The sequence below is a fragment of the Tatumella saanichensis genome (genome assembly GCF_000439375.1).
Taxonomy (GTDB): Bacteria; Pseudomonadota; Gammaproteobacteria; order Enterobacterales; family Enterobacteriaceae; genus Tatumella; species Tatumella saanichensis.
This window is the reverse complement of record NZ_ATMI01000011.1, coordinates 55,805-101,077: the sequence shown is the minus strand read 5'-3', so window position 1 is coordinate 101,077 and position 45,273 is coordinate 55,805. Positions and strand designations below refer to the sequence as shown.

Here is a 45,273-nt window from a genome sequence, read left to right as displayed (position 1 = left end):
GAGATTGAGAATACGTCTTCAATTGGCAGCAGGAACGGCTGGTCGATAGCACGCTGTGGTTCTGGGATGTAAGAATCCAAGTGGCCAGCCAGTTCCAGGATTTTCTCTTCCCATGCCGCTTCGCCTTCCAGTGCTTTCAGCGCTGAACCACGAACGATTGGGGTATCGTCGCCTGGGAAGTCGTACTGGGACAGCAGGTCACGAACTTCCATTTCAACCAGTTCCAGCAGCTCTTCATCATCAACCATGTCACACTTGTTCAGGAACACGATGATGTAAGGAACGCCAACCTGGCGACCCAGCAGGATGTGCTCACGAGTCTGAGGCATAGGGCCGTCAGTCGCAGCAACAACCAGGATAGCGCCGTCCATCTGTGCAGCACCGGTGATCATGTTTTTCACGTAGTCGGCGTGGCCCGGGCAGTCAACGTGTGCATAGTGACGAGTCGGGGTTTCGTATTCTACGTGAGAAGTGTTGATGGTAATACCACGTGCTTTTTCTTCTGGCGCGTTATCAATCTGCGCGAAGTCACGTGCAGCACCGCCGTAGTGTTTAGCCAGTACGGTAGTGATTGCTGCAGTCAGAGTGGTTTTACCGTGGTCAACGTGGCCGATAGTACCGACGTTAACGTGTGGTTTGTTACGTTGAAATTGCTCTTTCGCCATGGCGATATTCCTTACGTTATGCCTTCATCATCATAGATGAAGGCATCTGTTCAAAATTAAACCGTGATATTATTTACCACGAGCTTCAATAACGGCCTGCGCAACGTTGTTCGGCGCATCGTCGTACTTCAGGAACTCCATGGAGTAAGAAGCACGACCTTTGGTCAGTGAACGCAGCTGAGTTGCGTAACCGAACATTTCAGACAGCGGAACTTCAGCGTGAATCTCAACGCCTGTAGCGTTAGATTCCTGCCCTTTCAGCATACCACGACGTCTGCTCAGGTCACCGATGACATCACCAGTGTTCTCTTCCGGAGTTTCTACTTCAACCTTCATGATAGGCTCAAGCAGGACTGGAGTTGCTTTCTTAAAGCCATCTTTAAAGGCAATAGAAGCAGCCAGTTTAAACGCCAGTTCAGAGGAGTCAACGTCATGGTAAGAACCGAAGTGCAGACGAACGCCCAGATCTACTACCGGGTAACCGGCCAGTGGACCTGATTTCAGCTGCTCCTGAATACCTTTGTCAACTGCAGGGATGTATTCCGTTGGGATTACACCACCTTTGATGTCGTTCACAAACTCGTAACCGTTAGGGTTAGAGCCTGGTTCCAGTGGGTACATGTCGATAACAACATGACCGTACTGACCACGACCACCAGACTGTTTCGCGTGCTTACCTTCGATATCGGTAACTTTCGCGCGAATCGCTTCACGGTAAGCAACCTGAGGTTTACCGATGTTCGCTTCAACGTTGAATTCACGCTTCATACGGTCAACGATGATGTCCAGGTGCAGCTCACCCATACCGGCGATGATGGTCTGGTTAGATTCTTCATCAGTCCATACGCGGAATGATGGATCTTCTTTAGCCAGACGACCCAGAGCCAGACCCATTTTTTCTTGGTCAGCTTTGGTTTTTGGTTCAACGGCGATAGAGATTACTGGCTCTGGGAATTCCATACGCTCCAGGATAATTGGTGCGCTTGGATCACACAGAGTATCACCCGTGATCACATCTTTCAGACCGATTGCAGCGGCGATATCACCAGCGCGAACTTCGCTGACCTCTTCACGCTTGTTCGCGTGCATCTGTACGATACGGCCGAAGCGCTCACGTGCAGATTTAACAGAGTTCAGTACGGTGTCACCGGAGTTAACGATACCGGAGTACACGCGGAAGAACGTCAGGTTACCTACGAACGGGTCGTTAGCAATTTTAAATGCTAATGCTGCAAACGGCTCGTTGTCGTCTGCATGACGCTCAGCCGGAGTATCTTTACCGTCGTCCAGCATACCTTTGATTGCAGGTACTTCGCTTGGAGATGGCAGGTACTCAATGACCGCATCCAGCATTGCCTGAACACCTTTGTTCTTAAATGCAGAACCACAGGTAACCAGGATGATTTCGTTGTTCAGAACGCGCTGACGCAGAGCACCTTTGATCTCATCTTCAGTCAGTTCTTCACCGCCGAGGTATTTCTCCATCAGCTCTTCGGAAGCTTCTGCTGCAGATTCGATCAGGTTCTGGTGCCATTCTTCTGCCAGGTCAACCATATCAGCAGGGATTTCTTCATAGTTGAAGGTAACGCCTGCGTCTGCTTCGTTCCAGTTGATGGCTTTCATTTTCACCAGGTCAACAACACCGGTGAAGCCTTCTTCTGCACCAATTGCTAACTGCAATGGTACAGGGTTTGCACCCAGACGGCTTTTGATCTGACCAACAACTTTCAGGAAGTTAGCACCCATACGGTCCATTTTGTTAACGAACGCGATGCGTGGAACTTTATATTTGTTAGCCTGACGCCATACGGTTTCAGACTGAGGCTGAACGCCGCCAACCGCACAGTAAACCATTACTGCACCATCCAGAACACGCATTGAACGCTCTACTTCGATAGTAAAGTCAACGTGTCCCGGGGTATCAATAATGTTGATACGATGTGGTTCAAACTGTTTCGCCATACCAGACCAGAATGCGGTAGTCGCAGCGGAGGTGATAGTAATACCACGTTCCTGCTCCTGCGCCATCCAGTCCATAGTTGCAGCGCCATCGTGCACTTCACCGATTTTATGGTTTACACCGGTGTAGAACAGAATACGCTCGGTAGTGGTAGTCTTACCGGCGTCGATGTGTGCACTGATACCGATATTACGGTAGCGAGCAATGGGGGTTGTACGAGCCATTTGATTCCTCTGATTCTCGGACGTTCTAAGTAAGTAAACCACGGCGGGCTTGCTTTAGAAGCGTCCGCCGGGTTAACAACTACACCGTGGTGATTACCAGCGGTAGTGAGCGAACGCCTTGTTGGCTTCAGCCATACGGTGAACGTCTTCACGTTTCTTCACTGCAGTACCTTTGTTCTCTGCAGCATCAGAAAGTTCGTTCGCCAGGCGAAGAGCCATAGATTTATCACCGCGTTTACGAGCAGCTTCAACGATCCAACGCATTGCCAGGGCATTACGACGAACCGGACGGACTTCAACTGGTACCTGATAAGTTGAACCACCCACACGGCGTGATTTAACTTCGACTGTAGGGCGTACGTTCTCAAGAGCAACGTCAAACGCTTCCAGTTCAGTTTTACCAGAGCGCTGAGCCAGGGTCTCAAGCGCAGTATATACGATAGATTCTGCAGTAGACTTCTTACCATCTACCATCAGAATGTTTACAAATTTAGCCAACAACTCTGATCCGAACTTAGGATCTGGCAGGATTTTACGTTGACCAATGACGCGACGACGTGGCATGGAAATTCTCCGTTGATAATTCAGGATTGTCCAAAACTCTACGAGTTTATTCTGACATTTATATTAAAACGTTTGGCCTTACTTAACGGAGTCCATTAAGCCTTTGGCTTCTTCACACCGTATTTAGAACGAGCCTGTTTACGGTCTTTAACACCTGAACAGTCAAGTGCACCGCGAACGGTGTGGTAACGCACACCTGGCAGGTCTTTTACACGACCGCCACGGATCAGGATCACGGAGTGCTCCTGCAGGTTGTGACCTTCACCACCGATGTAGGAAGTCACTTCAAAACCGTTGGTCAGACGAACACGACATACTTTACGCAGTGCGGAGTTCGGTTTTTTAGGAGTGGTAGTATATACACGAGTACAAACACCACGTTTCTGCGGGCAAGCTTCCAGCGCAGGCACGTTGCTTTTTGCAACTTTGCGTACGCGTGGTTTGCGAACCAGCTGGTTAACTGTTGCCATTAAATAGCTCCTGGATTTAGCTTTTGCTTCGTAAACACGTAATAAATCGCCTCGTATTTCTACGAGGACGCAGAATTTTAGGGCTCTGTCTAAAAGGTGTCAAGAAATAACCAATACTTCCTGCTACCAGGTGAGCTGTTGTGGGTGTCGAATTGTCAGTTCAACGAACCCATTATAGTCCACTTGATGGAAGTTGGTCAAAATTTGCTCAGACAAGCCACGGGCAGCAATATCCTCTGCCAGTACCGAGATGGTGGCGGGTGAGTTGAGCAGTCTTTCGCTCCACTCCCCCTGTGCCAGGGCCGCTAGCACACCATCTTGTAGTAACAACAGATCATCACCGGCATTCAGCAACGTCAGACGTTGCGCGATATCGCACTGCCAGGGAGACTGCAGTAAAATATGTAACATCAGTAGCCCGGCTCTTAGAAAGTCACAATCTTATCGTAATCATTAAGACAACGACGTAACGCCTCAGGTTCCATGATTTCTGCTGCCAGTAACCAGTTCTTCTGGGTCAATAGTCCACGACGAGCCAGTGATTCACGGCACAGATAACAGCGTTCGATGTCATAGAGTGCCAGCACACCAAAGGTCGCGGCATGGTGGCGTGATAGGATCGCTGCCGGTTGCTGATCAGGCAGGATCTGTAACACCCCATCCCCGATGAAGAACACCCCGCACTCATCACTGAGCGCAGAGGTTGCCAACAGGGCATCGAGCCCTTCCCTGCCGCCACTGCTGCCATGGGGTGCGGAGGTAAACACAAAGGCAATACGATTCATCAGAACTGTACCAGACGATCACAGGTTAAGGCCGCTTCGGCAAAAGCCCCTAAGCCGCTTAAGATAAAGCCTTCAGCCAGGTTAACCGCAGGCAGTTGCAGACGTGCCGCTTCCTGCGCGTCGACAATGCCTCGGCGTAAGGCGGCGGCAACGCAAATATGCAATCCTGCTCCAGACTGTTGGTGCAGTGCTTGCCAAGCAGCAACAATATCAACCTCATCGCTGGCCGGGGCCGTTAATTGGCTCGCATTCAGCACGCCTTCACGGTAGAAGAAAACGCTTTCAAGTTGATGACCTGCTGCCACCACCGCACGGGCAAACTGCAGTGCACTGCTTGATTGCTGAGTACCATAAGGCCCACCCGTCACCAGTAAGGCATAACGCATCAGCGTTCAACTCCCTGCAAATCTCCACTCTTAAACTGCCGAATATAGAGATAAACTGTGTGCTTAGAGATATCTAAACGCTCCGCCACCTGATTAATAGCATCCTTGATATCAAAGATGCCTTTTTCATAGAGGTTCAACACTATCTGACGGTTTTTGGCGTTATTGGCCACATTACGATCGTTGGTCACTTCTTCAATCGTAAATTCGAGTGTCTGCGCCACCAGATCATCGACTGAGCTAGCAAAATTCACACTTGAATCCACCTGATGCAGTTCAGGCGGCATAAAGGTCGCCATAATCTGTGAAAAAGGCACATCCAGATTCATATTGATACACAACAACCCGATGACCCGCTGCTGGCGATTACGGATCGCAATCGTCACGGATTTCATCAGGACACCGCTTTTAGCTCGGGTAAAGTAGGCACGTGACACATTGCTTTTTGCATTGTGCAGATCATGCAGCATACGCAGCGCCAGATCAGTAATCGGTGACCCAACCTGTCTTCCGGTATGTTCGCCGTTGGCGATCCGTATCGCCGAACACTGTAAATTATCCAGCGAGTGCAGCACGATTTCACAGTGCGGGCCAATCAGCATTGCCAGACCGTCCACCACCGATTCGTAAGACTTCAGAATATCGTAATCTTCGGGTTCAAAGGACTTTTGTTCCGGCAGCTCGTAGACCGAGGCATCGCCCGGATTAAAAGGATTAGACATTGCAGATGTTCACCCCAAATAGCAGGAGTCTGTCTTAACCACGAACGGGCAGACTCGATAATCAATATCAGAGACCGCAGTTTGACAAATGTCACAGACATGCGCCAGTGCTTTTGGTGATGCAGGGAAACACCGCCGCAGAGATGCGGCGGTGACAAAGCGATTACTGCGCGGCTTTGGTGGTGCTTTCTGCAGAAGGCGCTTTAGACGCGTCATCGGCTGCTGCAGCCGGTTTGATATCCAGCAACTCAACCTGGAACACCAGGGTAGAGTTTGGCGGGATACCGGCAACACCGTTCTGACCGTAGGCTAAAGCAGGTGGGATCACCAGCTCAATCTTACCGCCTTTTTTCACGTGCTTCAGACCTTCAGTCCAGCCAGGGATCACGCCGTTCAGCTGGAAGGTCAATGGCTCACCACGTTTATAAGAGTTATCAAACTCTTTACCGTCAGTCAGTGTACCGACGTAGTTAACCACTACCGTATCAGTATCAGTTGGGGTCGCACCGGTTCCTTCTTTTTCGACTTTATACAGCAGACCGCTAGCGGTTTTCTTCACGCCACTTTCTTTAGCGAATTTTGCGGCAAAGGCTGCGCCTTTCTCACCGTTATCTTTTGCGTCCTGCTCCATTTTCGCCTGAGCGGCCGCTTTCACTTTCACTTCAAAGCCTTTCAGGGTTTGCGCGATATCGGCATCAGACAGCTTGCTCTTACCCGCAAAGGCGTCCTGAACACCGGACATCAGGAGTTTATTGTCCAGCTTGATGCCAAGCTTCTCTTGTTCCTTCAGAGAGTTCTCCATGTAACGACCCAGTGAAGCACCTAATGCATAAGAAGACTGTTGAGTCTGATCTTTAAACGCAGCGTTCAGCGGTGCTTGGTCTGTGGTCGCTTTTGCTGACGCATCAGCAGCCATAACCACAGGTGCATTCAGAGCAACTGCCAGAGTGGTCGCTAGCAATGAGACTTTAAACAATGATTTCATCCATATCTCCCAACCGAGGTCTCCCGACCCGGTGATAGTTGTATTTTAATTGCTCACACTATAACGGTATATGTCAGGGTTACCCACTGCCATCACGGTTATTGTCTGTTAACCTCCGACCTTTTTTGCATCAGGAAGTTTCAATCCATTTTCAGATCTTGGGACCGAAAGCGATTTTTCAAGGGGCTTAATCGGGTTATTGCTCCCCTCTGGTAATAATTTCCGCTACGGGGTCGAATAATCCGTACGGATCACGCATCATGGCGCGCAACGATAAGAAGAGGAAAAATGATGCAGGTATCTGAGCTGGAAAAATATCTGGAAGCGCTGGAAAGCAAAATTGCGTTTCAGGAGTTAACCATCGAAGAGTTGAATCAGACCGTGATCAGACATGAGATAGAAATGACACGACTGAGGGAACAGTTCCGGATGCTGGCGGATAAACTGAAAACCGCCACACCTTCACAAGTGGCATCACAGTCTGAAGAGACACCACCGCCCCATTACTGAGGCGGCAGCAAAGAAGCCGCCGCAGCGGCTTCCGTCATCAGTGGTGGCAGCCACAACCACCGGTGCCGCAACCTTCCTGACCGTGGTCGTGGTCAGCATGGTCATGGTCGTGCCCGTTAGCACCATGCACGTGGCCATGGGCCAGTTCTTCTGCAGTGGCTTCACGAACAGCGATCACTTCTACGTTGAAGCTCAGGTTCTGACCGGCCAACATATGGTTACCATCAACCACCACATGGTCGTCGCCGACTTCAGTAATTTCTACTGGGACTGGCCCCTGATCGGTTTCAGCCAAGAAACGCATTCCAACCTGCAGTTCGTCAACACCGACAAACACGTCTTTCGGTACGCGCTGTACCAGGTTGTCGTCATACTGGCCATAAGCGTCGTTAGCAGGGATGTTAACGTCGAATTTATCACCGGCTTCGTGATTTTCCAGTGCTTTCTCCAGACCAGAAATCAGGGAACCATGACCGTGCAGATAATCCAGCGGTGCATTTTCCGGGGATTCATCAACTAATACCCCATCTTCTGTACGTACCTGATATGCAAGGCTGACAACCAGGTCTTTTGCTACTTTCATGATATCTCCTAACCGTTGAGAACGTAATTAATGCCTGCCTCATTGGTCTATTCTTGCCTGCAATAACACCAACCAGAAAGGTCCTGACCGGAAACTGACACTGTTAATTTCCTTTCCGATCGTAATGGGGCTGATTGTAACGAAATTCAATCCCTCTGTAAGTTAACCTGCAAAAAAAAGCACCCGCAGTGGCTATTCAGGGGTAAATACCCCGATAATTTGCCCGTCATGTTTTAGCTTTCCACGCACCTGTTTATCCGCTTCACGCATCTGGTGGCCACATTTCACACATTCAACAGTGTCTATCTTATGCTCGCGCCACAGGGCCAGCGAATCCGTTTCTCCACAGTGCGGGCAGACGGCACCGGCAATAAATCGTTTAGCCATACTTCACCTCATCACTTCAGCATCATGGTAGCGCCAGCGGCTACTCAAACTCATCCCAGCCATCCAGTCGCTGTTTTTCCTGCTGCATCTCACGGTTGAACACATCTTCCAACTCGCGACGCGCTTCTTTAACACGGGAAATTTGGCCACTATCGTTATGGTTAGGCATCAGCTCACGCAGCATGCGCATATCCAAGCGGCGAAAGTGCAACTGCGCACGCATTGCCTGATGGGGATGCATCCCCACCGTCACCAACGTTTTGCGCCCCAACTCAAGCGCACTGGAGAAGGTTTCACGACTAAACTGTGTCACCCCTGCTTGCAGCAGTTCATGGGCCTCCACACGTCCACGGGCACGAGCTAGAATTTTCAGGTGTGGGAAGTGGTGCTGGCATAAATGCACAATGGTCATCGCATCTTCAGGTTCGTTGCAGGTAATCACGATGGATTGTGCTCCTTCGGCTCCGGCAGCACGCAGCAGTTCCAATTCCGTAGCATCACCGTAATAAACTTTATAGCCATACTTACGCATCAGACTGACCGCACTAATATCCCGCTCCAGCACCGTAATACGGGTATTGTTAGCCATCAACAACCGCCCGACCACCTGCCCGAAACGGCCAAAGCCCACCACAATAACCTGCGGCTGATCATCCTCAACATAATGCTCTTCGTTCAGTTCATCAGTGGATTTATTAAAACGGTTTGCCAAGATTTTATCGATAAGCTGCATAAGTAACGGGGTTGTCATCATCGAGAGTGTCACCACCACCAGCAACATTGGCAATTGATCTCCCGAGAAGACATTCGCTGACGACGCTGCGGAGAAAAGCACAAAGGCGAATTCGCCACCCTGACTGAGCACCCCAGCAAATTGAAGACGTTCTGAACTGCGTAAGCCATAAATACGCGCCAGCACATACAGTACCAGCGTTTTCACCGCGACCAACGCCACCACGGCCACCACAATCTCAAGGATATGGGTGTAGAGCACGCCCAAGTTCAATGCCATCCCTACCGAGATAAAGAACAGTCCGAGCAACAACCCTTTGAAAGGCTCAATCGCCACTTCCAGCTCGTGGCGATATTCACTCTCCGCCAACAGAATGCCGGCAATGAAGGTACCAAGCGCCATCGATAACCCTAGGGCATCCATAAATAATGCCGAGCCGATCACCAACAGCAATGCCGCCGCGGTAAAAATTTCGCGCACATCCGATCCGGCAATAAAGCGGAAAATTGGACGTAACAGGAAACGCCCCCCAACCAGCATGCCGGCAAAAGCCAGTACCTTCATGCCGATCTTTATCCAGTCGGTAGGATGACTGGCATCATGGCCAGCCAGCAACGGCACCAGCGCTAACGCTGGGATCACGGCTAAATCCTGGAACAACAGCACCGAGAAGCCCAACTGCCCCGACTCATTACGGTTCATGCCTTTGTCACGCATTAACTGTAACGCCATAGCGGTTGAGGACATCGCTAGGCCAATCCCGCCGATCACTGCACTCTGCCACGAGAAATCAGTCAGCCATAACAGACCGGCAAGGATCGCCGCTGAGAAAATCACCTGCGCGGCACCGACACCAAAAATGGATCGCCGCAATTGCCAGAGTTTGGAGGGGTTCAGCTCCAGCCCGATGATAAACATCAGGAATACCACTCCCAGTTCAGAGAAGTGCAAGATCTCTGCAACATCACTGATCAAGCCAATGCCCCAGGGGCCAATAGCAATTCCGGCCAGTAGATAGCCCAATACGGCCCCGATGCCGAGACGGGCAGCGATAGGTACCGCGATCACCGCCGCCGCCAGATAAATCACCCCAGCGGTTAACAGGTTTGGACCCTCCATTACAACACCTCCTGTGGCAATGGTTGCGATAACCAGTCTTGATAAGCACTCGCATAGGTTGCCATCGCCTGTCGGCTCTGACGGCGGGCACTGTAGATAATCATCGGTGTAAGCCAGTGCATCCGGCACGCCTGCGCTGTCAGTTCAAACGGGCGCATAATATTGCTCATTGGATAGCGGTTTAGACCGGCTTGATGAAATGCCGTTTCCGGCTCACCGGTGGTGATAACGCTGCGCCAGTATTTACCGGCCAGAGCCTGTTCGCCGTTACCGATTGCAAATCCCCGCGACAGTACGCGGTCCAGCCACTCTTTGAGTAACGCTGGGCAGCTGTAAGTATAGAGCGGGTGCTGAAACAGGATTATGTCATGCTCACGCAGCAGTTGTTGCTCGTACTGAATATCGATAAAGAAATCGGGATAGAACGCATACAAGTCGTGCACGGTGACGTTATTCTGCTGCTGCGCGGTATTCAGCAAAATCCTGTTTGCGACAGACGCCTGAGACTCAGGATGCGCATAAAGCAGCAGGATTTTGGCCTGTGTGGTCATTGTTGCCCTCCAAATCATCGTAACGGGTAACTATTTCAGCTACCATGCTGCCTGTGACGAGTTTTTTTTATTAATCGTTCCTTCACTTTAGCTGATAATTTAACATATTCTGACGAAACGGCGCTTATGATTGTCTTTTCTTCGCTACAAATCCGGCGCGGTGCCCGCGTATTACTGGATAATGCCTCCGCTACCATTAACCCTGGTCAGAAAGTCGGACTGGTGGGTAAAAACGGCTGCGGAAAGTCCACATTGTTGTCCCTGCTGAAAAACGAACTGAGCGCCGATGCCGGCCAGGTCAGCTTTCCGTCTAACTGGGCAATGGCTTGGGTAAATCAGGAAACCCCTGCCCTTGATCAGCCCGCTATCGACTATGTGATCGACGGCGACCGAGAATTCCGCCAGTTGGAAGCCCAGCTTGCCCAAGCAAACCTCGACAATGACGGGAACCGTATCGCGTTATTGCATGCGAAACTGGATACTGCTCAGGCGTGGACTATTCAGGCACGTGCAGCCAGCCTGCTACACGGCTTAGGCTTTACCCAGCCACAATTACAGGCACCGGTGCGTGACTTCTCCGGTGGCTGGCGTATGCGCCTTAACTTGGCACAGGCATTAATTTGTCGCTCCGACCTGTTATTGCTCGATGAGCCGACGAACCACCTCGACCTTGATGCGGTCATCTGGCTGGAGCGCTGGCTGAAAAGCTATACCGGTACCCTTATCCTGATCTCCCATGACCGAGATTTTCTCGACCCGACGGTCAATAAGATCCTGCACATTGAGCAGGAAAGCCTGTTTGAGTACACCGGTAACTACAGTGACTTTGAACGTCAGCGTGCCACCAAGTTGGCTCAACAGCAGGCGTTGTATCAGAGTCAGCAGACCAAGGTCGCCCACCTGCAACATTACATTGATCGTTTCCGTGCCAAGGCTACCAAAGCCCGCCAAGCACAGAGTCGGATAAAAATGCTGGAGCGGATGGAGTTGATTGCACCGGCCCATGTGGATAACCCGTTCAGTTTCCGTTTTCTGCCACCGGAGAGCTTGCCGAACCCGTTGCTGAAAATGGAAAAAGTCACTGCCGGTTATGGCGATAAAGTGATCCTGAACTCGGTAAAACTGAACCTGGTACCCGGATCCCGTATCGGCCTGCTGGGCCGTAACGGGGCAGGTAAATCGACACTGATTAAGTTGTTGGCCGGTGAGCTAGCGCCGCAACAGGGTGAGGTGGCATTAGCGAAGGGCATTAAACTCGGTTATTTCGCCCAGCATCAGCTGGAATATCTGCGCGCTGATGAGTCACCGTTACAGCATTTACAGCGTCAGGCCGCTCCGCAGATCACCGAGCAACAACTGCGTGACTACCTAGGAGGCTTTGGTTTCCAAGGGGATAAAGTCGCTGAAATGACCGGCCGTTTCTCTGGCGGTGAAAAAGCCCGTTTGGTGCTGGCCTTGGTGGTTTGGGAGCGCCCTAACCTATTACTGCTGGATGAACCGACTAACCACTTGGATCTCGATATGCGTCAGGCGCTGACCGAGGCCTTACTGGATTACGAAGGCGCTCTGGTTGTGGTTTCCCACGACCGTCACCTGATCCGCGCCACCACCGATGATCTCTATCTGGTAGACGATGGCCGAGTAGATATCTTTGATGGTGACTTGGAGGACTACCAACAGTGGCTCAGCGATCAGCAGAAAGCCACGGCGACGGACAGCAATGTCAAAACGGACAGCGGTAACTCAGCCCAAGCCCGTAAAGACCAGAAACGCCGTGACGCGGAACTGCGTGCGCAAACTCAGCCATTACGTAAACAGATCGAAAAACTGGAAAAACAGATGGCGGCGTTACAGGCGACCCTCAGCAGTAATGAGACGCTGCTGGCAGATAGCTCACTCTATGACAATGCCCGCAAAGCGGAGTTAACCGCAGCGCTGAAAGTACAGTCCGACAGCCAGTCGGCACTAGAAAATTGTGAGATGGAGTGGTTGGATTTGCAGGAGCAACTCGAACAGATGCAAGCTACAGGCTAATCTGCCCCTTAGTCGCGCTGGCAGCTGTCGCGATGCATATGATTTCCAGCAGGCCGGGGAATAAAAGCTTGCCTGGCCTGCTGGAAAACAATAAATTTGTCGCCGGGTTTTCGGGAAAGCGACTCTGTAATCAATTTCCTAATATGACAGATAACATCATTAACAGTGCATCAGCTGCGGGGATTCATTATCCTGTCACCGTCCGGCATACCGGCCAGTTACCGCCCTCCGTAACCGGAAGCGCTGTTATCAGAGCCAGACCAGAATGACACAGGATGCGGTGAGCAGTCCCATAATAACGTTAAACAGTTTCCAAGCCTGTGGGTTATTAAGCCAGCGGCCAATCACCGTACCAAAACCCAGCCAGAGAATACCGGCCACCAGATTGACCAGCAGCATCGCCGCGCTGATTGCTAGTACAGATATCCGGTAATCAGCACCCGGTAAGCTGAAGCTGGCGACCGCACCCAGTGACATCAGCCAGGCTTTCGGATTGATTAACTGCAGCAGTCCTCCCTGCCAGAGCGGTAACGGTTTTCCACCGGAAAGGGGGCTGTCAGTGTCCAGCACTTCGTAAGGGGCGGTCGTGATTTTCCAGCTAAGCCACAGTAGATAGACGCTGCCGGCGATTTTGAGCGACAGGTGCAGTGCCGGATATAAGAGGATCAGGCTGCCGACACCAAATGCGACCAGTACCAGCATCAGCTGCATACCAAGCATAATCCCGAGCATCAGGGGCACAGAACGCAAAAACCCGGCATTGGCCCCGGATGTTGTGAGTAACATATTATTAGGGCCGGGTGTAACAGCGGCGACCCAGAGAAAGCCGAGTAACGAAAGAAATAACCCCGTTTCCATGTGTGGCACCTTTCCTGTCTCAGGATAAAATTAAACAATTTAAACTATACAGTGAGTTATGGATCAGACAAGACCCGACAATATGAATAGTTGTCGTCATACAGAAGCGCAATTCACCCCGATTGCTCAACTGAAAAATCCCCATCTGCAGACGCTTCTACCGAGGATCCTACGACGTATCGTACGGATCAAACCCTGCTGGCAGCGGTTGGAATTACCGGATGGAGATTTTGTCGATCTTGCCTGGAGTGAAGACCCGCAGCAGGCGCAGGAAAAACCACGGGCGGTTATCTTTCACGGCCTTGAAGGCAGCGTCAACAGCCCTTATGCTCATGGCCTGCTGTCCGCCCTCAAAAAGCAGGGCTGGCTCGGGGTAGTCATGCATTTCCGTGGCTGCGGTCAGAGTCCAAACCGACAGTTACAGAGTTATCACTCCGGTGACACCGGTGATGCCGCCTACTTTCTGCAATGGCTACAGGATACCTATGGCCAAGTCCCAACCGCCGCCATTGGCTTCTCATTGGGAGGCAATGTGCTGGCCTGCTTGATGGGCTCACAGGGCAGTGATTGTCTGCTGGATGCCGGGGTGGTGGTGTCTGCACCCCTGATGATGGAACCCTGTAGTGCCAAACTGGAGCAGGGATTTTCGCGATTCTATCAGTTCTACCTGCTATCACAGCTGAAAAAAAGTGTCCGCCGTAAAATGAAGGCTTATCCCGGCTTGTTCCGTATCACCCGAAAGCAGCTGGACAGCATTCGCCGTCTACGAGACTTTGATGATCAGATCACTTCAAAGATCCACGGTTTTACGGATGCCACAGACTATTACCGCCGTGCCAGCGGTATGCCGCTGTTGTCCGGGGTGGAAAAACCGCTGCTGATTATCCATGCTCAAGATGATCCTTTTATGGTCCCCGATGTGATCCCGAACCCGGAGCATCTCTCCTCCAGTATCACCTATCAACTGACACGTTATGGCGGCCACGTTGGCTTTGTCGGCGGCTCATTGGCACGCCCGGTGATGTGGCTGGAACAGCGTATTCCACAGTGGCTAAGCCCCTATCTGGATAAAACATCATGATCATTCCTTGGCAGCAACTGAACCCTGAAACCCTGAATAATTTGATTGAGTCCTTTGTACTGCGTGAAGGCACGGATTACGGAGAGCATGAACGCTCGCTAAGTGAAAAAACCGATGATATCCGTCGCCAGTTGGTGTCTGGTGAGATCGTGGTGGTCTGGTCTGAGTTACATGAATCCGTGTCTCTGATGCCCGCCAGTCAATTCCGTCAGGGAAGCTAACTCCCCGCTGCTGGCAGATGACAGAGAACGGCAGACATGATAACAATGCTGTTAGAAAAATTGTTTCAGGGAGTCTTTTCGTATGTCAGCCAGGCATCCAATTATTGCTGTGACGGGGTCGAGTGGCGCTGGCACCACCACTACCAGCCTCGCCTTTCGTAAAATCTTTCAGCAACTGAATATCCATGCTGCAGAGTTGGAAGGTGACAGCTTTCACCGCTATAGCCGCCCGGAAATGGACGTGATGATCCGCAAAGCGCGGGATGCAGGTAAACATATCAGCTATTTCGGTTCCGATGCCAATGACTTTGCGTTACTGGAACAGACCTTCAGCGAATACGCCAGCTGCGGCACTGGTCGCTCCCGCAAATATCTGCACACCTATGACGAGGCCGTTCCCTGGAAACAAGCTCCGGGTACTTTCACCCCCTGGCAACCGTTACCCGACAATACCGATGTGCTGTTTTATGAAGGCCTACACGGCGGCATTGTCACAGAACATCACAACGTCGCGGATAAGGTCGATTTGATGGTCGGCGTGGTGCCGATTGTTAACCTAGAGTGGATCCAGAAACTGGTACGTGATACCCGTGAGCGTAGCCATTCCCGGGAAGCCGTCATGGACTCGGTGGTACGCTCCATGGACGACTATGTAAACTATATTACGCCGCAGTTTTCCCGCACCCATATCAATTTCCAGCGGGTGCCGACCGTAGATACCTCTAATCCCTTTGCCGCTAAAACCATCCCGTCATTGGATGAAAGTTTTGTCGTGATCCATTTCCGCGGAATTGAAGAGATCAACTTCCCCTATCTGCTAGCGATGATCCAGGGCTCGTTTATCTCACATATCAATACGCTGGTGGTCCCGGGTGGAAAAATGGGGCTGGCGATGGAACTGATCATGACTCCGCTGGTGAAACGGTTAATGGAAGAGCGCCATTTCGGAGAAAAACACTGAGTGCTCAGTAGCACTCAGTGACGGATCACAGGTTGATCACCTCAAAACTGTGAGTAATCTCGGCTGCTTTGCCCAGCATTAATGAAACAGAGCAATATTTTTCTGCAGACAGCATGACGGCACGTTCCACAATATTTTCTGTCAGATTACGTCCTGTGACAATAAAGTGCAGATTAATATGGGTAAACAAACGTGGCGCTTCTTCGCGGCGTTCCGATGTCAGTTTCACTTCGCAGTCTGTCACGTCATGGCGACCTTTCTGCAGGATAGAAACGACATCAATCGCGCTGCAACTGCCGGTTGCCATCAATACCATCTCCATCGGGCTGGGTGCTTTATCCCCAGAATTACCGTCCATTAATACCTGATGGCCAGAGGCGGATTCACCGATAAAGCTTAAGCCTTCAACCCATTTCACCCGTGCCTGCATAATCTTCACTCTCAATATTTCAAAATGGATTTCAGGGTACTCTTTCCCGCGGAAAACGGCAATCCACCGCCATTACCAGCAGCGCTGCCAGACAACAGGAGACAGTTTACTCAGTGTGTGCTACAAACAGTAGGTGAGAATTTTTTTTACCGGATGACAACAAGGGTAAAACGACAGGCAATACTCGGAGTATATCGGGTCGACTGTCGTGATTACCGATAAAAAGACCCTATGACTTGATCGCCTGGCAGGATGTACCCCCTGACTTTCAGGCACGATTACAACAGAGGATAAAGAGAATGGTTCTCGGTAAACCACAAACAGACCCTACACTAGAATGGTTCCTGTCCCATTGTCATATTCATAAGTATCCCTCCAAAAGTACGCTCATCCATCAGGGTGAGAAAGCGGAAACCCTTTACTATATTGTCAAAGGCTCCGTAGCAGTACTGATTAAGGATGAAGAAGGGAAAGAAATGATCCTTTCTTACCTCAATCAAGGGGATTTTATCGGCGAATTGGGCCTGTTCGAAGAAGGCCAAGAGCGTAGCGCTTGGGTGCGGGCGAAAGTCGCCTGTGAAGTAGCGGAGATCTCCTATAAGAAATTCCGCCAACTGATCCAAGTGAACCCGGAAATTCTGGTGCGTCTTTCTGCCCAGATGGCCCGTCGTTTACAAGTCACGTCGGAAAAAGTCGGTAACTTGGCCTTCCTCGATGTCACCGGTCGTATCGCGCAGACGCTGCTAAATTTGGCTCGTCAGCCAGATGCGATGACCCATCCCGACGGGATGCAGATAAAAATTACCCGCCAGGAAATCGGCCAGATTGTCGGCTGCTCTCGTGAAACCGTCGGGCGTATCCTGAAAATGCTGGAGGATCAGAATCTGATCTCTGCCCACGGCAAAACCATTGTCGTTTACGGGACCCGTTAACCTGCCATCTGCACGGTAGCCTGACGGCTGCCGTGTCTGGTTTTACCCTCTATCAGCGATCGTATTCAGATGTGGCGCAGACTGATTTATCATCCGGAAGTTAATTATGCCTTGCGCCAGACACTGGTGGTTTGCCTTCCGGTTATTTTGGGCATGCTGGCCGGTGACCTGCAGAAAGGATTACTGTTCTCCCTGATCCCTGCCTGTTGCAATATTTCTGGGCTGGATACTCCTCACCGCCGTTTTTTTGAGCGAATTGTGATCGGCGGTGCGCTGTTTGCTGGCAGTAGCTTTCTGCTGCAATGGCTACTGCTGCGCGATATTCCGCTGCCTTTTATCGTCTTCACCCTACCGCTGATTATTGGCGTGTGTGGAGAAATCAGCCCGTTGTATGGCCGATTACTGCCTGGCGCACTGATCGCCATGACCTTTACCCTTAGTCTCAGTGGCAGAATGCCAGTATGGGGGCCGCCATTATTATACGGGGGAGGAACCCTGTGGTACGGGCTGTTTAACTGGCTATGGTTCAGGATGTCCAAAGACCAGCCGTTGCGGGAGACGTTGAGCCTGTTATATCGCGCCTTAGCCAATTACTGCGAAGACAAATATCAACTCCTGACCACCGACTCCGTGGAAAACCACGAGAAAGCCTTGCCAGCGTTGCTTAATCGTCAGCAGAAAGTGGTGGATTTAATCACCACCGCTTATCAGCAAATTCACATGCTGTCGGCGGAAAAGAATCGCCGTGAACGGTACCTGATCCGTACCTTTATGATGGCCGAAGACCTCCAAGAGCACATTTCGGTTACCCTGGCGGAGACCGAGGAAGTTATCGGATTGATCCGTGATAGCCACTCTGCGGAGATTATCCGCCACAATGCGCAGCTGGCCTGTGAGCAGCTTAGAACCATGGCGGATAATATTCTATATCATCAGATCCCCGCTAAGTTCTCGATGAGTGAGTCCCTGAATGACCTGCAAGCCGTGGCTCACGATTATCCGGAGAACCAGGTGGGGAATTTTTACTGGTACCACTTCAGTAAAATAGCCAAAGTGTTACAGAGTCAGGCTCCTCTGTACCGTCGTGAGCTGATGGCTGACAGTAAGCGCCGCGTCCCCTTTTTTAGAGCCCTGCGCAGTTACCTCTCTTTTAAATCCACGGCGTTGCGTACCGCAGGGCGTTTTTCCATTATGCTGATGATTGCCAGCACCCTGGCACTGTCACTGAATATGCCCAAACCGTATTGGGTTCTAATGACCATTATTCTGGTCAGCCAGAACAGCTATACCGCGACCCGTGTGAAGATACAACACCGGGCAATCGGTACCTTTGCTGGGCTGATTATTGCCGCCTTGTCCTTGCAGCTAGCCACTCCAGAACCGACCATTCTGCTGACTATGCTGGTGCTGACCCTGTTTAGTAATCTGTTTAACCGCCAGTATTATGGCTGGGCAACTATCGGAACCACCGTTACCGCGGTATACAGCCTACAACTGCTAGCGCTCAATGGCGCACACTTCTTGGTACCGAGACTGCTGGATACCTTGCTCGGCTGCCTGATCTCTTTTGCTGGAATGCTGTGGTTATGGCCGCAATGGCAAAGCGCCCTGTTGCGGCAGAATGCTCAGGATGTGCTGGCGACTTATCAGCAAGCATTACAAGCTCTTTTAGGAACCGCACCGGACCCGGAAGAGACGGAGACCCTGCGTATTAAAGCCAATCAGCAGCATAATGCGCTATTTAATTCCCTTAACCAAGCGATGCAGGAACCGGGTTTTAACAGTGAATATCTCGAAGAAATGCACCTTTGGGTCACCCACAGCCAGTTTATTGTCGAGCACCTTAATGTTCTGACTACCCTATCCCGGGAGCACACCATGCTGACCCCCGCACTGGCAGAACGCTATCTGCAGTCCTGCGAAATTGCCCTACAGCAATGTCAGCAACGACTGAGTTTTCACGGTGAAGGGGACTATGGGAACCATGTGATGGACGAAGAGGTGAAAATACCGCTCGGGCCAGTGACCATTGTTGAACGGCAACTAAACCAGATCCTTAGCCACCTGAAAGTGATGAAGACGATTTCGGCGATTGTCTGGCAACAACGGCCCATGCATGGACAGTGGTTACTAGGCCGTAAAGAAAGTCGCAAATAACCCGATGACGACCCCTAGGCCGCCACCGATAGAGGGTTAGCCGAATAAGGCTTCGGCAGCGGCAGTTAGGCGGGCCATACCTTCACGAATATCCTGCTCAGTGATCACCAGTGACGGTGCAAAGCGGATCACGCCATTACCGGCCGTGAGGATCATCACTCCCTGATCAGCCGCAGCATGCAGTAAATCACGGGCTTTAGGTTTCAGCTCGTCTTTTAGTTCAGCGCCAATCAGCAAACCTTTACCGCGGATCTCGGTGAACAGTGAGAAACGCTGGTTCATTTTTTCCAGTTCCTCAACGAACCACTGGCGACGTTGCTCGACCCCTTGCAGCACTTCTGGAGTATTAATCACATCCAAGGCCGTTTCCGCAATCGCACAGGCCAGCGGGTTACCGCCGTAGGTGGTACCATGGGTGCCGGGGGTCATCGCTGACGCAATCTCATGGGTGGTTAGCATGGCACTCACTGGGAAGCCGCCGCCCAGCGCTTTAGCCGTAGTGAGAATATCTGGCTTCACCTCATAATGCTCATAGGCAAACAGTTTACCACTGCGTCCCATACCACTCTGCACTTCATCCATCACCAGCAGCGCATGGTGCTGATCACACAATTCACGCAGGCCCTGAATAAACTCCTGAGTAGCAGGCATAATCCCGCCTTCCCCTTGGATAGGTTCTAAGACAATGGCACAGGTGTGATCGTCAATGACGGCTTTTACCGCATCCAGATCGTTAAAAGGCACATGCACAATATCTGCCGGTTTCGGACCGAAGCCATCGGAATATTTTGGTTGGCCGCCGACCGAGACCGTGAACAAGGTACGGCCATGGAAGGCATGGTGGAAAGCGATAATTTTAGTTTTATAAGGGCTGTGGCGAACAGATGAGTAGTAACGTGCCAGCTTAAAGGCTGCTTCGTTGGCTTCCGCCCCTGAGTTGGCAAAAAAGACGCGCTCAGCAAAAGTAGCCTTGATCAGTTTGCTGGCCAGACGCAGTGCCGGTTCATTGGTGAACACGTTACTGGTATGCCACAGGGTTTCGCCTTGGGCTTTCAAGGTCTCTACCAGCGCCGGGTGACAATGGCCTAGGGCAGTAACCGCAATACCGCCGGAGAAATCCACATATTCTTTACCCTGCTGGTCCCAGACACGGCTGCCTTGACCTTTGACAGGCACGAATTGTGCCGGTGCATAAACAGGCAAAATGACCTGATCAAAGGTCTCGCGATTCACTGCCATATTTTCTTTTGTCATTGGATATCCTGTCTGATTTTCTGCGCTGAGCACATTTAATAATAATCCATAAAATATGCATAAAAAATCATCTTAAGGCAATCATTACCGCGTCTGATCCACAAAGTTTTTTAACAGCGCTAATCCCTGTTCGCTAAGAATACTCTCCGGATGAAACTGTACGCCCTCTATTGCCAGACTGCGATGTCTAATCGCCATAATCTCATCTGCCTTTCCCGGTTGCTGATAACGGGCGCTGATCTCCAGGCAGTCCGGTAAGCTGTCGGGATCAGCGATCAATGAGTGATAACGAGTCACTCGTAGAGGCTGATTGAGGCCGGAGAACACCCCTCGGCCATCATGGCAAATTATTGACGTTTTACCATGCATCGGCTGATGCGCCCGCACGACCTGACCGCCAAACGCCCGAACGATCGCTTGATGACCGAGACAGACCCCCAGTACTGGGATTTTACCGGCATAGTAACGGATTGCGTCAATTGAGACGCCTGACTGCTCAGGGGTACAAGGGCCAGGAGAAATCACCAGATGGCTGAGAGGTAACTCACTCATCTGCTGCACGGTGATCGCATCGTTACGTACCACCCGTACTGCTACTCCGGTCTGTTGAAAATACTGACACAGATTCCAAGTAAACGAGTCGTAATTATCAATCAGCAGTAACATGAGGTTCTCTATCAGGCAGGGGGATAATCGGTAACAGTGAGTATGGGCCTCCACAGCGACCCGCGACCCAGCCAGACGATTAAGGTTCCACTTTTACCGAAGTGATGACGATCGGTTTCGTCGGCACATTCTGGAAAGGCCCATTGGTGGTGGTAGAGACCTGAGAAATCTTATCCGCCACATCCATCCCTTTCACGACTCGGCCGAACACCGCATAGCCGAAGTCACGCTGGCCATGATCGAGGAAAGCATTATCCGAGACGTTGATAAAAAACTGGCTAGTCGCACTGTCCGGATCGGCCGTACGGGCCATAGCAATGGTGCCGCGCAGGTTACGCAGACCGTTGTCTGCTTCGTTTTTGATCGGTGCAGCCGTCGGTTTTTGCTGCATAGCCGCCGTAAAACCGCCTCCTTGGATCATAAAGCCCGGGATCACACGGTGAAAAATGGTGTTGTTATAAAAGCCGCTATTAACATAGCTAAGGAAGTTTTTCACGGTGACCGGCGCTTTCTGGTCGTTCAGCTCTAGTTCAATGTTACCCGCAGTGGTGGTCATTAAGACATGGGTCGCGGCCAGCGCCGTTCCAGAAAATGAAGAGAGCGCCAATAACGCGAAGGCGGCCGCTAAACTACGTTTCAACATACAAACTCCCTGACTAAAGTGGTTTTCTGCAATGTGGGTCATTGTAGAGATATAACCTAGAGAGAACCAGCGCTTTACCAGGATCGTCATGGCAGCCTTCACTAGTGGCGAGCCCTATAACAGTAAAATTTGAACTGAATCACATTTTTTATGAAACATGGTCAAATTATTGCATTGATTAATCATCCGGATCACGGTTCACTCTCCGGGTATTCAGTATAACTACCGTCTTTCAATATATTAGGGTGTCAATAACTATGACAAAGACCAACCGAATTGGCCTTACCTGGATAAGTTTTCTTTCTTATGCGCTGACTGGCGCATTAGTCATTGTGACCGGGATGGTCCTCGACAATATCGCTCAATATTTCAATGTTCCGGTGGCAGGGATCAGTAATACCTTTACCTTCCTCAATGCTGGTATTCTCGTCTCTATCTTCCTGAATGCCTGGCTGATGGAAATTATCCCACTGAAACGACAGCTGATTTTCGGCTTTGTATTAATGCTGCTGGCCATTGCCGGCTTGATGACCGGCCATAGTCTGGTGCTGTTCTCCGCCTGTATGTTTGTTCTGGGCGTCGTCAGCGGGATCACCATGTCGATCGGTACCTTCCTGATCACGCACCTGTATGAAGGCCGTCAGCGCGGCTCACGCTTGCTGTTTACCGACTCCTTTTTCAGTATGGCCGGTACTCTATTTCCGATCATTGCCGGTATCCTGCTGGCACGTCATCTGCCATGGTATTGGGTCTATTGCTGTATTGGGGTTATTTATGTCGCTATTTTTATCCTCACCCTGACAGTAGAATTTCCGGTATTACAGAAACACGCGACGCAACAACCAGTGGCTAAAGAAAAATGGGGTACCGGTGTTTATCTGCTGGCACTGGCAGCGCTCTGCTATATTCTGGGGCAACTGGGCTTTATCTCCTGGATCCCTGAATATGCGACCAAAAGTGCCGGCATGTCGATTGATAATGCCGGTAAACTCGTTGGTAACTTCTGGACAGCCTATATGGTTGGCATGTGGGTCTTCAGTGTGATCCTACGCTTTACGGATCTGCAGAAAATCTTAGTGGTGATCACCGCCTTAGCCACCCTACTGATGTACTGGTTTACCCGCGAACAAGATGCCTCCATGCTGCACTGGGTGATCATGGCGCTGGGCTTCTGCTCAAGTGCGATCTACACCACCATTATTACCCTTGGTTCACAACAGACCCGAGTTTCTTCACCGAAGTTGGTCAACTTTATCCTGACCTGCGGCACCGTTGGCACTATGCTGACCTTTGTGGTTACCGGTCCTATCGTCCAGCAATACGGTCTGCTGGCTGCCCTGCAGACCGCTAACGGCCTGTATGCGGTGGTCTTTGTACTCTGTCTATTGTTGGGCCTGGTGACGAAACATCGTCAGCACGCGGCCACAGTTACCTCATAACGGTATGAGGTAAGAGAAAAACGCCGGTCATCCGGCGTTTTTTATGCATAAAAAAACCACCGACAAGCGGTGGCTTAAGATTCGGTGCCGTCAGCGACGGGTAGAGGTTGATTTAATTACCTGGTCGGGCAACAAATCCTACTGCTTTGTAGACCTTATCCAAGGTCTCGCGAGCACGCTGACTGGCCTTCTCTGCCCCGTCTTTCATGATCTGATTCAGCAATTGCTCATCATTGCGGAAATGATTAAAACGTTGCTGCAACTCTTCGACCATACCGGATACTGCATCGGCTACCGCGCCCTTCAGGTGACCATACATTTTGTCGCTGAATTGTTGCTCCAATTCAGTGACCGACTGTCCGGTCACCCCAGACAGGATATCCAACAGGTTAGAAACACCTGGCTTGTTTTTCACATCATAACGGACCACTGGTGGCTCATCGGAGTCAGTCACCGCTCGTTTAATTTTCTTCACTACCGATTTCGGGTCTTCCAGTAAACCGATCACGTTATTCCGGTTATCGTCCGATTTCGACATTTTTTTAGTCGGTTCCAGCAAGGACATCACGCGGGCACCAGATTTAGGAATAAATGGTTCCGGAATACGGAAGATATCGCCATAAATCGCGTTAAAGCGCTGGGCAATATCGCGGCTCAGTTCCAGATGCTGCTTCTGGTCTTCTCCGACGGGCACCTGATTGGTCTGGTACAGCAGAATATCAGCCGCCATCAGTACTGGGTAGTCAAACAGACCCGCATTGATATTTTCCGCATAGCGTGAGGATTTATCCTTAAACTGCGTCATACGACTCAATTCACCAAAATAGGTGTAGCAGTTCAGTAACCAAGAAAGTTGGGCGTGTTCCGGCACATGTGACTGGACGAAAATGGTCGATTTCTCAGGATCAATCCCACAGGCCAAATACAACGCCAAGGTATCCAGGGTCGCTTTATGCAGCGCTTGCGGATCCTGACGAACAGTGATGGCATGCTGGTCAACAATACAGTAGATACAGTGATAATCATCCTGCATCTGCACCCATTGACGAAGCGCCCCCATGTAATTACCAATGGTTAATTCACCTGAAGGCTGCGCGCCACTAAAAACAATGGGTTTACTCATAAATTTCTTCCTGATTCGTTACAGCCCAAGTGCGGGCAAAAGTTGGTCAAACGTATCCAGTACCTGATCCGGATGGCTCTCCGAGATAGGTTCGCCATAGTTGTAGCCGTAGGTCAGGCCGACACAGGGTACGCCAGCGGCTTTTGCCGCCTGAATATCATTACGTGAATCACCGATAAACAATAACTGATGTGGCAGTAGGCCGAAATGCCCGAGAACCAAAAACAGCGCCGCCGGATGGGGCTTCTTCTGTGGCACATCATCGCCACCGATGACCAACGAAAATTCTTCAGCAATTCCCAGTGACTCTAAGAACGGCGACACAAACGGCGTTGGTTTATTGGTCACTATCGCCAACGGCAATCCCCGCTGGCGCAGTGTTTCCAAGGTCTGGCGGACACCCGGAAATAAGCCACTGCCGGTTTCGGCAGTCTGTGCATAGAAGCGGTCAAACAGTTCCCGGCCACGTGCAGACTCGGCTGTGTCAGGCTGACGCCCGAGGGCATGGAGCAGCGCGCGTTGCATCAGAATATCTGCACCGTTGCCGACCCAAGTGGTCACGTGCGCTTTACCGGCTGGGGGCAGCCCCATGGCTTCTAATGCCTGATCGACTGCCTCAGCCAAGCCAGGAATGCTGTCACTTAGGGTACCGTCGAGATCAAAGGCCAGGCCGCGAATATCAGTGAAAGGAGCCATTCGCCGTCTCCAGTTCTCGACGCATATCATCGATCACTTTTTTGTAGTCTGACTGGCCAAAAATGGCAGAACCGGCAACGAACATATCCGCGCCCGCGGCGGCAATCTGGCCAATGTTATCGGTTTTCACGCCACCATCCACTTCGAGGCGAATATCAAAGCCGCTTTGGTCAATACGCTTACGCACTTCACGTAACTTATGCAGCGTCGAAGGCAAGAAACTCTGACCACCAAAGCCCGGGTTCACTGACATGAGCAATATCACGTCAACCTTATCCATCACATAATCAAGATAGTTCAAGGGTGTCGCTGGGTTAAACACTAAACCCGCTTTACAGCCATGTTCTTTGATTAACTGTAAAGAGCGATCGATATGTTCTGAAGCTTCAGGATGGAAGGTGATATAGCTGGCACCGGCTTTGGCAAACTGCGGTATCAGGCTGTCCACAGGTTTGACCATCAGATGGACATCGATGGGAGCGGTGATGCCGTAATCACGCAGTGACTTAAGGACCATCGGCCCCATAGTCAGGTTGGGCACGTAATGGTTATCCATCACATCGAAATGAACCACATCCCCTCCGGCTGCCAGAGCTTTTACCGTATCTTCACCCAGTCGGGCAAAATCTGCCGACAGAATGGAGGGTGCGATCAGGTAGTCTTTCATTCGATTCTCCAGATAAGTATGATCAGAGACGGCTAACCCTGCCCGGTATGTGGGTAGAGCGCCAGCAGCTCATTGACTTTTGTACGCCCGTTAATATTGCGGCTGATGGAACGGCGCGCGGTTACCACATGTTTTATCGCTTGCTGATACCACTGTTGTGTCAGCTCCGTATCATGGTTAGAGATTAACACAGGCACCTGATTTTCTTTTGCCAGTTTTGCGGCCAACTCTGCCAGATGCATCTGCTCTTTCAGACTGAAACTGTTGGTGTGATAGGCAGTAAAGCTGGCAGTTGCAGATAGCGGGGCATAAGGTGGGTCACAATAGACCACCGAGCCAGCTTGGGCCTGCAGCATTGATTCAGAATAGGACTGACAGAAAAACGTCGCTTTCTGCGCCCGTTCAGCAAACCACAGCATTTCAGCTTCGGGAAAGTAAGGCTTTACATAGCGACCGAAGGGCACATTGAATTCACCCTTTAGGTTATAGCGACACAGGCCGTTATAGCCATGACGGTTCAAATAGAGAAACAACAGTGCCCGTTCATAGGCATCTTGGCTACGGTTAAAGGCCACACGTCGAGCGTAGTACACTTCTGGATCATTCGACTGTTTGGTGAAAAGCTGTCGAGCATCCGCAATAAAGCCACTACTATTGGTCTTAATAATATTATAGAGATTGATTAGATCACTATTGATATCAGAGAGTTGATAACGCTCATAATCGGTATTTAGGAATACTGATCCGGCCCCGACAAAGGGTTCGATCAAGCAATCTCCCTCGGGGAGATGCCGACGAATGTCATCCAGCAGGTGATATTTTCCCCCTGCCCACTTCAGAAAAGCGCGGTGTTTTTTCATGCTGTCGTAATAGAGATTCTTTCATTAATGGCTGCGGATAGACCGACAGCAGATCTGCGCTTATAGCCGGGGCTACAGGCTGTAGCCCCGATGATAGTTACTTAGTCGTCTCTTCCCGCACCTGGCTCATAGGTTTCACCCATGGGCTCTGCGAACGGACAGCCTCTGGTAACGCCGAAATGGCCTGTTTAGCTTCAGCAGCCGTCGCATAAGAACCACTCACTAAAATGTACCATGGTTGACCATTACGCTGCGTCGCATAGACACGGTAACCGCTGAGGTTATGCTGTTTGGCCCATGCATTCAGAGGCGCTTCACGGGTTGCACCACTCAGTTGCAGAGTATAAGCGCCATTCAGATGAGGAGCACTCTGCACCGGTGCACTCTGACGAACCGCTGGCGCCTTCGCCGTTTCCGTCACTGGGCGGGTGACCCGGTGTGGTTCACGTGCAACGGATCCCGCACGACGATGTTGCTCTGCTAGCTGGCGCTTCTCGGCTGCCTGACGTTGCTCACTCGCGCGGTGTTGTTCAGCCACACGGCGTTGTGTTTCCTGACGACGTTCATTCAGTCGCGTTTCACGTTGGCGACGACTGGCTGCAGTGGTTTCTTCAGTGACACGACGATGCTCAGCAGCGACATGATGAGTCACTGCCGGCACAGGTGCAGAAGTCACCGGAGCGGCAGCTTTGCCGTTACGGTCAACGGTCGCAGGACCCACCGGTAGGGTCATTACTGGAGCAGTATTTGTCGTAGCCGGTGCAGTTCCGGCTGTACTGTTCAGATCACTAGGCGCTGTCGCTGGCTGTGAAGGCGTTGCGGCAGGTGGCGGCATACTGTTATCTGTGCCTTCAGAACCGGTAGAGGCATTAGTGGTGGTTGAGTCTGCGGATAAACCCGTGGCTGGGGAAGATGGAGATGCAGAGGCGCTATCTGCCGTGCCACTGTTTCCTGTCGCACCACTTAGATCAATATTGCGGTCGCTGCCATCGGAAGCTGACGGCGATGGCTGAGGTGAAGAAGGGGCTTTCAGCGCAGCACCGATACCAATAATTAATAGCAGCAGGACCAAAATACCCACCGCAATCATGATTTGCTGTTTTGATAGCGCAAATTTCGGCATGGCAGGGAGCTTAGGCCCAGATGAAGATTTTCGGTTTCGCGCAGTAGGCCTGTCACTGGCATCTGGTTTTAATTCATCTTCCGGCTGAAACTCATCCATTAAACCACCTCATGCTAAACCGTTAATATCTTTCGACCCACGTATGATCACGGATTCGATGTTTTGTATCAGCGAGGCTGACACGCTTCAATTGCGGCAATGACGCTATCATGTGACACACCGCCGCGTACTTCGGCCTTGCCAAGGCTCAAAGGCAGAACCAGTCGCATTTCTCCTGCCAACACTTTTTTGTCACGCATCATATGCGGCAGATATTGGGCAGCAGTCATCTCATTCGGACCGATGACCGGCAGACCCGCACGTGCCAGTAACGCAATAATGCGCTCTGTCTCAGCGGCCGTAAAGCCATTACAGCCTTCCGCAGTACGCGCGGCCATCACCATACCTGCTGCAACCGCTTCGCCGTGTAACCAGTTTCCGTATCCCATATGTGCTTCAATGGCATGTCCAAAAGTATGGCCCAAATTCAATAAGGCACGTACCCCAGATTCCCGCTCATCAGCGGCTACTACTTCCGCCTTCAGTTCGCAGCAGCGGCGAATACACCAGCCAAGTGCTTGCTCATCAAGCGCAAGTAGCTTCTCAATATTTTCTTCCAGCCATTGGAAAAATACGCTATCCAGAATGATACCGTATTTAATCACTTCCGCCAGTCCGGACGATAACTCACGTGCAGGGAGGGTTTTCAAGCAGGAAGTATCGATAATCACCGATGCCGGCTGATAGAAAGCACCGATCATATTTTTCCCCAGCGGATGGTTCACCGCTGTTTTACCGCCGACTGAAGAGTCGACCTGGGAAAGTAAAGTGGTCGGTATTTGGATAAAACGGACCCCACGCTGATAACAGGCAGCAGCGAAACCAGTCATATCACCGATAACGCCTCCCCCGAGCGCGATTAAGGTCGTATCACGTCCATGGGGCTTTTCCAGCAAAGCGCTGAAAATCTGTTCCAGCACTGACAGGGTTTTGTACTGTTCTCCATCAGGTAAAATCACCTGATCGACATTTACCCCAGCTGTGGTGAGCTGGCGGCTCACAGACTCAAGGTACAGCGGTGCCAGTGTCGTATTGGTCACCACCATTGCAGAATCTCCGGAACGGAGAGGCCAGAAGGCAGCAGGGTCCTCAAACAAGCCTGCAGCAATGGTTATCGGATAACTACGTTCTTCAAGTGAGACCGTGATCTGCTCCATAATGGTCAATACCCTGCAACTGAGTCTGCGTTAAGCCAGTTAATTAATTACTTTCCAGCATATGGATGATTTGATTGGCGACCACTTTAGCACTTTGCTCATCAGTTCTGATGGTCACATCAGCAATTTCTTCATATAAAGGATTACGCTCGTCGGCCAGTTCTTCCAGGACTTCCCGCGGAGGCGAATCTACCTGCAGTAACGGACGACGCTTATCACGCTGGGTACGAGCCAGCTGTTTTTCGATGGTAGTTTCAAGATAGACAACAACGCCACGGGCCGAAAGACGATTACGGGTTTCCCGTGATTTGACTGAACCACCGCCGGTCGCCAGGACAATTCCCTGTTTTTCTGTGAGCTCGTTGATGATTTTTTCTTCACGATCACGAAAACCATCTTCGCCTTCTACATCAAATACCCAGCCCACATCAGCTCCGGTACGTCGCTCAATTTCCTGATCGGAATCGTAAAATTCCATATTGAGTTGCTGAGCTAACTGACGACCAATAGTGCTTTTGCCGGCACCCATAGGCCCAACCAGAAAGATATTTCGTTTCTCTGCCATTTTATCGGTATTACTAAGAATTCGTTGATGATACCCCGCTTCAGCTTGGCTGACAGGCGGGACAGAAACTGAGACCTCATAAGCGTTAACAAGAGTCAGACAGAAAATTATCTCAACACTCTGGGCGGTTTGGCAACCAATTAAATGGTTTCCGGCCAGGCTTTCTCACTCTGCCTAAAAGAAGGGAGCCCGCACTGCTTATTATTTCAGCAGCTATTCAGACCTTTGGTCGGTAATACCGAACCTGCGGGCGGCCTCATTTCGGTTCCCTGTAGCTGCTTATAGAATCGCCCATTCTTTTAAGCTAAATGCTGCTCCGCGTCAACGATGAACCTAACAGGGCAATCTTTTCGCCACAAGGATCAGGGAACTATCAATCGCGGGGTGATAAATATCACAAGCTCACGTTTACTCTGTTGACGACTGTCGCGGCGAAACAAACTACCCAAGAGCGGAATATCGCCAAGTACTGGAACTTTATTTTGCTGACTGTTTTGGTTTTGCTGAAAAATGCCCCCTAGCGCTAAGGTCTGACCCGCTTTGAGTGTGACCCGGGTGGCGATCTCTTGCTTATCAATGCTCAGCGGCATATTGCTACCTTGCTGCAAAACTTTGCCCGGCATATTCTGGCTAAGGCGGATCATCAGTCGTATTTCCTCAGTACCGAGTACCTCAGGTGTGATCTCCATCCCCAATACCGCATCTTTAAACTCTACTGTCGCAGTATCGCTGTCACCCTGCATCACTATATAAGGAATTTCGGTCCCCTGTTTTATCGAAGCTACCGAGCCCTGTGAGGCGATAAGTCGTGGACTGGCAATAATATCCACCTGATTTTCCTGCTCTAGGGCACTCAGCTCCAAACTTAATATACGGCCATTGATACGGCTAAGTGTCAAGCCAGCGGTAAAATACGCTGGGTCGACACCCAGTGGGATCCCCAAGCTATTGGCGGTTATTCCACGAGCGGCCGGCTCCGCCCCGAAGCCCCATTCCGCACCTAATTCTCGCAAGCTCTCCTCACTGATAGAGATAATATGGGCGGTAATTTCTACCTGCGGGATTGGGATATCGGTAACATTCAACCAGTCCCGTAGGGCATCAAGTGCCTGCGGAGTATCTCGAACCATCAAGATATTAGCGCGAGTGCTACCCGCAAGTGTGCCGCGGGGAGAGAGGATGTCGGCCTTCGCCAACAACGGCTGGATTTCAGAATACAGTGTATTACGCAGGATAAACCGCTGTGACTGCAGCGGTTCTTGCGCCATGCCCATGGCTGCCCCCACTGACTCTGACGGAGATATCCGTAGCACATTTCCGGAAATACGACTTTTCACACCGGCCATTTCAGACACTAATGCCACCGCCTGCTGCCAATCAATGTTCTGGAATCGTAGCGATAAACTGCCGGTCACTCCGGGGGCAATAATTAGATTCATTTGTTGAAACTCCGCCAGTTGGGCAAAGACCTGTGTCACCGGCATCATTTCAACGTCCATGGTCAGTGTCGGTTGCTCAGCCGCGTAGCTGTCAGTCTGGAACAACAACCACAGCAGAAGACTTATCCTTATCCTGCCCATTATCTGTCTCCTTTACCTGCAGAGATAATGACTCTCTGACGGGTAAACACCCCGCCCGATGACTAAGGATCACCAGCCTGCGGCTGATTCCCGTTACCTGCCATAACGTGTTCGGCAGCGTCTCACCCGGCCCAAGGGAGTAATAGCTGCCGTTCGGTCCACTCAGACGAGCACGCCGCTTAGCCGGACTGATCACCGTTCCTCGCAGTTGCCACCCCTTCAGGCTAATGGCGGCAGGCTGGCACTGCACCACAGCAGGAGGTGGTTGAAATGGGTCCCGCCCTTCAGCAGGCAGCAACACCATACAAAGCAGCGCTGCTGCTCTTCTCTTAGCCATTGCCACATAGTCTCAGCCGTAGGGCTAAGCTGTCTTGCCCCCGGCTTAATGTAAATTCTTCAGGGATACAGGGTTGTGCCAGCTCGGCCAGATGCTCAAATACGACGACCAGATCATCCCACTGCAGCTGTAATTCCAACTCTCCGGGAGCGGTCTTCATCTGCCAACGGACCACTTTCACACTATCTCTGATGGATCCTAACACCCCTAGGGAAGACTTTTTCTTTAACTGGCTCTCATCTACTGGTGATATCACCAGACCTCTCTGTAGCGGAGGGAAGGAGGCCACTTTTTTGCGTAACTGCGCCAACTTGTCAGCCTGCTGCTGAAACCGTTGCTGAGTATTTTTCAGGTCAAACCATGGTGAACCCAGCATCACAATCACTCCCGTGATCACAACGCAGAGCGTCAATGCCAGAAACAGAGACCATTGCTGATAAAGCGGCCTGTATAACAGTGTCAGCAGATAATCAGGCATCCTCCACCTCCTCCACCTCCTCCACCTCCCGCTGAGGGCTCAATAGTCTGCCAAGCTGCGTGGTCAAAATAAAACGGTACGCGCCTGTATCACCGCGTGTCAGTTCGCTGATGACGACACGGGTAAAAAATACCTGTTGGCGGAGTGTGCTGACAGTAGCCTGAAGTGGACCCACTGACTCACTTTCTCCCGTGAACGTCAGGGTTGTCCCCTGACGTGCCACTGAAGTTAGCCACACTGATGGAGGTAGCCATTGCGGCAGGCTTTCCCAAAAAAGACCCCATTGCTTGGCGCGAATTGCCACCTGCTCGCTGGCCTGCTGCTGCATAGCGTTCGCCGCTGACAGGCTGCTGAGTTGTTGCTGCTGTTGTAACAATTGCTCCACGGCGGCAATCCCTTGCTGTTGTTGTGCCAAATGCAGACTGAACTGCTGGCCGGATAGGGCTAATAGACGACGGGCAATTGCTATAGTCAGCAAAACCGTCAGCAACATTCCTCCCAGGCGCAACAGCCAAAGATAACCCCGCCGGCGGAGTTGTCCCTCACGCCAAGGTAATAGATTCGCTTGATTCATAAGTCATCCTCCCTGCGTAACGCCAGTCCGGCCGCTAGCGCAAAACTGCTCTCATTGATCGGCTGTGGCGGATAACGGTGAGTAATCGCTGATAAAGGCTGAAAGAGGCGGAAGCCTGGTGGTGGCGGGAGCCCAGCATCGCTGCAAAAATAGCGTACCCCTGACTGGGGTGATTGGCTACGGCAGACCGCCTCAGCATCTGGATAATACTGTCGATATTGCCAGCCATGACTCAGGGTTCCCTTGACATTCACTGCCCAGACCCAGAATTCGTCACTGCAATAGACTACGATGCCGCTGCAAGGCGGCCTGGCTGTCGCCAGTGCCACCGCTAGGCTGGCAGGCATCAGTTCAAACACCGCAGGCTTTAGTCCTGCTTTGCGAAAAAGCTGTCGCCAAGGGGCCAGTGCTTCGCGGCTGGCAATCGTCACTGCTGCAGACCGGCCATGGCGTTCAGGCCGCTGATAATCGACAGATAGCGGCCCCATCCCTTCCGGAACCAGCTGTTGGGCAGCGGCTCGAAGATAGTGACCACAAGCAGGTTCGCGCAGCACGTGAGTCGGTACCGGTACCTCACATTGCAACACCAGATGTGGTGGTAACCCGACCCGTAACGAGGCTCTTACCGGTAATAGAGTCTTCCAGTGCAGGAGCAGAGGCAGTAAGGTCTGCTGGCGCGTAGAAATATCCAAGGGATCGGCCTGCGGACAATGATAGGGGTGCTGCCACCAATGACGTAATAGCCAGCCCCGGCCTCGTGGCTGCAGCCCAAGGGCAGTAATTTTCCCAGGTTGAATATCCAGCCCAATATTCCAGTATTGAAAGTTCACCGATGAGACCTCCGTTGTCCCGTGGTCATAAAATGACGTATCCAAGTATCTTGCTTGCCTTTATACTACGCGCCGATTGTTTATAAACTACGCAGTTGATCGATGGCGGGAAATCTAAGGTGAAGTTCTTAAAGTATTTATTTATTTTTGCAGTGTGTTGCGCATTGCTGGGAGTTGGCTCGGTTTATGGCTTATACCGGTATATTGAGCCACAGCTTCCGGATGTGAACTCGCTCAAAGACGTGCGGTTACAGACACCGATGCAGGTGTATAGCGCAGATGGAAAGTTAATTGCTCAGTTCGGTGAAAAACGCCGTATTCCTCTGACCCTGAATCAGATCCCTCCGCAAATGGTGAACGCCTTTGTTGCTACCGAGGACAGCCGTTTTTATCAGCACCATGGTATCGACCCGGTGGGGATTTTCCGGGCCGCCAGTATTGCACTCGTGTCCGGCCATGCCTCTCAGGGAGCCAGTACTATTACTCAGCAGCTGGCACGAAATTTCTTCCTGAGCCCAGAAAAGACCCTAATGAGGAAGATAAAAGAAGCCTTCCTCGCTATTCGTATTGAACAGCTAATGAGTAAGGATGAGATCCTTGAACTCTATCTGAACAAAATTTACCTCGGTTACCGAGCCTATGGAGTAGGCGCCGCCGCACAGGTTTATTTCGGGAAAAGTGTCGACCAGTTAACACTCAGTGAGATGGCAATGATTGCCGGATTACCGAAAGCACCTTCGACCTTTAACCCGCTGTATTCTCCAGACCGTGCCTTGGCACGTCGTAACGTGGTGCTGTCGCGCATGCTTGAGCAGCACTACATCACTCAGCAACAATATAATGATGCCCGCCGTCAGCCGATCAACGCCCACTATCACGGTCCGGAAGTCGCCTTTACCGCACCCTACATTACCGAGATGGTGCGTCAAGAAATGGTGAAACGCTACGGTGAGAATGCCTACACCGACGGCTATCAGGTCTATACCACCATTACTGAAAGGCTCCAGACCGCGGCGCAGGATGCGGTACGTAAAAATGTGATCGATTATGATATGCGCCACGGCTATCGTGGCCCAGAACAGTTGCTCTGGAAATCTGGGCAGACCCCTTGGGATCCTGAGCATATCAATAAAACCTTAAATAACCTGCCAGTGTATGGTCCACTGCAACCGGCGATTGTGACCGCTGCGGACACACAGTCTGCTACAGTGGTAATGAAAGGTAATCAGACCCTGACGCTGAACCTTGCTGCGGTACGCTGGGCACGGCCATTCAGGTCGGATACCCAACAAGGCGCAACCCCGCGCTCGGTGGACCAAGTTTTGCAACCCGGCCAACTGATCCGCATCCGACAGCAGGATAATCAGTGGTTACTGGCCCAAGTTCCCGATGTCAATTCCGCCTTGGTATCTCTGAACTCACATACTGGGGCTATTATCGCGCTCGTCGGTGGCTTTGACTTCACTCAAAGTATGTTTAACCGCGCCACTCAGGCACTGCGTCAGGTCGGCTCGAATATTAAACCGCTCCTGTATACCGCAGCCTTGGACAAAGGCCTCACTTTAGCCACCATGTTGAACGATGTGCCGATTTCACGCTGGGATGCTGGTGCTGGAACTGACTGGCGACCGCATAACTCGCCGAATACCTATGATGGCCCGATCCGGCTACGTCAGGGGCTGGGGCTGTCGAAAAACGTGGTAATGGTCCGTGCGATGCGCGCCATGGGCGTAGATTACGCGGTGAAATATCTGCTGCGCCTAGGCTTCCCTGAACAAAATATTGTACATACGGAATCCTTGGCGCTGGGTGCAGCCTCCTTTACGCCGTTACAGGTTGTTAGGGGCTATGCCACGCTGACCAACGGCGGTTTCCTAGTGAGTCCGTGGTTTATTCAGAAAATCGTCGACCAGACCGGCCAGACGATATTTGAGGAGCAACCGCAGGTATCCTGCCCGCAATGTAATATTCCGGTTGTGTATGGTGAGACACCGAAATCAGCCATGCTAAATGAAGAAAGCGTTGAGAGTGTGGCACCTTCAGTGCCAACTGCACCTGCCAGTGGCACGGCACCGGCAACCGATTTGGAACCTGCGCCGGCTCTACCCTCAGTAGACCAGCAATATGCGCCACATGTTATCAGCACTCAGCTTTCGTTCCTGATTAAAAGTGCCCTTAACTCGAATATCTTCGGCGAACCGGGCTGGCAAGGAACCGGCTGGCGTGCTGGCCGCGATTTAAAACGGAATGATATCGGCGGTAAAACCGGCACCACTAACAGTTCGAAAGATGCATGGTTCTCAGGTTTTGGCCCAGATATTGCCACCTCGGTGTGGATAGGCTTTGATGATGCCCGCCGCACTCTGGGCCGCACCACCCTTTCTGGGGCAATACCTGGTCAGGCCGCTGGTTTTGAAGGCGGTGCGAAAACGGCGCAACCGGCTTGGGATGATTATATGCAAGTGGCTCTCGACGGAGTAGCGTTACAGCCATTAGTGCCACCTGAAGGGATCACTACGGTCACCATTGACCGCAGTACCGGTAAATTATCCAAAGGTGGTGCTAACTCCCGTCAGGAATACTTTATTACCGGCACCGAGCCGAAGGAATATTCAGTGCAGGATAGCAGCCCTGAAATCATCAATAACGGTCAGAGTCACGATCTGTTCTGAAGAGTGAATCGCCGTAACTGTCTATCAGGATCCGTTATCTCTATCACTGGAGATAGCGGATTTTTTCTGGGGGAAGAATTTACCGGAATACTGACGAGCATCACCATAAGAGCATAATGCGCCCCACTATCACCTTACATTCGCGGTAGAGTGTCTCGTTATACTAAAGACGTCCCTGCTTGATCAACCACTCACGCAGCAGGAACAGTGCACTGATATTACGGGCTTCAGTGAACTGTGGCTGTTCCAGTAACGCCGTCAGGTTATTGATCGGCCAGCGGTGTAGCACCAGTGGCTCAGGTTCATCCCCTTCCAACTTTTCTGGGTACAAGTCTTCGGCCACGATAATATTCATCCGGCTGGAGAAATAGGAAGGTGCCATCGTCAGGCTAGCCAGTTGCTCAGTATAACAGGCACCAAAACCGGCTTCTTCTTTCAGCTCACGTTGTGCGGCTTCAAGGGGCGTTTCGCCCGGATCAATCAACCCTTTCGGGAAGCCTAGCTCATAGCTGTCAATACCGACCGCGTACTCTTCGATCAGTAAGACTGAGTCCCCTTGCAGAGCGAGGATCATCACCGCTTCCCGTGATGCCGGTTTCATGCGTTCATACACCCGTTTTTCACCGTTACTGAACTCCAAATCAACCTGCTGGATGGTGAATAGCCGGGAACGGGCAACCTCTTTTATATGAGTAATAACTGGTTTTTTCAGGGAACCCATTGATAACCTCGAACGGTGCGATGTATAACCACAAGACAGATAGCCGGTATTGAAACACAGCCCTCAGCAGACCACAAATCTGACGATATTCTGGGCTCTGCTTTCAGCTTACAACGGTTACTGGTCGCGCATTAATAATTAAAAAATATGAATAATCAGATTTGGCTGATAGCCCTTAATGCCCGAAGAGTCGTACAATAATTACTGGCATTATTTTAAATAATGCGCCACAGCCTCAGGTAGTCGCATAATCGCGGTCAACCGTCAGTGGCGGGATACGGCGAGTACTACACTTCTTTATATGCTGCTCTGTTTTCCTGAGCGATAAGCGACGGTAAGTCTCCCCGCTGACTGAACATTATATGGGAATGATGATCACTCTACTGGCATTGGTTATAATTTTGGCGGTTATCGCCATTGTGTTTTTCAGAAGGTATCGTACCCTGCCTGAAAAACTGCCTTTGCTGATCCCTGCTGCCAGACGTCGTCTTTCTCCGGATGAAAAACACGCGGTCACTGCCTATTTAGCAACCGAGTCTCCCGCCGGGAAATCATTCTTATCACGTTTTAGTCGTCATTCAACCAAAGAGCCTGTATTCACCGCCCGCAGCTATAAAGTTTACTCTGTTACATATCCCATTACCCGATACGGGCTGTCGACAGACTCTCCGCAACAGTGGCGCTATTATCTTGATACCTTAGAAATCCATCTGCCGCCGCTATGGGAACAGTTTATTACGGCAGAAAATACCATTGAGCTGATCCCTGCGGGCAATATCCTGCTGGTCATTTCCCTGAATGGCCACCAGCTAGCCGATTATTATCAGGAAACCCGTGACAATACGGCTCGTCTGCCCGTCAGTTCCCCGGCATCCATCCGTAAAGAACAGAGCAGCTACATTGAGCTATTGCAAATCCGTAAAGAGACCCCGGAAGAGCATCAGCTATCGAAACCCGACGGAACCACCGAGGCCCTGATCATCTGCCTGGCCCTATTGATCCTATTTCTCAGTCAACTGGTTCCTGTCGCGTTAATGCTGTGGCTAGTGATCCCGGCACTGATGGTGATCGCCATTGCGCTTTGGGCCATGTTGCGACCGGTACGGGCCTCTGATCTTAGAGAAATTCACTGTATGCGCGGACAACCCAAACGTTGGGGTCTATTCGGAGAATCAAATCAGGAACAAAGTAATATTTCGCTCGGCATTATCGACCTGCAATATCCTGAATATTGGAAACCTTATATTCACCATGACCTCGGCAAGATCACCGATATCGATATTGATACTGATCGTCAAGTCATCCGCCAAGGACGCTTTCTCTCTCTGCATGATGAAAGCCGCGAATTTCCAGTACAGCACTGGAAGAAAAATGCCGTATTGGCGGCCGGTTGCCTGCTGGTACTGGTGATGATGATAAGCTGGGTGCCGCTCGGTATGCCGTTCAAACTGAGTCTCGCTTGGTTACAAGGCACTCAGCGCATCGAAGTCACCTCACTGAAACAACTCTCAGCAATGAAACTGCAAGTCGGGGATTTACTGAATGTGAAGGGCCAGGGCATGTGTTCGGTGCCGGGAAGCTATCAAGGCAATCGCCTCTACGGTTATATGCCATTCGATTGTTCGGCAGTCTATTGGAATAATGCGGCACCGCTGCCGCTGCCACAGTCAGATGTTATTGACGAAACCACTGAGTTACTGGATACGGTACAACATCAGCTTCATCCTGGTGCCGACAATGACATGAAAATCAACCCGCAACTGGCACAGGCTATCCAGAAATCTGGGATGATTTTACTGGATGATTTCTCAGGGATTGTTCTGCAAACACAACAGTTGTGTGGTGATGCTGCAAGTTGCTCTCGACTTAAGAATGCACTGGTAAATCTCGGTAATGCCAAAGACTGGTCATCCCTGGTAAGCCGCGCCCGCTCGGGACGCTTAAACGGGGTCAATGTCCTGCTGCGCCCGGTCAGTGCTGTCACCCTTGAGAGCCTGGTCAACAATGCGGCCAGCGTCTTTTTTACTAGCGAAACCCGTAAGGCGATTGAAACCTTAAACAGTCCGCCACCGGGAGGATATTTGCTGATCAGTGATCAAGGACGTCAGTTAGTCAGACAGCCCCAGCCTGATGTATCACTGTTTGATCTCAGTGCACCGGAACAGTGGAATGAGCTAAGACGAATTTCCGCCATGTTGCTTCACACCCCATTTACCGCTTCAGGGGTGATCACTGCGCTTTCTGTCGATGCTAACGGGACTAGCCATGTATCCTTGCATGAAGAACCCGGCGGGACTTCGCTATGGCGCTATCTGGCGACATCATTGTTCTTTGTAGCGTTACTGATTTGCTTGGTGGTCAATGTACTGCTGACCTTAAGGGCTATTCGTAAGGATCATTTACGTCACGTAGCGATCCTGCACTATTACGATACTTGTTTTAATCCATCACTGAATCCCCACCAGGAACCACGCTCCCTGTTTTGATCTGCCTACCGCTCGCTTACCATGATGTGCGGCTGACGGATATTTGCCGTCGTGGTGCCGATACTTTCCTGCGGAAATACTTTATAATCAGTGCAGCCGGTTCGGGCTTTCCGGAATATGCTGTTGTCCCCCCTCCTGCCTTGAATTTTTTCATTTGCACCCAATTTATGGATATTCCGGTACAGAGCTCGCATCCTGCCCGTTCAGGATTATTGCGTGATACAGGAGTCACTATGAAAGAGCCCTCCGCTCATCAAGATGTCAGACTGGATAAATGGCTGTGGGCAGCCCGCTTTTATAAAACGCGGGCATTGGCCAGAGAGATGATCGAAGGTGGCAAGGTCCATTACAACGGTCAGCGCAGTAAACCTGGGAAACATGTGGAGCTCGATGCCGAACTGATTTTACGTCAGGGTAATGATCTACGCACTGTGATTATTACTGGCATCACTGATCGCCGAGGTAGCGCCGCCGATGCTCAACAGCTTTATCGCGAAACCGCAGAAAGTATACAGAAGCGCGAATCCGTAGCGCTGGCGCGTAAACAGCATGCCCTGACCATGCCACACCCGGACCGGCGGCCCGATAAGAAAGAGCGCCGAGACCTGATAAAATTTAAATTCACAGGGGATGCCTAGTCACCTGTTTTACTGAGAGAAGCTTATGCCTGTACAAGATCAACTTCATCGTTTTTTGTTCAAAAATGTCGCGGTTCGTGGAGAACTGGTCAATGTTTCACAGACCCTGCAGGAAATAACCCGCGGCCATGATTATCCACAACCGGTACAGGCACTGTTGGGCGAAATGCTGGTTGCCACCAGTCTGATGACGGCGACACTGAAATTTGAAGGGGACATCACCGTACAGCTACAGGGAGACGGCCCCCTGTCTATGGCAGTGATTAACGGCAACAACCACCAGCAACTGCGTGGTGTGGCGCGTACCCGTGGTGAAATAGCGCCCGGCAGCACCCTTAAAGAGATGGTCGGTAACGGCTTTCTGATCATCACCATCACGCCAGCCAAAGGCGAGCGCTATCAGGGTGTCGTCGGTCTGGAAGGTGATACGGTGGCTGCTTGCTTGGAAGATTACTTTGCCCGTTCCGAGCAGTTACCGACCCGTATTATTATTCGTCAGAATGAACAGGGTGCCGGTGGGATCCTGCTGCAGGTTCTGCCTGCAGAAGACACCAATGGCGAAGAGTTCGAACACCTAGCGACCTTGGCTGACACGATCAAGCCTGACGAACTAATGAGCCTGTCGGCCACCGATGTGTTATGGCGTCTGTATCACCAGGAAGAGGTCTCCGTCTTCGAGCCGGCTGATATTATTTTTAAATGTACCTGTTCCCGTGAGCGTTGTGGTGATGTGCTGAAAACGGTCGCCGCCGATGAAATCAACCAAATTCTAGAGGAAGACGGTAAAATCGATATGCACTGCGATTACTGCGGTACACACTACATTTACGATGCTGTCGATGTAGAAAAAATCCGTAATAATGCCGTGGACGGTAACGAATCCGTTCACTAATTGATCGGCTGACGCCTGTCCAATACTGCGCGTCAGTCACCCTTCCTTTACGTCGTTATTCATCAACGATGCAATAATCACCGGATAAAATACAATCCGTCTCACAATTTTATTGCTGATTTCTTTCAGAATTATCATCCTGCTGGGTACACTAGTGATCGTTCTCGGCGGAAATCCTTACCCTGCTCCGCCCTTCATGATAATAATACTCACTTGCACGCGCAGCACCGACAGGAGCAATAACATGTCTTCCAGACACGGGAAGCAGCCCGACCTCTCGACCTTAGGCATTCATGACACCACCGAAATTCTGTATAACTCAGATTACGATACCCTGTTTCAGGAAGAAATCCGTCCTGAGTTAGAAGGGTATGAACGCGGAACCCTGACACAGAACGGGGCCGTAGCCGTAGATACTGGCATTTTTACCGGTCGCTCACCGAAGGATAAATATATCGTTCGTGATGCCACCACACAGGACAGTGTCTGGTGGAGTGACAGCAGTAAAGGTAAAAATGATAACCAGCCGATGTCACAGGAGACCTGGCAGGCCCTGAAAAGCTGCGTGACACGGCAGCTCTCAGGGAAACGGTTATTTGTGATTGATGCGTTTTGTGGGGCGAACCCAGACAGCCGGTTAAACGTGCGTTTTGTGACCGAAGTTGCCTGGCAGGCGCATTTTGTCAAAAACATGTTTATTCGCCCGACCACTGAAGAGCTGGCAGAGTTTGAGCCGGATTTTGTGGTGCTGAATGGCGCGCGCTGTACGAACGCCGATTGGCAGTCGCAGGGCTTACACTCTGAAAATTTTGTCGCCTTTAACCTCAGCGAACGTATCCAACTGATCGGCGGAACCTGGTACGGCGGTGAGATGAAAAAAGGCCTGTTTGCGGTGATGAACTACCTGCTCCCGCTGAAAAATATTGCCTCGATGCACTGTTCTGCAAATGTCGGAGAGAAAGGGGATGTTGCGGTGTTCTTCGGCCTATCCGGTACCGGCAAAACCACATTATCCACCGACCCGGCCCGTCAGTTAATCGGCGATGATGAACATGGCTGGGATGATGATGGTGTATTTAACTTTGAAGGCGGCTGCTACGCCAAAACTATTAATCTTTCGCCGCAGGCTGAGCCGGAAATCTATCAAGCCATCCGCCGTGATGCATTACTGGAAAACGTGGTGGTGCGAGAAGATGGCAGTATTGATTTCAGCGACGGTTCGAAGACCGAAAATACCCGTGTCTCCTACCCGATTTACCATATCGATAATATTGTCACGCCAGTATCAAAAGCTGGTCACGCACAGAAAGTGATCTTCCTGACCGCTGATGCTTTCGGTATTTTACCGCCAGTCTCTCGCCTGACACCAGAACAGACCCAGTATCACTTCCTGTCTGGATTTACCGCGAAACTGGCTGGCACAGAGCGTGGTATCGTACAGCCATCGCCGACATTCTCTGCCTGTTTTGGCGCAGCGTTCCTGACATTGCATCCGACCCGTTATGCTGAAGTACTGGTAAAACGTATGCAGGCGGCCGGTGCGGAAGCCTATCTGGTCAATACCGGTTGGAACGGGAAAGGCGAGCGGATTTCGCTGAAGAATACCCGCACTATCATCAATGCGATCCTCAGTGGGGAACTGCAGCAGGCTGCAACCCACACATTGCCAGTGTTTAACCTACAGATCCCACTGGCCTTAGCGGGTATAGATACTGAACTGCTTGACCCACGCAATAGCTGGGCAACTGCAGCGGAATGGCGGAAAAATGCCGAAATCTTGGCCCAGAAGTTTATCAGTAACTTCGAGCAGTATACTGACACGGATACCGGTAAAGCACTGGTGTCGGCGGGCCCGGACCTCGGTTAACCCCTAGAGATACGCGGTTAGCTGTTTTCAGCCATTATTTGGCTGATATTATCCGCAGGCAACCCTGACCGGATGCTGTATTGGTAGGACAGCGGTTATACCTCCCGAGTACAGGATGGTATAACCGCTGAACCTTCTGTCCCAAGGTAGCCGCAGAGCTATTGTTGTCGATATTCCTCGCCAAGTAAGTTCAACAAGAAGCCTTGCAGAACAGATGACCACTACACGGCTATCCAATAACATCAGTGGTTAGTGGCATTCACTATCGGTGCTGGGGGTTCACTGGTCGGAATGGGTAACCAGGCACGGATACGTAATCCCCCCTGCTCACTGCGACCAATCTCCAGCTCACCACGGTGTGCATCAATAATTCGCTGCACAATCGCCAAGCCAAGGCCGGTTCCGCTGGTGCTGCGAGCACTGTCGCCGCGAACAAATGGCTGTAACAGATGTTCAATCTGCTCCGGCTCAATCCCCGGCCCATTATCTTCCACCTGGAACCAAGCACGGTTCAGCTCACGGCCACTGCTGACCTTGATCCAGCCATTACCATAACGGGCTGCATTGACCACCATATTGGCAACCGCACGTTTGATGGATAATGGGTTGATATCCAGCAATAATTCGCTGTCCATCACCGCATTGTCAATTTCACGCTCATAGCCACTTTCTGCGGCCACCACTTCACCCAGCACGGTATTCAAATCGACACGTTCTGTCTGCATCTCCTGGCCGGTACGCAGATAATCAATAAACTGTTCGATAATAGCGTTACACTCTTCGATATCTTTATTGATCGATTCCGAGAGATAACGTTCTTCCTCACCCATCATTTCTGTTGCCAGACGAATACGGGTCAGCGGTGTACGCAGGTCATGACTGACACCGGCCATCAGCAAGGTACGATCGTCGGCCAACTGTTTGATGCCAGCGGCCATCTGATTAAAGGCGCGGGTTACCGAACGGACTTCAGATGCTCCATACTCACGCAGCGGCGGAGGAATAATGCCCTGCCCGACCTGTAGTGCCGCATTTTCCAGTTCCACCAGCGGCCGATTTTGCATTCGGATAAATAACCAAGCCCCACAGATCGCCAGCAACATAATCGCTAAGGTATAGCGGAACAGCGGCGAGAAATCGCCTTGGTGAATTTCGGTCAGTGGCACCCGTACCCAGATATCCGGCGACAACCAGGTTTTCAGCCAGACCACCGGCGAATTTTTATTGACCTCTACCCGGACATCCGTTGGTCCCCCCAGTTGCTGAGCCATCTGGTCACTGAGGAATTCATAGTGCTGTGCCCAACGTAATCCCCCCTCTTCTGCAGCCGCATTGGTATATAAAGAGATCCCCAATTCACGGTAAATCTCGCGGCGAAAGGCCGGGGGAACTTCTAACTGCGTTCCGTCTTCCAGCTGTAATTTATCGGTCATCAGCATTCTGACTTCATATGCCAGAACTTTATTAAACTGCTGCAGACTCGGTAAAATCGCAAAGTTGAGCACCACCAGATAAGTTGTCACCAAGCTGACAAACAGCAGAGTGACAATCAATATCAAGGTGCGAGCAAAAGAGCTGCGTGGCGAGAAGCGGAATCGCTTCATGCTTTACTGCCGTCCGGGACAAACACATAGCCCAGACCCCAGACGGTTTGGATATAACGCGGATGGGCCGGATCTTCTTCCACCATACGACGTAAACGGGAAATTTGGACATCAATGGAGCGTTCCATGGCGCTGTATTCACGACCACGGGCCAGATTCATCAGCTTGTCACGGGACAGCGGCTCGCGTGGGTGGCTGACCAACGCTTTAAGTACCGCGAATTCACCGCTGGTTAATGGCATAGGCTCATCTTCACGGAACATCTCACGGGTACCTAGGTTCAGCTTGAATTTACCAAAGGCAATCACCGCTTCTTCCTGAGAAGGCGCACCCGGCAGTTCGTTAGCCTGACGACGCAGTACTGCACGGATACGGGCCAGTAATTCACGCGGATTAAACGGCTTAGGAATATAGTCATCCGCGCCAATTTCCAGGCCGACGATACGATCCACTTCTTCACCCTTGGCGGTGACCATGATAATCGGCATTGGGTTACTCTGGCTACGCAGACGGCGGCAGATCGACAAACCATCTTCCCCTGGCAACATCAGGTCCAGCACCATGAGATGAAAGGATTCACGTGTCAGTAAACGGTCCATCTGTTCAGCGTTGGCAACACTGCGCACTTGAAAACCCTGTTCCGTCAGATATCTTTCCAGCAATGCCCGCAGGCGCATGTCGTCATCGACGACCAGAACTTTGTAATTTTCCTGCATTTCTTCACTCCCAAAGGCACAATTGCCTGATACGGTATTGTTAAAAAAGATATATTACAGTGACAGTTTATAATGGTTTATATTCTAGCCGAAATTGTTACAAAGCATATTAAACAGCAAGTTAACTCTGTTTTTTGTCCTCCGGCAGCGGAAATCGGTTGAATTTACTCAACCTTTTCTTCTGCGCTTAGTCCTTAGCGGCAGCGGCACCGTTGTTCTGCTGTGGTATTCCCCGCCGGTTGATCGCGGGAAAAGGCTTTTTTATGGC

46 protein-coding genes are annotated in these 45,273 nt (G+C 51.1%); 13 read left to right on the top strand and 33 right to left on the bottom strand.

Translation table 11 applies throughout. The annotated features are described in order from the left end of the window. The 9 genes from DW47_RS0105660 to fkpA all read right to left on the bottom strand — a co-directional run. A partial coding sequence (locus DW47_RS0105660; protein ID WP_029685418.1) for a GTP-binding protein occupies positions 1-665 on the bottom strand: 665 nt, incomplete at its 3' end. 69 nt (positions 666-734) lie between these two features. Further along, positions 735-2,849, bottom strand: coding sequence for an elongation factor G (gene fusA / locus DW47_RS0105655; protein ID WP_029685416.1), 2,115 nt, complete (start codon positions 2,847-2,849; stop codon positions 735-737). Between the two features lie 93 nt (positions 2,850-2,942). Beyond that, a complete protein-coding gene (rpsG, locus tag DW47_RS0105650; RefSeq protein WP_029685415.1) occupies positions 2,943-3,413 on the bottom strand; it encodes a 30S ribosomal protein S7 in 471 nt (156 codons plus the stop codon). Between the two features lie 95 nt (positions 3,414-3,508). Continuing rightward, on the bottom strand, positions 3,509-3,883 hold the full coding sequence (rpsL, locus tag DW47_RS0105645) for a 30S ribosomal protein S12 (protein ID WP_003852912.1): 375 nt from the start codon (positions 3,881-3,883) through the stop codon (positions 3,509-3,511). A 123-nt stretch (positions 3,884-4,006) separates the two neighbouring features. Next, entirely contained in the window at positions 4,007-4,294 is a 288-nt protein-coding gene (gene tusB, locus DW47_RS0105640) for a sulfurtransferase complex subunit TusB (RefSeq protein ID WP_029685413.1), read from the bottom strand. Between the two features lie 14 nt (positions 4,295-4,308). Beyond that, positions 4,309-4,668 carry a sulfurtransferase complex subunit TusC gene (tusC, locus tag DW47_RS0105635; protein WP_029685412.1) on the bottom strand — a complete coding sequence of 120 codons (360 nt, stop codon included), beginning with the start codon at positions 4,666-4,668 and terminating at the stop codon, positions 4,309-4,311. Continuing rightward, positions 4,668-5,054, bottom strand: a complete 387-nt coding sequence (tusD, locus tag DW47_RS0105630) for a sulfurtransferase complex subunit TusD (RefSeq protein ID WP_029685411.1) — start codon at positions 5,052-5,054, stop codon at positions 4,668-4,670. Before tusD ends, tusC begins: the two co-directional genes overlap by 1 nt. Continuing rightward, entirely contained in the window at positions 5,054-5,776 is a 723-nt protein-coding gene (locus DW47_RS0105625; protein ID WP_029685410.1) for a helix-turn-helix transcriptional regulator, read from the bottom strand. The genes tusD and DW47_RS0105625 overlap by 1 nt, the downstream gene beginning before the upstream one ends. A gap of 163 nt (positions 5,777-5,939) precedes the next feature. Beyond that, complete coding sequence (fkpA, locus tag DW47_RS0105620) at positions 5,940-6,761, bottom strand: FKBP-type peptidyl-prolyl cis-trans isomerase (protein ID WP_029685409.1); 822 nt, start codon at positions 6,759-6,761, stop codon at positions 5,940-5,942. Between the two features lie 291 nt (positions 6,762-7,052). Here fkpA and DW47_RS0105615 point away from each other — a divergent pair, with 291 nt between their 5' ends. Next, complete coding sequence (locus DW47_RS0105615) at positions 7,053-7,271, top strand: SlyX family protein (RefSeq protein WP_029685408.1); 219 nt, start codon at positions 7,053-7,055, stop codon at positions 7,269-7,271. Positions 7,272-7,308: 37 nt separating this feature from the next. Here DW47_RS0105615 and slyD read toward each other — a convergent pair whose 3' ends face one another. The 4 genes from slyD to kefG form a co-directional block, all read right to left on the bottom strand. Continuing rightward, positions 7,309-7,854, bottom strand: coding sequence for a peptidylprolyl isomerase (slyD, locus tag DW47_RS0105610; protein ID WP_029685407.1), 546 nt, complete (start codon positions 7,852-7,854; stop codon positions 7,309-7,311). 192 nt (positions 7,855-8,046) lie between these two features. Beyond that, entirely contained in the window at positions 8,047-8,241 is a 195-nt protein-coding gene (locus DW47_RS0105605) for a YheV family putative zinc ribbon protein (protein ID WP_029685406.1), read from the bottom strand. A gap of 40 nt (positions 8,242-8,281) precedes the next feature. Beyond that, entirely contained in the window at positions 8,282-10,093 is a 1,812-nt protein-coding gene (kefB, locus tag DW47_RS0105600; RefSeq protein ID WP_029685405.1) for a glutathione-regulated potassium-efflux system protein KefB, read from the bottom strand. Next, positions 10,093-10,644 (bottom strand): glutathione-regulated potassium-efflux system ancillary protein KefG, encoded by a 552-nt coding sequence (gene kefG, locus DW47_RS0105595; protein ID WP_029685404.1) that lies wholly within the window; start codon positions 10,642-10,644, stop codon positions 10,093-10,095. The genes kefB and kefG overlap by 1 nt, the downstream gene beginning before the upstream one ends. Before the next feature lie 126 nt (positions 10,645-10,770). On the opposite strand from kefG, the gene DW47_RS0105590 reads away from it, so the two are divergent. Then, positions 10,771-12,678, top strand: coding sequence for an ABC transporter ATP-binding protein (locus DW47_RS0105590; protein ID WP_029685403.1), 1,908 nt, complete (start codon positions 10,771-10,773; stop codon positions 12,676-12,678). A gap of 249 nt (positions 12,679-12,927) precedes the next feature. Here the strand turns inward: DW47_RS0105590 and DW47_RS0105580 are convergent, their stop codons facing one another. Further along, positions 12,928-13,536 (bottom strand): LysE family translocator, encoded by a 609-nt coding sequence (locus DW47_RS0105580; protein WP_029685401.1) that lies wholly within the window; start codon positions 13,534-13,536, stop codon positions 12,928-12,930. Positions 13,537-13,594: 58 nt separating this feature from the next. Between DW47_RS0105580 and DW47_RS0105575 the strand changes: the two genes are divergently transcribed. The 3 genes from DW47_RS0105575 to DW47_RS0105565 all read left to right on the top strand — a co-directional run bounded on the left by DW47_RS0105575 (position 13,595) and on the right by DW47_RS0105565 (position 15,799). Continuing rightward, complete coding sequence (locus tag DW47_RS0105575; protein WP_029685400.1) at positions 13,595-14,617, top strand: hydrolase; 1,023 nt, start codon at positions 13,595-13,597, stop codon at positions 14,615-14,617. Next, positions 14,614-14,838 carry a YheU family protein gene (locus DW47_RS0105570; RefSeq protein WP_029685399.1) on the top strand — a complete coding sequence of 75 codons (225 nt, stop codon included), beginning with the start codon at positions 14,614-14,616 and terminating at the stop codon, positions 14,836-14,838. Before DW47_RS0105575 ends, DW47_RS0105570 begins: the two co-directional genes overlap by 4 nt. Before the next feature lie 82 nt (positions 14,839-14,920). Next, positions 14,921-15,799 (top strand): phosphoribulokinase, encoded by an 879-nt coding sequence (locus DW47_RS0105565; RefSeq protein ID WP_029685398.1) that lies wholly within the window; start codon positions 14,921-14,923, stop codon positions 15,797-15,799. Between the two features lie 25 nt (positions 15,800-15,824). Here DW47_RS0105565 and DW47_RS0105560 read toward each other — a convergent pair whose 3' ends face one another. Beyond that, positions 15,825-16,229, bottom strand: coding sequence for an OsmC family protein (locus tag DW47_RS0105560; protein ID WP_029685397.1), 405 nt, complete (start codon positions 16,227-16,229; stop codon positions 15,825-15,827). 299 nt (positions 16,230-16,528) lie between these two features. Here DW47_RS0105560 and crp point away from each other — a divergent pair, with 299 nt between their 5' ends. Beyond that, a complete protein-coding gene (crp, locus tag DW47_RS0105555) occupies positions 16,529-17,161 on the top strand; it encodes a cAMP-activated global transcriptional regulator CRP (RefSeq protein WP_029685396.1) in 633 nt (210 codons plus the stop codon). Positions 17,162-17,230: 69 nt separating this feature from the next. Continuing rightward, the gene (locus DW47_RS0105550) at positions 17,231-19,318 is read left to right on the top strand and encodes a YccS/YhfK family putative transporter (RefSeq protein WP_029685395.1); all 2,088 of its coding nucleotides are present in this window, start codon (positions 17,231-17,233) and stop codon (positions 19,316-19,318) included. A gap of 36 nt (positions 19,319-19,354) precedes the next feature. Here DW47_RS0105550 and argD read toward each other — a convergent pair whose 3' ends face one another. From argD to ppiA, 3 genes are all read right to left on the bottom strand, one after another. Next, entirely contained in the window at positions 19,355-20,572 is a 1,218-nt protein-coding gene (gene argD / locus DW47_RS0105545) for a bifunctional acetylornithine/succinyldiaminopimelate transaminase (RefSeq protein ID WP_029685394.1), read from the bottom strand. Between the two features lie 84 nt (positions 20,573-20,656). After that, positions 20,657-21,238: an anthranilate synthase component II gene (locus DW47_RS0105540; RefSeq protein WP_029685393.1), complete on the bottom strand. Its 582-nt coding sequence runs from the start codon at positions 21,236-21,238 to the stop codon at positions 20,657-20,659. Positions 21,239-21,317: 79 nt separating this feature from the next. Further along, positions 21,318-21,881, bottom strand: a complete 564-nt coding sequence (ppiA, locus tag DW47_RS0105535) for a peptidylprolyl isomerase A (RefSeq protein WP_029685392.1) — start codon at positions 21,879-21,881, stop codon at positions 21,318-21,320. A gap of 257 nt (positions 21,882-22,138) precedes the next feature. On the opposite strand from ppiA, the gene tsgA reads away from it, so the two are divergent. After that, complete coding sequence (tsgA, locus tag DW47_RS0105530) at positions 22,139-23,320, top strand: MFS transporter TsgA (RefSeq protein WP_029685391.1); 1,182 nt, start codon at positions 22,139-22,141, stop codon at positions 23,318-23,320. Between the two features lie 112 nt (positions 23,321-23,432). On the opposite strand, the gene trpS is transcribed toward tsgA, so the two are convergent. From trpS to DW47_RS0105470, 12 genes are all read right to left on the bottom strand, one after another. After that, positions 23,433-24,443, bottom strand: coding sequence for a tryptophan--tRNA ligase (gene trpS / locus DW47_RS0105525; protein ID WP_029685389.1), 1,011 nt, complete (start codon positions 24,441-24,443; stop codon positions 23,433-23,435). 18 nt (positions 24,444-24,461) lie between these two features. Further along, a complete protein-coding gene (locus DW47_RS0105520) occupies positions 24,462-25,139 on the bottom strand; it encodes a phosphoglycolate phosphatase (protein WP_029685388.1) in 678 nt (225 codons plus the stop codon). Continuing rightward, positions 25,123-25,806, bottom strand: a complete 684-nt coding sequence (gene rpe / locus DW47_RS0105515; RefSeq protein ID WP_029685387.1) for a ribulose-phosphate 3-epimerase — start codon at positions 25,804-25,806, stop codon at positions 25,123-25,125. The genes DW47_RS0105520 and rpe overlap by 17 nt, the downstream gene beginning before the upstream one ends. A 32-nt stretch (positions 25,807-25,838) precedes the next feature. Continuing rightward, positions 25,839-26,666: an adenine-specific DNA-methyltransferase gene (dam, locus tag DW47_RS0105510; RefSeq protein ID WP_029685386.1), complete on the bottom strand. Its 828-nt coding sequence runs from the start codon at positions 26,664-26,666 to the stop codon at positions 25,839-25,841. Between the two features lie 97 nt (positions 26,667-26,763). Then, entirely contained in the window at positions 26,764-27,888 is a 1,125-nt protein-coding gene (locus tag DW47_RS0105505) for an SPOR domain-containing protein (protein WP_029685385.1), read from the bottom strand. Between the two features lie 68 nt (positions 27,889-27,956). After that, complete coding sequence (gene aroB / locus DW47_RS0105500) at positions 27,957-29,045, bottom strand: 3-dehydroquinate synthase (RefSeq protein WP_029685384.1); 1,089 nt, start codon at positions 29,043-29,045, stop codon at positions 27,957-27,959. Between the two features lie 43 nt (positions 29,046-29,088). After that, complete coding sequence (gene aroK, locus DW47_RS0105495) at positions 29,089-29,610, bottom strand: shikimate kinase AroK (RefSeq protein ID WP_029685383.1); 522 nt, start codon at positions 29,608-29,610, stop codon at positions 29,089-29,091. Between the two features lie 362 nt (positions 29,611-29,972). After that, positions 29,973-31,190: a type IV pilus secretin PilQ gene (gene pilQ, locus DW47_RS0105490; RefSeq protein WP_029685382.1), complete on the bottom strand. Its 1,218-nt coding sequence runs from the start codon at positions 31,188-31,190 to the stop codon at positions 29,973-29,975. Beyond that, positions 31,141-31,527 carry a DNA utilization family protein gene (locus DW47_RS16615; protein WP_051150835.1) on the bottom strand — a complete coding sequence of 129 codons (387 nt, stop codon included), beginning with the start codon at positions 31,525-31,527 and terminating at the stop codon, positions 31,141-31,143. The genes pilQ and DW47_RS16615 overlap by 50 nt, the downstream gene beginning before the upstream one ends. Beyond that, positions 31,520-32,005, bottom strand: a complete 486-nt coding sequence (locus tag DW47_RS0105480) for a HofO family protein (protein WP_029685379.1) — start codon at positions 32,003-32,005, stop codon at positions 31,520-31,522. Before DW47_RS0105480 ends, DW47_RS16615 begins: the two co-directional genes overlap by 8 nt. Beyond that, the gene (locus DW47_RS0105475) at positions 31,998-32,579 is read right to left on the bottom strand and encodes a PilN domain-containing protein (RefSeq protein WP_029685378.1); all 582 of its coding nucleotides are present in this window, start codon (positions 32,577-32,579) and stop codon (positions 31,998-32,000) included. Before DW47_RS0105475 ends, DW47_RS0105480 begins: the two co-directional genes overlap by 8 nt. Continuing rightward, a complete protein-coding gene (locus DW47_RS0105470) occupies positions 32,576-33,409 on the bottom strand; it encodes a hypothetical protein (RefSeq protein ID WP_029685377.1) in 834 nt (277 codons plus the stop codon). The genes DW47_RS0105475 and DW47_RS0105470 overlap by 4 nt, the downstream gene beginning before the upstream one ends. Before the next feature lie 119 nt (positions 33,410-33,528). Here DW47_RS0105470 and mrcA point away from each other — a divergent pair, with 119 nt between their 5' ends. Then, complete coding sequence (gene mrcA, locus DW47_RS0105465; RefSeq protein WP_029685376.1) at positions 33,529-36,081, top strand: peptidoglycan glycosyltransferase/peptidoglycan DD-transpeptidase MrcA; 2,553 nt, start codon at positions 33,529-33,531, stop codon at positions 36,079-36,081. Between the two features lie 163 nt (positions 36,082-36,244). Here mrcA and nudE read toward each other — a convergent pair whose 3' ends face one another. Beyond that, complete coding sequence (gene nudE / locus DW47_RS0105460; RefSeq protein ID WP_029685375.1) at positions 36,245-36,802, bottom strand: ADP compounds hydrolase NudE; 558 nt, start codon at positions 36,800-36,802, stop codon at positions 36,245-36,247. Between the two features lie 362 nt (positions 36,803-37,164). On the opposite strand from nudE, the gene DW47_RS0105455 reads away from it, so the two are divergent. The 4 genes from DW47_RS0105455 (at position 37,165) to pckA (ending at position 42,685) form a co-directional block, all read left to right on the top strand. After that, positions 37,165-39,288 carry an IgaA/UmoB family intracellular growth attenuator gene (locus tag DW47_RS0105455; RefSeq protein WP_029685374.1) on the top strand — a complete coding sequence of 708 codons (2,124 nt, stop codon included), beginning with the start codon at positions 37,165-37,167 and terminating at the stop codon, positions 39,286-39,288. Positions 39,289-39,521: 233 nt separating this feature from the next. Beyond that, positions 39,522-39,926 (top strand): ribosome-associated heat shock protein Hsp15, encoded by a 405-nt coding sequence (gene hslR / locus DW47_RS0105450; protein WP_029685373.1) that lies wholly within the window; start codon positions 39,522-39,524, stop codon positions 39,924-39,926. 25 nt (positions 39,927-39,951) lie between these two features. Further along, positions 39,952-40,818: an Hsp33 family molecular chaperone HslO gene (gene hslO / locus DW47_RS0105445; protein WP_029685372.1), complete on the top strand. Its 867-nt coding sequence runs from the start codon at positions 39,952-39,954 to the stop codon at positions 40,816-40,818. A 244-nt stretch (positions 40,819-41,062) separates the two neighbouring features. Then, complete coding sequence (gene pckA, locus DW47_RS0105440; protein WP_029685371.1) at positions 41,063-42,685, top strand: phosphoenolpyruvate carboxykinase (ATP); 1,623 nt, start codon at positions 41,063-41,065, stop codon at positions 42,683-42,685. Positions 42,686-42,927: 242 nt separating this feature from the next. Here pckA and envZ read toward each other — a convergent pair whose 3' ends face one another. Next, a complete protein-coding gene (gene envZ, locus DW47_RS0105435) occupies positions 42,928-44,289 on the bottom strand; it encodes a two-component system sensor histidine kinase EnvZ (RefSeq protein WP_029685370.1) in 1,362 nt (453 codons plus the stop codon). Next, positions 44,286-45,005: an osmolarity response regulator transcription factor OmpR gene (gene ompR / locus DW47_RS0105430; protein ID WP_025901501.1), complete on the bottom strand. Its 720-nt coding sequence runs from the start codon at positions 45,003-45,005 to the stop codon at positions 44,286-44,288. Before ompR ends, envZ begins: the two co-directional genes overlap by 4 nt. Between the last annotated feature and the right edge of the window lie 268 nt (positions 45,006-45,273).

What these genes read in the sequence shown, in the direction of transcription:
- rpsG (WP_029685415.1), bottom strand. Translation starts at nt 3,413, where the DNA reads ATGCCACGTCGTCGCGTCATTGGTCAACGTAAAATCCTGCCAGATCCT.
- DW47_RS0105580 (WP_029685401.1), bottom strand. Translation starts at nt 13,536, where the DNA reads ATGGAAACGGGGTTATTTCTTTCGTTACTCGGCTTTCTCTGGGTCGCC.
- DW47_RS0105625 (WP_029685410.1), bottom strand. Translation starts at nt 5,776, where the DNA reads ATGTCTAATCCTTTTAATCCGGGCGATGCCTCGGTCTACGAGCTGCCG.
- ppiA (WP_029685392.1), bottom strand. Translation starts at nt 21,881, where the DNA reads ATGTTGAAACGTAGTTTAGCGGCCGCCTTCGCGTTATTGGCGCTCTCT.
- aroB (WP_029685384.1), bottom strand. Translation starts at nt 29,045, where the DNA reads ATGGAGCAGATCACGGTCTCACTTGAAGAACGTAGTTATCCGATAACC.
- DW47_RS0105540 (WP_029685393.1), bottom strand. Translation starts at nt 21,238, where the DNA reads ATGTTACTGCTGATTGATAATTACGACTCGTTTACTTGGAATCTGTGT.
- DW47_RS0105480 (WP_029685379.1), bottom strand. Translation starts at nt 32,005, where the DNA reads ATGCCTGATTATCTGCTGACACTGTTATACAGGCCGCTTTATCAGCAA.
- DW47_RS0105605 (WP_029685406.1), bottom strand. Translation starts at nt 8,241, where the DNA reads ATGGCTAAACGATTTATTGCCGGTGCCGTCTGCCCGCACTGTGGAGAA.
- pckA (WP_029685371.1), top strand. Translation starts at nt 41,063, where the DNA reads ATGTCTTCCAGACACGGGAAGCAGCCCGACCTCTCGACCTTAGGCATT.
- rpsL (WP_003852912.1), bottom strand. Translation starts at nt 3,883, where the DNA reads ATGGCAACAGTTAACCAGCTGGTTCGCAAACCACGCGTACGCAAAGTT.
- kefG (WP_029685404.1), bottom strand. Translation starts at nt 10,644, where the DNA reads ATGACCACACAGGCCAAAATCCTGCTGCTTTATGCGCATCCTGAGTCT.
- fkpA (WP_029685409.1), bottom strand. Translation starts at nt 6,761, where the DNA reads ATGAAATCATTGTTTAAAGTCTCATTGCTAGCGACCACTCTGGCAGTT.
- kefB (WP_029685405.1), bottom strand. Translation starts at nt 10,093, where the DNA reads ATGGAGGGTCCAAACCTGTTAACCGCTGGGGTGATTTATCTGGCGGCG.
- dam (WP_029685386.1), bottom strand. Translation starts at nt 26,666, where the DNA reads ATGAAAAAACACCGCGCTTTTCTGAAGTGGGCAGGGGGAAAATATCAC.
- tusD (WP_029685411.1), bottom strand. Translation starts at nt 5,054, where the DNA reads ATGCGTTATGCCTTACTGGTGACGGGTGGGCCTTATGGTACTCAGCAA.
- tusC (WP_029685412.1), bottom strand. Translation starts at nt 4,668, where the DNA reads ATGAATCGTATTGCCTTTGTGTTTACCTCCGCACCCCATGGCAGCAGT.
- DW47_RS0105475 (WP_029685378.1), bottom strand. Translation starts at nt 32,579, where the DNA reads ATGAATCAAGCGAATCTATTACCTTGGCGTGAGGGACAACTCCGCCGG.
- tsgA (WP_029685391.1), top strand. Translation starts at nt 22,139, where the DNA reads ATGACAAAGACCAACCGAATTGGCCTTACCTGGATAAGTTTTCTTTCT.
- rpe (WP_029685387.1), bottom strand. Translation starts at nt 25,806, where the DNA reads ATGAAAGACTACCTGATCGCACCCTCCATTCTGTCGGCAGATTTTGCC.
- slyD (WP_029685407.1), bottom strand. Translation starts at nt 7,854, where the DNA reads ATGAAAGTAGCAAAAGACCTGGTTGTCAGCCTTGCATATCAGGTACGT.
- pilQ (WP_029685382.1), bottom strand. Translation starts at nt 31,190, where the DNA reads ATGGGCAGGATAAGGATAAGTCTTCTGCTGTGGTTGTTGTTCCAGACT.
- DW47_RS0105570 (WP_029685399.1), top strand. Translation starts at nt 14,614, where the DNA reads ATGATCATTCCTTGGCAGCAACTGAACCCTGAAACCCTGAATAATTTG.
- argD (WP_029685394.1), bottom strand. Translation starts at nt 20,572, where the DNA reads ATGACAAAAGAAAATATGGCAGTGAATCGCGAGACCTTTGATCAGGTC.
- hslR (WP_029685373.1), top strand. Translation starts at nt 39,522, where the DNA reads ATGAAAGAGCCCTCCGCTCATCAAGATGTCAGACTGGATAAATGGCTG.
- hslO (WP_029685372.1), top strand. Translation starts at nt 39,952, where the DNA reads ATGCCTGTACAAGATCAACTTCATCGTTTTTTGTTCAAAAATGTCGCG.
- ompR (WP_025901501.1), bottom strand. Translation starts at nt 45,005, where the DNA reads ATGCAGGAAAATTACAAAGTTCTGGTCGTCGATGACGACATGCGCCTG.
- DW47_RS0105550 (WP_029685395.1), top strand. Translation starts at nt 17,231, where the DNA reads ATGTGGCGCAGACTGATTTATCATCCGGAAGTTAATTATGCCTTGCGC.
- DW47_RS0105615 (WP_029685408.1), top strand. Translation starts at nt 7,053, where the DNA reads ATGCAGGTATCTGAGCTGGAAAAATATCTGGAAGCGCTGGAAAGCAAA.
- DW47_RS16615 (WP_051150835.1), bottom strand. Translation starts at nt 31,527, where the DNA reads ATGGCTAAGAGAAGAGCAGCAGCGCTGCTTTGTATGGTGTTGCTGCCT.
- DW47_RS0105590 (WP_029685403.1), top strand. Translation starts at nt 10,771, where the DNA reads ATGATTGTCTTTTCTTCGCTACAAATCCGGCGCGGTGCCCGCGTATTA.
- nudE (WP_029685375.1), bottom strand. Translation starts at nt 36,802, where the DNA reads ATGGGTTCCCTGAAAAAACCAGTTATTACTCATATAAAAGAGGTTGCC.
- trpS (WP_029685389.1), bottom strand. Translation starts at nt 24,443, where the DNA reads ATGAGTAAACCCATTGTTTTTAGTGGCGCGCAGCCTTCAGGTGAATTA.
- aroK (WP_029685383.1), bottom strand. Translation starts at nt 29,610, where the DNA reads ATGGCAGAGAAACGAAATATCTTTCTGGTTGGGCCTATGGGTGCCGGC.
- DW47_RS0105520 (WP_029685388.1), bottom strand. Translation starts at nt 25,139, where the DNA reads ATGGCTCCTTTCACTGATATTCGCGGCCTGGCCTTTGATCTCGACGGT.
- DW47_RS0105575 (WP_029685400.1), top strand. Translation starts at nt 13,595, where the DNA reads ATGGATCAGACAAGACCCGACAATATGAATAGTTGTCGTCATACAGAA.
- DW47_RS0105505 (WP_029685385.1), bottom strand. Translation starts at nt 27,888, where the DNA reads ATGGATGAGTTTCAGCCGGAAGATGAATTAAAACCAGATGCCAGTGAC.
- fusA (WP_029685416.1), bottom strand. Translation starts at nt 2,849, where the DNA reads ATGGCTCGTACAACCCCCATTGCTCGCTACCGTAATATCGGTATCAGT.
- envZ (WP_029685370.1), bottom strand. Translation starts at nt 44,289, where the DNA reads ATGAAGCGATTCCGCTTCTCGCCACGCAGCTCTTTTGCTCGCACCTTG.
- DW47_RS0105560 (WP_029685397.1), bottom strand. Translation starts at nt 16,229, where the DNA reads ATGCAGGCACGGGTGAAATGGGTTGAAGGCTTAAGCTTTATCGGTGAA.
- DW47_RS0105565 (WP_029685398.1), top strand. Translation starts at nt 14,921, where the DNA reads ATGTCAGCCAGGCATCCAATTATTGCTGTGACGGGGTCGAGTGGCGCT.
- tusB (WP_029685413.1), bottom strand. Translation starts at nt 4,294, where the DNA reads ATGTTACATATTTTACTGCAGTCTCCCTGGCAGTGCGATATCGCGCAA.
- DW47_RS0105455 (WP_029685374.1), top strand. Translation starts at nt 37,165, where the DNA reads ATGGGAATGATGATCACTCTACTGGCATTGGTTATAATTTTGGCGGTT.
- crp (WP_029685396.1), top strand. Translation starts at nt 16,529, where the DNA reads ATGGTTCTCGGTAAACCACAAACAGACCCTACACTAGAATGGTTCCTG.